Origin of the sequence: Natronomonas halophila, assembly GCF_013391085.1 — an archaeon.
Lineage (GTDB): Archaea > Halobacteriota > Halobacteria > Halobacteriales > Haloarculaceae > Natronomonas > Natronomonas halophila.
The window spans coordinates 1-57,671 of sequence record NZ_CP058334.1; the positions used below are offsets into that span (position 1 = coordinate 1).

A 57,671-nucleotide genomic window follows, 5' to 3' on the forward strand; every position below is an offset into this window, starting at 1 on the left:
GTGTTCGGTTACGCTTTTGCCGACGCCGGGCAACGACGAGGTATGACCACTTCGAGCGCTCCCGGGAAGGTCTACCTCTTCGGCGAGCACGCGGTCGTGTACGGCGAGCCGGCCGTCCCCTGCGCTATCGAGCGGCGGGCACGCGTTACGGTCGAGGAACGCGACGATGACCGTGTCCGCGTCGACGCCGACGAACTCACGCTGGACGGCTTCACCGTCATGTGGGGCGGCGAGGACGGCGGCCGCCCGGACGTCAACGTCCCGACGCCGCTGGTCGAGGCCGCGATGGGCTATATCGATAACGCCCTCGAACAGGCGCGGGACGCCGCTGACGCGCCTAACGCAGGATTCAACATCACCGTCGAAAGCGACATTCCACTGGGTGCCGGCCTCGGGTCGTCGGCAGCCGTCGTCGTTGCCGGCATCGACGCCGCGACCCGCGAACTCGGTGTCGAACTCGACCCGATAGAAATCGCCGACCGAGCCTATCAGGTCGAACACGAGGTGCAGGACGGGCAGGCATCCCGCGCCGACACCTTCTGCTCGGCGATGGGGGGCGTCGTTCGCGTCCAAGGCGACGACTGTCGCGTTATCGAGGGGGTCTCGAATCTGCCGTTCGTCGTCGGCTACGATGGCGGCTCCGGGGATACCGGCGAACTCGTCGCTGGCGTCCGGGAGTTGAAGGAAACCTACGGGTTCGCCGAGGACACGGTCGAAGCTATCGGTGATGTCGTCCGCAACGGTGAGGGCGTGCTTCGTGAGGACGACCTCGAAGAGTTGGGTCGACTAATGAATTTCAACCACGGCCTGCTTTCGGCTCTCGGCGTCTCCGGACGGAAGTTGGATTCGATGGTCTGGACGGCCCGGGAAGCCGGTGCCCTCGGCGCGAAACTCACCGGGGCCGGCGGCGGCGGGTGTATCGTCGCGCTGGACCGCACCGAACAGACCAGAACGGCGCTCGAATACACGCCCGGGTGTGAAGACGCGTTCCGCGCGGAACTCGACACGGACGGTGTCCGGGTGGAATCCGAATGACGACGGTGCTGAAACTCGGCGGTAGCGTCGTTACCGAGAAGGACGAACCGGAGACGGTCGACCGCGAGAACCTGCGCCGTGCGGCCGATGCTCTTGCAAAATCCGACGAGGAGTTGGTCGTCATCCACGGCGGCGGGAGTTTCGGCCACCACCACGCCGCCGAACACGGCGTCTCGACGACGGATGGGACCCACGACACCGAAGCCGTCCGGGCGATTCACGGCGCGATGAAGGACCTGAACGAAGCGGTCGTGGACGCGCTCGCGGTGGCCGGCGTTTCGGCTGTTCCTGTCCATCCTTTTTCGGCAGCCAGCCGTAATTCGGCAGGTGACCTTTCCCTACCTACCGACCAACTGGCGACGATGCTCGACGAGGGATTCACCCCCGTTCTTCACGGCGATGTCGTCGTTCACGAAACCGCTGGCGCGACCATTCTCTCGGGCGACGAACTCGTCGTCGCACTGGCCGATGCGCTCGATGCGGACCGTGTCGGCGTCTGCTCGGCGGTGCCTGGCGTCTACGATGCCGACGAGAACGTCATCGACCGCATCGACGCCTTCGGTGACGTCGCCGATGCGCTCGGTGGTAGCGACGCGACCGACGTGACTGGCGGGATGGCCGCCAAAGTCCGAGAACTCCTCGGTCTCGCTGCGCCCGCCTACGTGTTCGATATCGACGGCCTCGACGAGTTCATCGCCGGTGAACACCCCGGTACGCGAATCGACTGAGTCTTTTTATACCAGGGCGCGGGCAGACGCCCCGTGCTCGACTGAGCCACTCCGGCGCGCACAGCGGGTGTGCGACAGGACGCGTCGGAGGCCGCGGAGTGTCTGTCGCCTGCTTGCCTACTCGCCGACCTGCTCGGCTAACGCCGTCTTGTCGATTTTCTGGCTACCCGTTCGCGGGAAGGAATCCACGAAGTGGATTCGGCGGGGCTTCTCGTAGCCGGCGAGACCGTCGTGGTTCGCACAGAAGGTTTCGACGTAGTCGGCCGACACCGACTCGTCCCCGACGATAGCTGCGGTAACGGCCTCGCCCAGACGTTCGTGCGGCGTCCCGAAGACCGCAACCGCATCGACGCCGTCCATCTCCGCGAGGACGCTCTCGACGCGGGAGGGAGCGACCTTTTCGCCCCCGGAGAGGACGATATCGTCGAGTCGGTCGACGAAATAGAGGATGCCGTCCGCTCGATGGACCACATCGCCAGTCCGGAACCACTCGCCGTCGAACGCGCGGTCGGTTAGCTCCGGTGCCTCCCAGTAGCGGGGCATGACACTGTCGCCGCGGAGCCACAGCTCCCCGTCCTCACCGTCGGGGACATCCTCGCCGGTATCGGGGTCCACGACACGCGCCTCGATGCTCGGGACCGGCTTGCCGAGGGCGCCCTCGTCCCGTGGCGTCTCCGGCGTTCCGGCGACCGTCAGCCCCGCGGCCTCGGTCTGGCCGTAGTAGTTCAGTAGTTCGTCGACGGCGAAGGCGTCCTCGAACGCATCGAGCGTCGATTCGGTCGCCGGACTGCCGCCGTAGAAGCACATCCGAAGCGACGAGGTATCGTGCTCGCGAGCGGCGTCGCTATCCAGCGCGTCCACCATCATCGCAGGGACGAGCCCCGTAATCGTCGCATCGGTGGCCTCGACCAGTTGTGCCCACTCCGCGGCGCCCCAGGCGGGATGGATGACGACCGAGCCGCCGGTAAACAGTCCCATCAGCGTCGCGCCGTGGAAGCCCCCGACGTGGAACAGCGGGACCGAAACGACGGCGGTATCGCCGGCCGTCACGTCGTAGGTGGCGATACCGGCGTCGACCTGTGCGCCGACGTTTCGGTGGGTCTGGACGACGCCTTTCGGGTCGCCCGTCGTGCCCGACGTGTGCATGACGATGGCCGGTTCGCCGTCCAGTCGTGTCGCTGGCTCCGGCGCGGCGTCGGGGCTGCCGAATACGTCGGCATCGAACCCATCGGTATGGCCGGCGACGAGTACGTCACCGTATCCAGCCCGTTCGGCGGCATCAGTTGCAGTGCTCGCGAACACCGCGTCGTGGATGACGACCGCGGGGTCGACGTCGGCAAGCACGTGGGCTACCTCGTCGGGCCCGAAGCGGTAGTTGACCGGCGTGAAGGCACAGCCGGCGCGCCACGCGCCGAGAGCAACCGCGAGAACAGTGGGGTTGTCGAGCATCAGCGCCGCGACCCTGTCGCCGGGTTCGGTTCGCTCATCGAGGAACGCGGCGACGGCGGCGGCCTGTTCCTGTAACGCCCGGTAGGTGATGTCCTCCCCGTCGGGGTCGACGACTGCCGGCCGCTCCGGGCGCGCTCTGGCCTGCTGTGCGAAGCGCTCGTAGAGGTTCATGCTCACACGCTGGGTACCATCCGGTATAAGTGTGGTTCCTGTTGGCAGGGGACGCTTTTTGTGGTCCGACGACGACTACCGGGTGATGGAGTACGAGCGACACGAGTTCACCCAGCCGCTGTACGGCGGCGTCAACGCCCTTCGTATCGGTGACACGCTCGTCGATACGGGCCACGTCGCACCGGTCTGTCGAGATGAGGTTCGAGAGGCACTTGATGGGCGACTTGCGGATATAGACCGGGTGCTGCACACCCATCCGCATATCGACCACGTCGGCGGCTCACAGACCATCGACGCGCTGGCGGACCTCCCGCACATCGTTCCGGCGGGTGAACGCGAAATCCTCTACGACTACACCGATTACCTCCGACAGGCTCGCGAGGAGATGACCCGATTACTCGCGGGTTTTCCGGTCGACGCGAGTATGTGGGACGCCTACTTCCCGGTACAGTCGTACAACGAGGAACGCATCGATATCGCTCGGGAACTCGGTGATGAGGAGACCGTCGAACTCGGCGGCTACGAACTCGAAGCCGTCACGACGCCGGGCCACGCAGACCCGCATCTAGCCTTCTGGCACGAGCCCAGCGGCACCCTGTTTTCGGGCGACCTCGTCGATTCGGACGGTCGGTTCCAGTACGGGCCGTTGCTGGGAGACGTCGGCGCCTACAAGGAATCGCTCCGGCGAATTCGGGACCTCGACCCGGAGGCCCTCGTCCCGATGCACGGCCCGGAGATGACCGACCCTGAGTCGCGCATCGAAGCATCGTTGACTGACGCTGAGCGGACTGAAGCTCGCCTGTTGCGGTTCCTCGAGGGACCGGAGCCGCGGTTCGCACGGGAGTTCGTCATCGAGGAATTGGGTGTCGACGGCCAGCGGACGCCGTTTCTCACGCTCGTGGTTTACGAGTATTTGCGGCACCTCGAAGAACGGGGAAAAATCGACCTTGCGGTGACCGACGACGGGATTCGCGCGGAGCTATAGGTCGAGTAGTTCCTTCGCGATGATGTTCCGCTGAATCTCGCTGGCGCCTTCGCCGATTTGGTAGATTTTCGTGTGTCGGTAGTGGCGTTCGACGGGGTAGTCGGTCGTGTAGCCGTTGCCGCCGTGGAGTTGGATGGCGTCGCTGGCGACCTCTTCGGCGATTTCGCTGGCGTAGAGTTTCGCCATGGAGGCGAGTTTGGTCGGTTTTTCGCCGTCGTCGACGCGCTGGGCCGCGTCGTAGACGAGGCGACGCGCGAGTTCGACTTTCAGACCCATATCCGCGACCTTGTGCTGGACGGCCTGGAATTTCCGGAGTTCGCGGTCGAACTGTTCGCGCTGTGTGACGTAGTCGACCGTCTCCTCCAGACACCCCTGTGCGATGCCGAGGGCTTGGGCGGCGATGCCGACCCGTTCTTCCTCGAAGAACTCCATCAGTTGGTAGAAACCGGCGTCCTCGTAGCCGACGAGGTTCTCCTCGGGAACGCGCACGTCGTCGTAGCGAATCTGGGCCGTCTCCGAAGCGTTCCAGCCGAGTTTGTGAATCTCGCTTTCGACCTCGAAGCCGTCGCGGTCGGTCTCGACGATGATGGCGGAGATGCCGCTGTGGCCCTCGTCGCCGGTCCGGCACATCGTGAGAACGTAATCGGCGATGGTGCCGTGGGTGATGAAGGTCTTGACGCCGTTGATGACGTACTCGTCGCCGTCCTTCTCAGCGGTCGTCTCGATGCCGGCGGCGTTGGAACCGTGGTTGGGTTCGGTGTTACCGAGCGCGCCGATGAGTTCGCCCTCGGCGACCCCGCGGAGAATCCACTCTTTCTGTTCGTCGGTGCCGTACTCGCGAATCATCCGAGTGCCGAACTCGGTGCCGATGGCCGCGAGCATCCCCGCGTCGACGCGGCAAATCTCCTCCATGAACAGGCACGTCTCCACCTGTGAGAGGCCGGCACCGCCGTATTCCTCGGGTAACGTTCCGCCGACGAGGCCGGCATCGACGGCTTCCTCCCAGACTTCCTCGGGCCACTCGCCGGTTTCCTCGTGGTGTCTGGCGACCGGCGCGATTTCGTTTTCGGCGAACTCGCGGGCGGTCTGTCGGATGGCACGTTCCTCTTCGGAGAACCCGAAATTTACCATGAAACTACAAACACATTTTAAAGTTTAGTCGTGCCGGTGGTAGTAAATATTGCCGCAGGCTTGCCGGCGTAACACTAATCATCTTTGGGCAGTACTACCATGCCGCATGAATTTCGCCACCCATGTCGACAAGATCGCTCGGAGCACTCCGGACCGTCTCGCGATGACCGACCACACGCGGGAGGTCACCTACGCGGAGTTGGCCGGCGAGTCGAACGCCTTCGCGAACGCGCTCGAATCGCTGGACGTCGAGGCCGGCGACCGGGTCGCGCTGTATCTCCCCAACAGTATCGGCTTCATGACGGCGTATCTCGGGGCCATGAAACGCGGCGCGATTCCCTTCCCCATCAACATGCGGTTTCAGGGACAGGAAATCGAATACGTGCTGGAGGATTCCGGCGCCGTCGCGGCGGTCACACACGGGCAGTTCGAGGACGTACTGGCCGGACTCGACGTCCCGTCGCTGGACCACCTCATCGTCGCCGACGGCGAGCGCGGGCACAGTTACCGCCAACTCGTCGGCGCGGCGGACACCGATTACGACCCCTATCCCCGCAAGGAGGACGAACTCGCGGAATTGATGTACACCAGCGGGACGACCGGTCGACCGAAGGGCGTCAAACACACCCACCGGAACCTCGGGACCAACGCCAGCGGCCTCGTGGAGGCGATGGGGTGGTCGACGGATACGACGGCGCTGACGGTGTGTCCGCTGTTCCACGTCTCCGGTCTCAACGTCTCGACGACGCCGCTTTTGACCGTCGGCGCGGAGAACCACTTCCTCCCGGAATGGGACCCCGACACTGCCCTCCAGACGATGGCCGCCAACGACGTGACCTACGCCTTCTTCATCCCGACGATGGTTATCGACATGCTGGAACGCGACGTCGCATCGTACGACCTCTCGTCGCTGGAGTTGCTCGGCGTCGGCGGGTCGCCGATGCCGAAAGAGCGCATCGAAACCGTCGAGGAGACGTTCGGTGTCACGCTGCTGGAGGGGTACGGCATGACTGAAACGACGCCGCTTGCGGCCATCAATCGCCCCGACCAGGAGGTTCGGAAAGCGGGAAGCATCGGCCCGCCGGCGACCGAGGTCGTCGACGTTCGCATCGAGAACCCGGAAACGGGCGAGGAGGTCGGAACCAACGAGAAGGGCGAGCTGCTGTGGCACGGCGACACCGTGACGCCCGGTTACTTCCGGATGCCAGAGAAGAACGAGGAGGCGTTCGTCCAGCGTGAGGGCAAACGCTGGCTCCGGTCGGGCGACATCGCACGCATGGACGAGGACGGCCACCTCTTCGTCGAGGACCGCATCGACGACATGATAATCACCGGCGGGGAGAACGTCTATCCGCGCGAAATCGAGGACGTACTCTACGAACTCGACGGCGTCGTCGAGGTTGCGGTCATCGGAACCCCACACGAGCGACTGGGGGAGACTGTCACGGCCGTCGTCGTCGCCGACGGCGACCTCTCGGAAGCCGATGTCGAGGAGCATTGCCGCGGCCGCCTCACCGACTACAAGGTGCCGCGTCGCATCGAGTTCGCCGAGGAGTTGCCGAAGACGTCCACGCGGAAGATCGACAAGGTGTCGCTCCGCGAGGAGTTCTGATTCCGTCTTCAATCCCCCGGTAGTGAGAGACGACGGATTAATACCGGTTCCCCGAGGGGGTTGTTCTCATGCCGAACGATTGGCCCCAGACGCCGGATAGCACCGACATCTACGCCGACGACCTGCTGGAGGGCGAGACCGCCCTGATTACGGGCGGCGGAACGGGAATCGGCGAGGAGATGGCGCTGGCCTTCGCCGACCACGGCGCCGACGTGGCCGTTGCGTCCCGAAGCATGGAGCATCTCGAACCGGTCGCCGAGAAAATCGAGGAGAAGGGCCAGAACGCCTGTGCGACCACTGTCGACGTCCGCGACAAGGAGAAAGTCGACGAGATGCGGAATACCGTCCTCGACGAACTGGGCGACATCTCGATTCTGGTCAACAACGCCGGGGCGAACTTCCTGACGCCGCTGGAGGACCTCTCGGCGAACGGTTGGCGCGCGGTCGTCGGCACGATTCTCGACGGCACCGCCTACTGTACGATGAGCGTCGGCGACCACATGATAGACAACGGCGGTGGCTCCATCATCTCGATGGGTGCGACCAATTCCGTCCACGGAGCGCCGTTCCACGGCCACTCGGGGGCCGGCAAGGCCGGCATCCACAACCTGATGCAGACGGTCGCAAGCGAATGGGCGAAATACAACGTCCGCGCGAACACCATCGCGCCGGGTATCATCGAGACGCCCGGCGTCACCGAGGCGGCCGGTGGTGCGCTCCCCGAGCAGATTCTGGACCACGTCCCCGCGGACCGATTCGGCCAGCCACGGGATTGTGTTCCACTCGCGGTTTTCCTCGCCTCCGACGCGTCGGCGTACGTGACCGGGAGTTACTATCCGGTCGACGGCGGGCATCTACTGCTGCCGTCACCGTACTGAATCGCTTGGGAGGGATGTGAAGCGGGCTTATGCATCCGTGAGGCGCGCGAAGCGCGCCGAGCGGTCTCCGCGCCGACCGAAGGGAGGCGCGGGACCAAGGGCCGACCGGTTGCGAGACTCCGACCGAAGGAGGAGTCTCGGTATGCCGAACGGCGAACGAAGTGAGCCGTGAGGCGAGGGAGGCCCGCCGTGTCTTTTTCATCGAAGTTTTTGCCGGATCGGCTTCTCCGACCCGTGCAAAAAGTTCGTTAGAATTGATAGCGACGTGCGTTGTCGTCCTGCGGCGGGTACTGGTCGGAGACGCCGCCAGCGGCGCCGGTCATCTCGTCGAAGGTCATCCCCGAGAGGTACTCGTCGTAGGTGACGTCGTAGCCGCTCCGGAGGTGGAAATCGAGATTGCCGGTCTCGACGGCGGACTGAAAGAGCATGTGGACGGCACGTCGGAGGAGTTCGTCCGTCTCGTCGGGGTCGTAGGCGTTGATGAGCATCGCCAGTTCGTTGCGCGTCTCGGTGTCGAGGTCGACCGTGAGTTCCTCGCCGAGGTCCGAATACGTCTCCTTGATATCCGCCGAAAGGTCGTCGAGTCCCATATCCGTAGTTGGAACTGGACGGTGGAAGTCCGTTTCGCTCGGGCCGAACCGTCAGGCCCAAGCGCCGTCCGTCGAAACGGGCAGTCGATGACCGACGCCGCCGAGTACCTCCCGGAGGACACCGATGCGGTCCGGGAGGCGCTCATCGAGTGGTACGAGGCCGACCACCGCGAGTACCCGTGGCGGCAGACCGACGACGCCTACGAGATTCTGGTCTCGGAGGTGATGAGCCAGCAGACTCAACTGGACCGTGTGGTTTCGGCGTGGGAGGAGTTTCTGGCAGAATGGCCCACGGTGGAGGATTTGGCGGCGGCCAACCGGGCCGACGTGGTCGGCTTCTGGACGGATCACTCGCTGGGCTACAACAACCGCGCGAAATATCTCCACGAAGCGGCTAACGAAGTCGTTTCCGAACACGGCGGCGAGTTTCCGGAGACGCCCGAAGGTCTACAGGAATTGATGGGCGTCGGCCCCTACACCGCCAACGCCGTCGCTTCCTTCGCGTTCAATAACGGTGATGCCGTCGTGGATACGAACGTCAAGCGCGTCCTCTATCGGGCGTTCGATGTTCCCGACTCGGACCCGGCGTTCGAGGCAGTTGCCTCCGAACTCATGCCTGACGGAGAGTCCCGAGTCTGGAACAACGCAATAATGGAGCTAGGTGGCGTCGCCTGCGAGAAGAAGCCGAAATGCGACGAAGCCGGGTGTCCATGGCGAGAGTGGTGTCACGCCTACGAGACCAATGACTTCACGGCGCCCGACGTACCAACACAACCAGAGTTCGAAGGCAGTCGACGGCAGATGCGCGGTCGGGTGATTTCGACGCTTCGGGAGTTCGATGAACTGCCCCTCGACAAATTAGGGCCCCGTATTCGAGTGGATTACTCTCCCGGCGGTGAATACGGCCGTGAGTGGCTCCATGAACTCCTCTCTGACCTTGCTGAGGACGGCCTGGTCGAACTGAGAGAACATGGTGACGAAACGGTTGCGCGCCTACAGAACTAGTCCGTATGTGTTCTGTAGTGTAATCCGAGTCGAATCAACTCGGTGCTGGCTGCAGGAATTATAAATAGGAGTCAGGTAATGTTGATGCAGGTACGAACCGATGGTGATGCTGCTAACTGTCGTCGGTATCGCTGTCGCTGCATTCGTCGGGTTCAACATCGGAGGCTCATCGACAGGCGTGGCGTTCGGCCCGGCAGTCGGCTCACGGCTCGTTCGGAAGCCGACCGCTGCGGCCCTGTTCGTCGGGTTCGCCTTCGTCGGTGCGTGGACTGTCGGCCGGAACGTCATCGCGACGATGAGCAGCAGCATCGTGCCGGCAGCCCAGTTCACGCCCATCGCGAGCGTCGCGGTCCTGTTTTTCACCGGCGCGTCGCTGTTGATATCGAACCTCTACGGCGTTCCGGCCTCGACCTCGATGACGGCTGTCGGTGCCATCGTGGGATTGGGCCTCGCGTCCGGTACCCTCAATCAGGCGCTGATGTTCGTAATCGTCTCGGCGTGGATCGTCGCACCGCTGTTGAGCTTCCTCATCGGTATCGTGGTCGGGCGCTACATCTACCCGTATCTCGACCGCTACATCGCGTTCACGAGGTTCGACCTCCACTTCATCCAGCTTGACCGTTCGGGGACGATTCCACGTCCGTACGTGAATCCGAACGCGACACCACAGGACGTCGTCGGGTCGTTCTCGGTGGTTCTCATCGCCTGCTATATGGCGTTCTCTGCAGGGGCCTCGAACGCGGCGAACGCCGTAGCCCCGCTCGTCGGTTCAGGGGGCTCGCTCACCGTCAATCAGGGCGTCCTGCTCGCGGTGGCGGCGTTCGCGTTAGGTAGTTTCACGATCGCCCGTCGCACGCTGGAGACGGTTGGAGACGATATTACTGAGTTGCCGATTCTCGCGTCACTCATCGTCTCCATCGTCGGTGGGACAGTTATCACGATTCTCTCCTATTTCGGCATTCCCGCGAGTCTCGCGGTAAGTACGACGTCGACGATTATCGGGCTCGGATGGGGGCGGGCGAGTCGGGCAGCGACACTGGCGGAGTTAGCGAAGCCAGCCCCCAGTCGTCCGGATTTAGACGTCGCGACGGGCGCATTGGTCACTTCACGCGTCGAGGAGGCGCCTGCTGGCCCGACCATCGGGGATATCGCGCGACAGGAGAAACCGGCCGAAAAGCCGGAGGAAATTCCGGACGTTCCGGACGTCGGCGCGGAGGGGCCGGCGGATCTCGACGAGCGAAGTCTCTTCGATCCGAGGGCGGCCAAGCGTATCGTAACGATGTGGGTGTTGACGCCGTCGCTGGCGATTGTCGCCTCGTATCCCGTCTTCGTGTTGCTGCTGTGAATCGCGGTCATCCGATCTCTACTGCGCTCACACGGCCGGAATAATCAGTCGCGAAACCGCGTCGTCTAGCAGTTCGTGTTCAGTGTCGGTCCACCTGATGGTGCCGCGCCGAGTATCGAGGACCGATCAACAACACCACTGCGGTTCGGACCGGTTCATCACGCGAGCCAACGGTCGGAGGCGTACAGACCGCCGCCTGCCAGCACGAACACGACGCCGAGCGCCGCGACGCCGAGGCCGACGACGAACCCGGCGAATCCCGGCCCGAAGTCGTCGACGTGGCCGTACGTATAAATGCTGTACAGCGTCTCTCCCTTCCAGACCGCGGTCGGAAACTGGTCGACGTAGGGGTCGTTGACCCGCGGCCGATACCCGGAATCGTCCGAGGTGGAGTTGGCCAACACGTTGTCGACAGTCCGCTGTTGGCCCGGTGAGAGGTTCTCGTAGCGGGGCGCCTGGTCGGCGGTGGCGTTGGCGACTGCGCTGAGCGCGACCGATTCGGCGCGAACCGTCGAGCCGTTCGCCTCGACGGTGATTCGGTAGTACCCGGTCGTCCCGGCCTCGCTATCACGGGCGAACTCGTAGTCGGCGGCGATATCTCGCAGGTCCGCCCGAACACTTTCGTCCGTTACTGTCGCCGAACCGTTCGCCATCGCCGACTGCAGGGCGCGGCGCGTGGCGTTCGGTGATCGGTACGTCTCGTCGTCGTACCGCGTCGTGAGTTGGTAGTCCGCGAGTGTGACGTCGTCGCCGTACCTGTCGACGACCCGTTTCTGGTCGGATACGTTGCCGAGATCGATCGGTTCGGCGGCGTATATCTGTGAGGTCTGTGCGGGCGGGGCCGTGGCCGTTGCTGCCCAACCGAGGTACTGCGGCGCTGGGAGGCAAACCACCCCAGCGACGACGAGCAGGAGGGCTACTCGGCGGCGATCCATAGGCGAAACGTCCGCTTTTTAGTGCAAGTGCTTTTGGGAACCCCACCGGTTACGAACTGAGAGAGGACACGCGAGACGCGACCGAAGGGAGCGGTGTGTCGCGGAGGACTTTCGAGTCTCCCACGCCGGGTATTGAATAGCAACACCGAGTGCCATACTTTGAAAACGGCTCTGTCCGGATAGCCACACGATGGTACAACAGGGTGGGATGGACTCGCGGATATGGGTGACTCGGTTCGTTGACAACGTTCAAGCCCGACTGGGCGTGGGACCGCTCGTGAGCGGGACGGTCACGCTGGGGATGGTGCCGGTCGTCTTGACGGCGCTGTTTTTCGTGTTGGCGGACGGCCAGATAACGAACGACTTCCTCATCGCGCACCTGTTGGCGATGGGCGTGCCCGTTATCGGCCCTGCCGCGATATGGTACTGGGATGCGCGTGTCTTCCCGACGTTCGTCGACCAGAGCGCCGACCTGGCAGCGAATCCGACGGCCGTACAGCGCGTCGGCGACAAGTACAAGGCCATCTTCAGCACGCGCTCGTGGTATTTCGTCGTCCCGTGGATCGCGCTAATCGTCGGCCTGACCGTCCTGAATCTCGGCTTCTTCGAGACGGTCGGCATCACGGGCGCCGGTGACCCCGCGTTCTGGGTCTACCTGCTGTTTGCGGCGTGGTGGGGCCTCATTACGGGTATTGGATTACACGGTGCCGTCACCGCCGTCCGGGCGATCAGAGCCGTCGGGGAGTTAGACCTGCAGATCGATCCGCTGCACCCGGACGGTCTCGGGGGGCTGAGCATGATCGGCCACCTCGCGATCTGGACGACGATGCTGATTTCGCTCGGCTCGCTGGCCCTCCCGCTGGCGTTCCTGCTGGGCACCGAGGGCGGCTATCGTGCCGTCGTCTACCTCGCGGTGGGTGTCTACATCGTCGTGATTGCGGTGTCGTTCGTCTATCCTACCGTATACGTGAATCGGCGTGCGGGGGAAATCCAAGAGCGGGAACTCGAAAAACGCCGGGAGAAAATCAGACAACTCCAGACGCAAGCTGCCAATCTCGAAGAGGCCGACGGGGACACGGGAACTATCGACGAGGTGGCCACGCGGCTCGAAATCCAGCGGCTCCGTGACGAGTTCAACGAGTACGATAGCGTGAGCCTCTATCCGCTTTCGGTGGGTATCATCATCCGACTGGTCTCCTCGCTTTTCCTCCCGATATTCTTCACTCTCATCGACATCTATCTCGGCCAACTGCTCTAACAGCCACTCACAGCGTAGTTTGACCGGTGGGCCGGTCGGGGGACAGACCACGATGAGGTCACGAACCGGTTCCATCCCTGCGTTCGACGCGTGTTATTGGGGTCGGCTTGGCTCGGGTGATCGCCAATCACGGTGTAACGAACCCGAAGCGGAAGGCGTTCGTCAACCATTTCCGTGCTTGCTGTCGCGATACGGTATGGGTCGCGACCTGACTCTGAAGAATTTGCTTCGAGAGTTGGCCATGCGAATCGGAGCAGCCGCGGTCGTTTTCGGGGTGTTCGTCGGTGTCGGGTACCTCAGCCGAATGGAGGCCTTTGGGCTGGCCAACCTGCTCGACGACCAGGCAACGTTCTTCACCGTCGCCTTTCTCCTGATAGGATTCCTCTCGGTCGGCTGGCTGCTGATTCAGCGCTACAGACAGTAGGCGTTTATATCGATACTCATCTCGACGGTCGTCGCCCGGGGTCCGACGAGTAAATTCGCTCGACATGCTTAATCGGCAGAAGCTTCAGCAACGCTGTCAGCCGCTTTGCGGAACATCCCGTCACGTTGCGTGTAGTAGTACGCCGCGAGAACGATTGCGGTCAAGACGTGGGAAACTGCGATTGCTCCGAACACTGGAACCACACCCATCCCGAGGAGGGTCGCAGCGAGTCCGGCCAGTGGAATCTGGAGGCCCCAATACTGGAGTAGAGACGAGCGGAAACTAACCGCTCCCCGACTGGCGCCGTTGAATCCACCTTGCAGTATGTACATCGCACCGTAGGCCGGATAGCTGACCGCCAAGAGCCGCAGGAATTCGACCGCCAGAGCGAACGACTCGCCACTGAGTTGCGGGGCGAGGATGTTCGTGATACTGCTTGCCATCGCCCATTGGATGATGGCGAGCAATGCGAGAACCCCACCGAGGATGACTACGCCGACCCGTGCTGTGCGGGCAGCACGCTCGGGCTTTCCAGCGCCGAGGTTCTGTCCGACGACGCTCTGGGTCGCCGACTGAAACCCCTGGGCGGGAATCGACGCGGCGGAGAAGACGCGAGTACCGACCGCGTACGCAGCCAGGGCTGCCGGCCCACCGGCAAGGAATACGATTACGACGATTACGAGGTCCGCCACGCGGCGGTTCGCCTGTTGGGCCGACGGCGCGAGCCCCCGGTCGACAAGCGCTCGAAACTCGTCGAGGCTGACACGGGTGGCCGCCCGGGACATGACACCACCGCAGCGACCCCGCAAGACGAACGCGACAGCGAGTACGAGGCCGGCAGCGAAACCCAGTACCGAGGCGAGTGCTGCCCCGGCGACGCCTAACGCGGGAATCGGCTCCAGACCGAATATCAGCACGGGGTCGGCGATGAGAATCGTACCGACGGTGGCAACGCTGATGGACAGAGCGGCCCGCGAGTCGCCCCTCGCAACGAAGGCGGCCTCGATTACGTCGCTGGTCGCCGCGAACACGAGACCAAGCGCGAGAATTCGGAAGTAGTCGACCGTGAGTTCGACGACGTGTGCCGGGGTTGGTTCGGGGCGAATCACGGTCAGGAGTTCGACGAGCGTCGGTGCGACTACTACGGCACCGCCACCGATGACGATACTCAGAATCGCTCCCAGAACGACGCCGTTGAACGTCGCCTCTCGTGCCGCCTCTTGCTCGTCGGCCCCCACACGCTGGGAGACCAGAATCATCGTCCCGATGTAGGGGACGCCGATTACGAGGATGAGCAGGAGACTGAACAGGGGTGCGGCGAGACCGACGGCAGCGACCGCGTCGCCGCCCAGCCGACCGATCCAGAACAGGTCGATCACGAGCGATGCGACTTCCACGACGTTCTGGGCCAGCAACGGAATCGATAACAGCGTCAGAACGCGGTGGATTGGTGCGGACGTAATCTCCTCGTTCGACAGTTCGAACATAGGGGCAAAACAGGGGATAGAGGCACTAATATGGCCGCTAAATCCAAGTCCCGTAAGATATTTGACATGATGTACGAACCGAACGTATCGATAGACATCGACCCGAAGAGATAACCCCCAACCCACCGCGTGTGTAGCATATGTTCCTCACGGATGGGGGTACGTCAGAAGACCGGCTCACGTCGGAGGACGCCTTTGCGATACTCGGAAACGAGTATCGCGCGGAGATTATCCGAACGCTCGGCGAAGAGCAGGGCACGGAAGGACCGCGACCGACGTTAGCGTTCTCGGACCTGTATTCGAAGGCCGACGTCGATATCGCCACGAGCCAATTCAATTATCATCTCCAGAAACTCGTCGGGCCGTTCATCGACAAAACCGAAAACGGATACCGGTTACGACACGAAGCAGTAGCGCTGTACCGGACGATTCTGGCCGGCACCTATACCGAAACGGCGTCCCTCGAACGGTTTCAGGTGGGTGTCGACTGCTACTACTGTGACGCACCGATAGAAGCCCGCTATGCCGACCGGCGGTTCACCGTCCTCTGTTCGGGTTGTGGCCGGGAGTATTCCGATACGACGGCCCCGCCGAGTATCGTCGAGGGGAATCACGAGGCCCTGTTGAACCGGATGAATCAGTACGCTCGACACCGGATTCTCGCGTTTTCAAAGGGCGTTTGCTCGATTTGTGCCAACGACCTCCGGACACGAGTTCTTCCCGGAGAAGAACTGGGCGTGTCTGGGTCCGAACAGCTCGACGTGTTCGTTCACCGGTCGTGTGACCATTGCGGTGCACAGCAGTACATGTCGGTTGGCCTCTCACTGCTCTACAATCCCGAGTTAATCGCGTTTTTCCAGGCGCAAGGTCGCGATATCACGACGACACCAATCTGGGAATTGGAGTTCGCGATGACGGACCGGTTCGTGGACGTTCGCTCGACGGACCCGTGGGAAATCGCACTTCACATCGAACAGGACGGTGCCGAACTCGAACTCGTCGTCGACGACACTCTCACCGTTCTCGACTAAGCCCTATCGACCCCGACGAAGTGCTCGATTTGTCGTCTCTTGGACGTGTGTAGCCATCTCGGCATCCGACGGAAGCGGCCTGGTTTCCCGTACTATACCTGGTTTATTGTACTCTGCCTGAAATATATTCCCCGACGGATTGTAGCCGGCTATATGTCGTCGACAGACACAGCGAGCGAGCGACCAACGCTGACCCAGTTTACCGACCCGATGTGCACGTGGTGTTGGGGGTCAGAACCCATCATCCGACGCCTTAGAGCCATCCTCGGCGACCAAATACGGATCAGATACGTCATGGGTGGGCTGGTGGAAGATTTCGACGAGTTCTACGACGCCGCCAACGACATCTCGGAACCTGGCGACGTCGCTCCGCACTGGATTGAGGCGTCCGAACACCACGGGATGCCCGTCGATACGCGAATCTTCGAGGTAGACCCGGCTCAGTCGACGTATCCCGCAAGCAAGGCGTTCACCGCCGCACGCCAGCAAGGGCCCGAACTCGGCCATCGGTATCTGCGTCGGCTTCGCGAGGCGTACACGACGCAAGTCCGTAACGTCAACGACAGGGAGGAGCAGGTGAACCTCGCGGAATCAGTCGGCCTCGACGTCGACGAGTTCACGACGGCCCTGGATGACGGGTCCGCAGCGGCGGCGTTCGAGGCGGACCTCTCTCGGGCCCGCGAAGCGGGCGTTCGGGCGTTTCCGACGTATCACATCGACGGGCCATCCGGTGAACAGTGGCTGTCTGGATTCAAGTCGTTCGAGGAACTGATGACCGCACTAACGACCGTTGACCCCACCGTCGAACCGGCATCTCCGCCACCGATGCAACGGTTTATCGCCGAATACGGCCCCGTGGCGACCCGGGAAGTCGCCGAGGTGTACGAACTCGATGATGGAAAGGCGCGACAAGTGCTGGAATCCCTCGTCGATGACAGGACGGTACACCGCGAACGGCGGGGCAATGGCTTCTTCTGGCACTCGAAGCAGGGAGGTGACGACTGATGGGGCTCCTCCACGATGGCGAGTGGGAACCGGATGCCACCCGCGACCAGTACGACCATGACACCTTCGACGACCGAATCAAGGATTTCCGAGGTGCCGAGTTCCCAGCAGAGGTGGGCCGCTACCACCTCTACATCTCGCGGGCCTGCCCGTGGGCTCACAGGGTAGCGCTCACCCGACGGCTCCTCGGCCTCGAAGACGCTATCTCGGTCGATATCGTTGCCCCCGTCCGCCACGACCAGGGGTGGGAGTTCGCTCCCGAGAAGGCGAACTGTACGCCGGATTCGGTTCACGGCCACGACACCCTCTACGAGGTCTTTCAGGAGGCTGACCCGGAGTATACGGGCCGTGTGACGGTCCCGGTCCTCTACGACCGGCAAACGGACATCATCGTCCACGAGGAGTCTGCGGAAATCGCTCGGATGCTCGCCACCGAGTTCGGCCACCTCGCGTCGACCCCGTTGAACCTCTATCCGGAGTCGATTCGGGGGCGTATCGACGACGCCATCGAGGACATCCATACCTCGATTAATACCGGCGTCTATCGGGCTGGGTTCGCCGAATCGCAGGCCGAATACGAGACGGCCGTTAGGGAACTCTTCGATGCTCTGGCACGCTGGGACGAGACGCTCGCCACTCGTCGCTACGTCGTTGGCGACCGTCTTACCCTCGCGGACGTGTTCCTCTTTCCGACGCTGTATCGGTTCGACGCCGTCTATCACACGCACTTCAAATGCAACGTCCGCCGTCTGGTCGACTTCGACCATCTCTGGGACTACGCCAGGGATATCTACCAGACACCGGGCGTCAGTGCAACCTGCAATATGGACCACGTCAAGGCCCACTACTACTGGAGCCACGACGACATCAACCCAACCGGATTCGTGCCGGTCGGACCCGAACTCGACTGGACAGTACCTCATGGTCGGAGCGACCTGTCCGACGAGGACAGCAGTCTCGGCGAGGTGGAACGATGACCGACACATCTGATTCAGGGCTACAGCGGTCGTGGACACGGGACGAAGAACGATAGGAGAAAACGGGGAATGACTCAGACAGACGCGGAACCACTCGGTAGGTCGTCGGGCAGCGGAGAGGCATCGACCGAGACGGAGAGCGAAGCACTCGAATTCTCCCGTGACGGTATCCGGTCCGGGTTCGTCACGTGCGCCCCCGTCGCGCTTGGCGTCGGCGGGTACGGCCTCGTTTTCGGCGTTCTCGCACGTGAAGCCGGGTTGAGTGTCATGACTGCCGTCGCGATGAGCGCGACCGTGTTGGCGGGGGCGGCACAACTCATCGCCGTCGGACTGTGGGACTGGCCGATTCCCGCCGTCGCCGTCGTCGGAACGACGCTGGTGGTGAACCTCCGGTATCTACTGATGGGTGCGTCGTTGCGCCCGTGGTTTACCCGACTCCCGTCGCGTCAAGCGTATACGAGCCTCTTTTTCATGGCCGACGAAAACTGGGCGCTCACCATCCAGGACCTCCGCGCTGGCAACGGACGCGGGGCGTTCCTTCTGGGTAGTGGGTTGGCAATCTGGGTCTTCTGGGTCGTCGCCACCGCTATCGGTGCAGTCGCTGGTGGTCGCATCGGCAACCCGGAAACCTACGGGCTGGATTTCGTCCTGACAGCCATCTTTCTCGCCCTCCTCGTCGGTTTTTGGGACGGACGAACATCCCTGGCTCCGTGGGTCGCGGCTGCCGTCGTCGCCGTGGCCGTCGAAACCGTGCTCCCCGGCCGGTGGTATATATTGGCTGGCGGGCTCGCCGCGAGTCTGACGGAGGTGACGCGTAATGTTCGATGAGGTGTCGCTGACTGCGCTGGCAGTCGTGTTCGGGATGAGTATCGTCACGTACGCGACCAAAGCCGGCGGATTCTGGGCCCTAGACCGAATCGACCCGTCGGAGTCGGTTCGAGAGGCGCTCGACGTCCTTCCGGGGGGTATCATCGTCGCCATCCTCACCGTTCGTTTGCTGGATGGCGGACCGACCGAGTGGACGGCCGGAATCGCCGTCGTCCTCGTCGCTTACCGAACCGAGAACGTCTTGCTCGCAATGGCTGCCGGTGTTGGAACGCTGTTAATCGTCCGGTGGGGACGAACCGGAATCGTCTAGCCGCCACCTCGACACCACTGCCAATCATTTATATAAGTACTGACAGATAAATTTTCCCCCTTCGAATAGGGATACGCACCTAGCATCTATTCCTGATATTCACCGATAAAACCCGCAAAACCTGCTCGTGGTTCGTTGTGTGCTCCTCGTTTCTCTCCAGTATAGCAGGGTGAACCTGGTATAGTATAACTTGCCTGAAATATATTTATCGAACGTCCGTCTCTCCGCTTGCAACGATGTCAGCGAACGACATTCGACACGCGACGGGTGGAAGAGAACGGACGAACAGCAGGCCGCGAACGCACGACTCGACGGGAGGTGACAGCTGATGGTTTTCTCCTCGACGCTATCCGGAGCGGCCTTCTTACTGAGTCGGGTGCTGTTCGCGCTCGCCATCGGTTACCTCGCGCTCGGTAACCTGTTCGACCTCGAATCGTCGGTCGGCTACGCCGAGAGCAAGGGGGCGCCACTGGCTGTAGTCAGCGTCCCGCTGGGGAGTCTCGGGCTAATCGTGGGGTCGCTCGCAGTCCTCACCGGTGTTTACCCCGCAGTCGGTGCGCTGGCGGTGCTCGCCTTCCTCGTCCCGATTACGGCCATCATGCACGACTTCTGGACGATGGAGGGTCAGGACAGACAGAACGAACAGGTTCACTTCCTGAAAAACGTCGGCCTCATCGGGAGTGCACTTGTTTTCCTGGCGCTCTCGACTGTTACGTGGCCGCTGGCCGTCGGCATGGGGTTCTGAGGCGACCAGAGCGCCTCTTTTCGGACGCCTTCGGAGCAACGTGGCATCGTACCGCTCGCCCCTGATAGGGCTCAATATTTATACGCCATTGTGTCCGTGTGGCATTCATGGCCAGTGACCCATCAGACAGGACGCAGGCGGCCACTGACGCCGAATCGGCGTTCATGACCCTGAGCCACGACCTTCGGTTAGAAATTCTCCTCGCGTTGTGGGACGCCCCGGGGTTTTCGTTGTCGTTCTCGGAACTCCGGAAGACGGTGGGTGAACGTGACTCGGGGAGCTTCACGTACCACCTCTCGGAGTTACGGGACCACTTCGTCGCTAAAACTGACGAGGGGTACGAACTCCAATACCCCGGACACCGTGTCCTCGATGCGATCCAGAGCGGCGTCTTCCACGAGCAGGTCGCCGTCGGACCGGTCGAACTCGATACCGACTGCCGGGCCTGTGGGGAACAACTGACTTTCAAGTACGACACCGATTACATCGCCCGAGTTCGGTGCTCAGACTGTGGGAACCGTGCGATAGAATGGCCGTTCGACCCCGGTGGTATCGCTGACCGCGACGACGATGCGATAGTCGCGGCCTTCGACCGACGGACGAGACTCATCTGGTCGTGTGCTCTCGACGGTGTCTGTCCGTTCTGTGCTGGCCGCGTCGACCGGGAGTTAACCAGTCAGGTCCACGAGGAAGGCGCTTGCGTCGGCGTTATCGAACAACTCGACCGGTACGACGAGTACTTCGCCCGTGACCATCCCGCAGTCGTGGCAGTCGACTGCGAACGGTGCAGTTTCTACAGTTTCATTCCCGTCGGCGTCGTCCTGTTGACGCGTCCGGCGGTTTCGGGGCGACTCCACGAGGCCGATATCGACGTCCGAGCGACGCCGCTATGGGACCTCGGTTTCGTGGTCGACGCCGACGCCGTTACTGTTCGGGACACCGACCCCATGTGCGTCGATGTCTCGGTTTTAGACGCTCCCGAGTCGCTGGCCTTCACTATCGATGCATCTATCGACGTCATCGGCGAGGCGACTCCCGAAACATAACGGAATTTACTGAAACGGGTTCCACGGAGCGTTTAATTACGGTTCGAACGTCTATCTAGCTGACTCTGCAAGGAGACGAAAGCAATCGGTCGCACTGTGCAGTAATCATCTCAACCGACTCGATATACGGCTCAACGGCCGAGATGGTCATGAACTTCCAACTCACAGACACACAACGTACACTCCGAAACGACGTTCGCGAGTTCGCACAAACCACCATCAAACCGCAGGCTATCGAACTCGACCAGAACGAGGAACACCCCACCGAAATCTTGGAAGAACTGGGAGAGCGAGGCTATGGGGGGTTGACGCTCCCGGAAGAGTACGGCGGCGAAGGACAGGGACTGGTCGAACTCGCAATAGTTATCGAAGAAGTAGCCGCTGCACTGATGCCCGTCGCCAGCGCAGTGGCGCTGCATCTCGACATCGCGACGGTTATCGAGAAGTTCGGGACCGAGCGACAACGGGAGCGGTTTCTCCCGTCGATGGCGTCGTTCGAGACGGTCGGCGCCCTCGGTCTCAGCGAAACCAACGCTGGCAGTAATAAACTGGAGATGGAAACGACCGCGGAGAAAGAGGGAGATACGTGGGTTCTGAACGGACACAAGCGATGGATTACGAACCTCCAGCACGCTGATTACGTCCTCACGTACGCGAAAACCGGCCCGGAGACGGAAGCGCCACATAACATCAGTGCGTTTCTCGTCCCTACCGACGACTTCGAGATAGAGACCGTCTGGAACACGCTCGGAGCTAATACGGTGAAATCGCCGAAAGCGACGCTGGACAACGTACAGGTCCCCGATACTCGACGTATCGGAGACGTAGGTGAGGCGTACGTACAGCGCAGCGAGGTCGACATCGGCGTGAACGTTCCCGCCCGTGGCGTCGGTATCGCTCGTGCGGCGCTGGATGAAACGGTCGAGTACACGAAACGACGCGAACAGTACGGGCATGCCATCGCTGATTTCCAAGGGAGCAAGTGGCAAATCGGCAAGATGGCCGAGCGAGCGGACGTCGCTCGATTACTTACGCTCCGAGCAGCGGCCAAAGCGGACCGAAATCTGGACTCGACCCGAGAGTTCAGTATGGCGAAGGTATACGCGACTCAGGCGGCCGTCGATAACGCAAACGACGCGTTACAGCTCCACGGCGGTATCGGCTATACGACCGAAAAACACGTCGAACGCCATCTCCGTGACGCTCGACTGCTGACGATTGCCGGTGGCCCGAACGAAGGCCATAAGGACGCGCTCGGCGAGGCCGTCTACGAGGCATATTCCGAACCATGATGTACCAATCGAAGGCGCCCCATCTCGAACCATCACACACGTCCTTGGTAACCAATGAGACCGCTGGCTCGTTGCCGTCGAGTCGGCTCTCGGATTCAAATCGATACGATGGCTGATTTCGACACGACGGCGTTCATCACGGAAGCGGTTCACAGCGGTGAGGAAGTGGCCGAACTGAGCTCCGAATCGGGGGACGTCGTCTCACCGATTCATCTCGCGACACATCACGCGATGCGTTCTCCCGGGGTTGCCGAACACGATTACAAATACTCCCGGTTCGGGAATCCAACACGGGACGCGCTCGAAACACGCCTCGCTCGACTCATCGGAGCGAACGAGGCCATCGCGTTCAGTTCCGGGACAGCAGCCATCGCGACGGCGTGTCTCGCCCTCTGTGATTCCGGCGATCATGTCGTCGCGTTCGACGGGGTCTACGGCGGTACGAGAGTCCTGTTCGACGATTTACTGCGAGAACAGATGGGCGTCGACATCGAGTACGTGGACGCGACGAACACTGACGCGATCGAGGCTGCGATTCGACCTGAGACGAGCCTCCTCTGGCTGGAAACGCCGACCAACCCACTACTGAAGCTCTGTGACCTGCATGGAGCGGCCGAAATCGCCCGCGAGAACGGAGTGAAACTCGGCGTCGATAACACATTCGCTACGCCGTACTTCCAACGACCGCTCGAAATCGGTGCGGACGTCGTCGTTCACAGTACGACCAAATATCTGAACGGTCATAGCGATTCGACCGGCGGCGTAGTTGCGACCGACGATTCGGACATCGCCGAACGCGTCTCGGAACTTCAGCAGTACACCCTTGGGAATCTACTCCCCCCGTTCGACGCATATCTCGTCCTCCGTGGGGTGAAGACGCTCCCCCTGCGAATGACCCAACACGAAACGAACGCGCAGGCCATTGCGGACTATCTCGTCGACCATTCGGCCGTCAGCGAGGTGAACTATCCGGGGCTCGAATCCCATCCGCAGCATGCGTTGGCCCGGCGACAGATGGACGGGTTCGGCGGCATCGTCTCGTTCGAACTGGATGCCACCGAAGCAGAAACGAGAGCGGTAATCGAGGAACTGGACCTGTTCACGACCGCGGTGAGTCTCGGGGGCGTCGAATCCTTGGTCGACCACCCCTGGACGATGTCGGCTTCGTTTATGCCAGCGGCGGACCGCCGCGAAGCAGGAATCTCGGAGTCGCTCGTGCGGATGCCGGTCGGTATCGAGAGTAGTACGGATTTGATTCGGGATATCGAACAAGCGTTGAACTACCTTTGAACGCCTCCGGCGCCGCGGTTCGGTGCCTTCGGCACCTGATAGTGGTTCTTTTCCGAACATCCACAGTGGTCCTTCTCGAACCAATTCTAGACCCAGCGGCAGCCATCTCCATCGTTGGTGACAGGGTGGCTGTCGAGAAGCAGTGTTATTCCGAATAGCATAAGAAAATTTACTGGAAATCGTTCCACCGAGCGCTTAACTAACCTTAGTACGTGTAATGCGACAAGCGATGAAAGTAACCGATAGCAAACATATCGTCGCGTTATGCGGTAGTCAGCGCGACGGCAGTCATACTCGGCAGGCACTCGAACGGGCCCTGAAAGCGGCCGAGGCTGACGGTGCCACGACCGACCTCGTTGACCTCGCCGCGCTGGATCTCCCCGTCTTTGACCCCGATCGGAGTGACGCCGGGGACGCTACGGAACTCCGCCGCCGCGTCCGGAATGCTGACGGGGTTTTGCTGGGTTCCCCGATGTACCATGGGTCGTACTCGTCGGTTCTGAAGACCGCACTCGATTACTGTGGGTTCGACGAGTTCGAAGAAACAACCGTCGGCCTACTGGTCGTCTCCGGTGGCGGATTCCCCACGCCTGCATTGGAGCATCTCCGGTCCGTTTCGCGGGCACTCGATGCGTGGGTGCTTCCCCATCAAGTCGCAATCCCCGATTCACACAGCGCCTTCGAAGCTGGCCGATTAACCGACGAGCGTCTAATCGAGCGCATCGAGACGCTTGGGACGGACCTCGTCGAATACGCCGGCGTCGAATCGTACCCGGAAACCACTGCCGCCTGTGCCGTTCCCACGGCTGATTAACCATGTCCGCTGAGACCGACTCCCGACAGAACGAAATCGAGACACAGAACGCATCCGCCTGCCCCGTCATAGAGGCCATCGAGCAGATCGGGACACCGTGGCGTATGAACGTCATCTATGCGCTCAAAGAGGGTGAAACGCGGTTCAACGAACTCAAACGGGCGACGGGCGCCCGCTCGAAGACCCTCTCGGATGCACTCGACGTACTGGTCGAGAACGATATCGTGGTCCGAAGGATGGAAGAAGACGCGCCAGTCGCTGTCTACTACGGCCTTACGACAAAAGGGGAGGCGCTCCTCGACGTGTTATCGGACCTGGACGAGTGGGCCCGGGACTGGGGTGAAGAGGTCCCGGATGAGACAATTTCCGCCCCCACGACGACTGAAACGGCCGATTGAGTTATCGTATCTGTTTTTGAACATTTCCAAGCGGGGCGCGGGAGGTCGCTCGAGACGGGGGAGTGGCAATACATTCATCACCGTTACTGCTCGTTCTGTATTATGGCGCAAGACGCGCGTAAGAAGCGGCGACGAACCCGTATCGCGGTGGCGTCGACTGAATCACCGAACCCCGAACGCTTCGTGACTCGCTCGTTCGAGTCCGGGAGGCATCAGCCATGAACGGGTTAAGCGGGAAGACCGCCCTCGTGACAGGGGCTGGCTCTGGAATCGGCCGTGCGTCGGCGTTCCGGTTCGCCGAAGAAGACGCCAACGTGGTCGTCGCTGACGTCGTCGAAGACACCGGCCGCGAGACTGCCGAACGGATTCAGGACGCGGGCGGAAACGCCACGTTCGTCGAGGTGGATGTCTCCGACCTCGCGTCCGTCGAACACATGGTCGATGTCGCCGTGGAAACGTACGGGAGCCTCGATTTCGCGCACAACAACGCCGGCATTCTCACCGACTTCGTCGAGGTCACCGGTATTCAGGAGGGCCAGTGGGACAAGATTATCGACGTGAACCTCAAAGGCATCTGGGCCTGCCTCAAGGCCGAACTTCCGGTAATGGAGCAGCAGGGACACGGCGCTATCGTCAACACCGCCTCCGAAGCGGGATTGGTCGGGATGGGCGGCCTATCCAGTTATTCGGCGAGCAAGCACGGCGTCGTCGGACTGACGAAATCGGTCGCACTCGAATACGCCAGCCGCGGCATTCGCGTTAACGCGATTGCGCCGGGGCCGACGAAGACGAACATCCAGTCGGGCATGCTCGGCGGCGACCCGGGCGAGACGCCGTCGCTGCGTGACCGCGTCAAGACGGCCGTCAAACTGATTCGGACGGCGATTCGGACCCTACGTGCCGACTACGATACCTCGGCGATGCGTGAGGTGCCGATGGACCGGATCGCCGAACCCGAAGAGATGGCTGGCGTGGTGGCGTTCCTCTGTTCGAACGATGCCTCGTACATCACCGGCCACACGGTTCCGGTCGATGGCGGTCAGGCGGCCGATTGAGAACTCTCGTCATCCTTCTCCATCGCCGATGGAGTCGATACCGTTCGCATCGACTCGCTGGTCGTTGTGCCTCAGTTGGTGACACGTAGTGTGCCCTTTCACGACGGCCACATCACCGGTATTACACAAACAGTGGGCAGGTCGGCACGGAGTGGGAGGACAGTTACAAGAGCGAGTCCGCTACTCCCTCAGGGGCGATAGTTTCAGTCGATGGCCCGTCTCGTCCTCGTGTGCCAGCAATACGTCCGCCGGCGTCGGCTCCGAATCCACGTCAACGACCTGATCGAATCGACACTCCGTACACTTGACGACCATTTCATCGCGCATTTTCGGTAGATGTGTCGCACATCGGATGGGTTCTATTGACCGACGCGTTTGCTGGTGACATCCCCGTATGTTCCCGGATACGTTCCACAACCGATTCCCGGCTCATCCCTCGCTAGTCGGCGTAACCGAGAGATTGTGACCCGTCTTCCGGCCGTGGTCCGTGATGATGTCCGCAGGGAATCCTTTCCCGGCCGTGTCTTCGGTCGCCGAGAAGTGACACTCGGTACACTCGATACGCATCTCGTCGCCAGTAGCGGGGTTCACGGTAGCCCGTTCTGCACGACGCAGCACGACAAGGCTGGGGGCTAAAATGTTACCCCCACCGCAAAATCCTGCCGAGGGGCCTGACCCAACGGTTTGGGGGCCCGCCTCGTTAACGAACGGATGCTGCCGGGAGCGTGATTCTGACGACGGTCCCGGTCGGGTCGTTGTCCTCGAAAGCGATGGTTCCATCTGACATCTGAGTCGCCCAATAGAGAATCCACAGGCCGAGCCCCCGGGTATGAGAGAGCGGGGTTTCTTCCGGGAGCGTTATCGCCTCCCGGTCGGTCTCCGGGAGACCGGTCCCCGTGTCCGCAATCGTGAGTTGGACCGTGTCGTCGTCTCGAAACGCAGCCGTAACGGTGACCGACACATCGGTCGTGTTGTGTTCGAGAGCGTTCGTGAGCGCCTCCTCAATCGCAATCGGAAGTGCGGGATGGGCGGTTACCCAGCATTCCTCCGGCAGGGTCGAAGAGAGCGTCCCGGTCGGGTATTCCTGCCGGACCTGCTGGAGTTGGTTTTCGATTACCGACGTCAACTCCAGGTCGACCGACCCGGGAGTATCCCAGATCGAGACGATCTTTCGCGTCCGGTCGCTGGTTTCGAGAAGCCCATCGAGATGCTCACGAATCACGCGGAGGTCGTCGGTGACGTCGTCGGTTTCAGTAGCACGTTCGATGTTTCCGAGATGCCCAAGGACGACCGAGAGTTCGTTCCGAAGGTTGTGGCGTAAGACCCGTTGATTTATTCTGAGCAGTTTGGTGAGTTCTTGTGTTTCGGCCAACTGTTCGTTTGATTCAACCGCAAAGAGACTCACACGGGTGCCGACTGCCGCGCCGAGAGTCGTCGCAAACGAGAGGAGAAAGGAAAGTTCGTCGTTACGCCCATCCAGCGACCACGTCATCCAGATGGCGAACGCCATAACCGCGAACGACCCGGCTACGAGCGTGCCAATCAGCAACGCTCGCCATTGGCCGGCCTCGGATATCGGTCGCCCGGAGAGTTCATACCCCGTATAGAGTATTATCGTGGAGACACCCGTAATCATGAGCATCTCGAGGAGCGATTCCAGCCCGCTGCCTTCGACATAGGAGTGGACGATTCCAAGCCCGAAACAGAGCCACCCGAGCGCGTAGAATCCATATCGAGGGTGGATGGTTTCGGTTGTGAACGACATACGACATGATTTCAGTTGAGGGGTATATTCTTTTGCCTACTCGGTGCCGTCTCCGCGATGACAACCGGACGTTTCGGGCTGAACATGAGGTTACTACCTCGACCACGGAGGCGAGCGTTGCGTCCGTACGTGGCTGAGTTGACTTCGAGATACGATTCGTCGGTCGAAACCTGTAGCCGTATCGCGAATGACGGCTGGGACTTCCCCAGAACAGTCGTACTCTATAAGCACACTGCGGCCAACGGTGAATCGCCGTTGCCTGCGAGAAGAAATAAACGACGAGGATTAAGGGTGGGGCTTATCTGACTTCTCCGTAGGTTCTGATGAGTTCGCCCTCGAAGTACCGACGCTGCTCGAATCCAAGGGCGTTACACAGCAATGTATGTCCCATGAAGGAGACAGCATAATCTCCCATCCCAAAGGGATGGAGTTCGGTCTGCTGGGCCGGCGGTAGGACCGAACCAACGACGTTGATTTCAGCATCACCCGCTTGGAGCCGGCCTGCGCCTACACCACCACTAATCGTACCGGCGACTTCGCCCCCGGCGTTCTCGAAGGTGTCGACATCCACGATAGTCGCCGGCTGGTCAACATCGGTCGTATAGCCGAGTTGGGAGCCCTTCCAAATCTCCTGCTGTCGGGGACGGATTCCCGCCAATAAATCGTGGTCGAATACACGATTCGCGAGGTTGGCGAACTGAACGTCGATAGTCTGAATCGCGCCGTCATCGATTTCGGCGGCATCACCAACATCAAGTTCGGCAAGCAGGTTGACGCCGCTATCGGTCAATACGAGATCGCCACCGGCCTCGACGAACGCCTCGATAGCCTCGATATACGACGAATCGTCACGACCGTCATCGTGGGACACAACGAGTTTGTCATAGTGGCGCTGGCCCGAACGACCACGGAGCAGCCGACCGTTCCGGACGTCGTGGACTCGCACCGCGTCGACGTCGCCGTCCTCGACGTACGGGTCGAGGTCCTTGAAGAACTGCATCGGGTTTACGACATACTCGCGCTGTTCGTATCCAAGGACCTCCTCGGGGTCGGGATGTTCCGAATCGGATTCCAGAAGCGTCAACTGGACGTCGACGTCGGTATCCGCCTCAACGTCAACGCTCCAGTTGCCCGCCTCAGGACGCCGGACGAACCACGCTTCGAAGTCGTGTCTCCGAGAATCCGAAGCGCTGGGATCCGCTTTCTCGTCGAGGTCAATCTCGCGAACGACGTTGCCAGCAGGGTTCTTGAGCTGAACTGTTCCCTCGGTTGCGTCGTCCAGTCCCTCGAAGTGGACGAACAGCGAGTGACCGGAATCACTGGAGTTGACGCCAGTACTCGCGCTGGTTCCAGGTCCCGGTTGAACTGTCTCGTGGCGACGCTGCACCTCCGTAGCACGATTCTGTCCAGGACCGTTCCCACGACCGGGGCTTTCGTCGGTGTGGGAGAGATCTGCCGAGGTGCGTGTCAGCGTCTCCGAGGAGACGTAGGCAGTGTCCTGTCCACCGCTTGCCACGGTCGCGTCCGTTTCCGCGGCGGTCATGCGAGCGTATTCGCGCATCGAAATCCGGTACGCGGTGACGTAGTGGCGTGCCCAGTAGGGCTTCCACTCCTGGATAGCGCTCGTGAAGTCGTTCGAGATGATGATTTCGGGGGCGACGGTGACCGCGCCGAGTCCCCCGAATTCCTCCGGCTGGCCGGCCCACCCCAAGAACGCGCCTGTCACCTGGTAGTTGAGCGAATCGTAGATTGTTCCCCAGTCGAGAAGTCCATTATAGGAGTCACCGTTCGGGACGTAGGGGAAATTGTACTCGGCCTCCGTAGCGGTGAGGATATCATCACCGATCGGATCGTTGTCGACGCTGCCCCACTCGTTTTGCATCCCCTCACCGATCTGGATACTGACCTCGTCGAGTTCGTGGGTCCGCCCGTGGTCGAAGGGAGCGTTCGTCTCGAGGTTGAACACCATGTGGTCGTCGACGTACATCCCGTGGTAATCACAGAGGAATTCCACGTTGTCGTAGGTCCGGAAGTGTTCAACGATGGCCAGCGAATCCGGAACCACTTCGTGGAACTCCTCGGGCGCCCCCTCGGGTTCGGCCGGATAGTACGAGGGATCTATCCAGCCCATCGTCGGGTACTGGCGGTTGGTGTCGACGCCGCTTGCACTCCCCCGCTGGAAGTTCCGGTTGTGGTCGACCCACGGTATCACGGTTTCGGGGTTTCGCGATACCCACCCGTCGGGATTGGTAAACAGGAACAGCAGGACGATATCGTCCAGCAGGTCCTCGAACGCACTGGCCTCGCCGTACGCAATATCCTCGATGAGTCGACATCCGGACTCGATACCGGAGCGTTCGTCACCATGGATACTGAGTGAGTAGACGGCCTTGTCCTTCTCGGCGAACGACGCCTCGTCGTCGACGTTGTTCGTGACCTCGGCAACGTAGATGTCCTTTCGGTCGGGGTTCTCGCCAGTAAACGCGTTTTCCCAGCCCGGTGACTGTCCGATCGAGGTAACGTTGATCCGGTCAGGATTGACCTCCGATTCCAGATACTTGACTCCGTTTACCGCTTCCTCGAAGGACATAAAGCCACGAGCGTCTTCGACTGCTGGGAAGACACCGTCAGCGTAGGCCCCGTCGAGTTGCCACCACGGGTTCGCTCCGGGTGAGAAGTCCACCTCCTCGATACTGTTGCCGAACTCGTCGAGAACCGCCGTGAGTTCCTCCGTTGTGAAGTGGGCGTGGGCTGCCGGGGTCGGTGCCTCACGAGTCACCGCCGTCGGAGGGGCTTCTCGATCGTCGATATCCCAGTCGGGGTCGGTATACGCCTCACCGAACCCATCCGGAACCCCATCAGCGAACTCGATGATAACGGCTGCTTCGTAATCGTCCGGCGTATTGTTGACGACGAACTCACAGCGGTCGGTTAATGCGGCGTGGCTTACACCGTGGTCGCTTGCGGCCGCTGCACCCGGGAGGGACAGCGCCCCAGCGGTAGCCGCCGAGAGTTGTAGAAACGTCCGTCGGTCGACTGGACTGTCATCGAAGGCATCCTTCGGGAACTGTTCGTGTCGATTCTCCGCCGCTTCCTCGTTTTCGGGAACCGTATCAGGTGATTCACTCATGGTACCAAGCGACACATAAGGTGCCGCAGAAACCCGGTTCAGCCCGGCAGTATTTATAAGGATTTGTAACGGAACACGTCTTCAAACAAAACAAAGGAATATAATACTGCAATATTCACTGTATTAAAAATTGTGTGAAGACATGTATTCAGAAGATAATCAACGGCTATACGATTGGTTCTCTAGACCGTTCCGCAATCACTCCCAAATCGTCCTCGCGACCGACCATTTAAAAAAAAAAGAAATTCGCATAGCGGCGTCACCCCTCCCTGTGGAGATTAATTAAAATAGCGCGCTACAGGACGCCAACAGCTAGATTTACAGTATCGTCCTCGTAGCTATTGTTAACTAATACCGACTTTCACCAATATTTACACGATCACCAAAGCTCATTTGTAGTATGCCATCGCATCTCTTGCGGCATGGGGGGACGTACCACGCCACAGTTGGAGACGCTCAGTCGGTTCTATGAGGGGGTCTTCGACCGGTACGGGAACCGGACGGCGATACGAACGGACCGGCGGCGAATCAGTTACGAAACGTTCGACGAACGGACGCGCCGACTGGCGAATTTCTTCCACACCATCGGGCTCGGGGCCGGCGACGCGGTCGGCATTTTAATGAAGAACAGGGTGGAGTTTCTGACGTCCCTGATCGCCGCCGCTCGGGCAGGTGTGGTCGCCGTTCCGCTGAACGGTCGGTCGAATACCGACAGGCTCCGGGTAATCTTTCGCGATTTACATCTGGAGGCGCTGATCGTCGGTCCGGAACTCGCCGACCTCGGTCACGAACTACAGCAGGGCGACCTCGACATCAAATACTTCATCGGCGTCGGTGACGACGCCGACCGACCGCTTGGATTCCACGAGTACGAGTCGATTTTCGAGCGGGCGGATGACGACTTGCCACCGGTACAGGTACACCCCGACGACGTAGCCGGGATATACTTCACGAGCGGCACGACCGGCGAACCGAAGGGCACGCTCCATACCCACGAATCGCTCGTGAAGAACCTGCTCGTCCACTACTTCGAGATGGAGATCACTCACCGAGAGCGACTGCTCTTGGTAACTCCGCTCGGCCACTCGGCGGGGCTGTTCGCGATGGCCGCACTCGCGAGTGGGGGAACGATATTCCTCGAACAGGAGTTCGACCCGGGGACGGTCGTCCGGCGAATCGAGGACGACGACATCTCGTGGACGTATCTCGTCCCGAGTATGCTCGCTGACCTGCTGACGTTTACTGACGGTCGACAGGTCGATACGGCGTCGCTGGATACCCTCGCGTACGGGTCGGGGCCGCTTTCGGCCTCGACGTTACAGGCTGGAATCGAGACGTTCGGAGACGTCTTCATCGGGTTTTACGGACTGACGGAGGTTCCGAACCTGGTTACGGTCCTCCCGAAGTCCCGGCATGATGCGGCGGATGAAGCGTGGCTCAGGTCGGTCGGGCGGCCCTGTCGGCAGGTGGAGGTCACCGTCTTCGAGGAGGAAAACGACTGGTCGGGGGATATCGGCGAAATCGGCATTCGGTCCGCATACGAGATGGAGGGATACCTCCGTGACGACCGCGACCTTACCGGGCGACGACAATGGATTCGAACCGGCGACCTCGGGCGCATCGACGACGAGGGGCGAGTGTTCGTCTTCGAGCGTATCGAGGACAGCATCATCGTCGACGGCGAGCCGGTCTTTTCCACGGATATCGAGAGCGTCATCGAGCAACGCCCCGATATCACACGGGCTGCCGTTATCGGTGTCCCGGCGGACCCGACGTTGGACGTCACCCCCCGGCCGGAGCGGACCGAGCAACGCATCAAGGCGGTCGTCGTTCCCGCCGACGGTACCGAGCCATCGCCGGCCACCGTCCAGACCTACTGTGCCGAACGGTTACCGGAACGGAAGGTGCCGGATTCGGTCGACCGGGTCGATACGCTGCCCGAGACGCCCTACGGGCAAATCGACAAACAACTCCTCAGGGAGCCCTACTGGTAACATGCCGTACCGTACGAAGTTCCGCGTCTCACCGACGGGCGTTTTCGCGGCCCTCGACGAGGAGTCGACACGGAGTGGCCGAATCGAACTCAGCAGCGCCATCTTCGCGGGCGACGACGAGTGGTTCGAGTTCCTGACCGTCGTCGGCAACCCGGACCTCGACCCGTCGTCGTTGCGGTCCAGAGACTGCATCACACACGTACAGCGCGGCGACGTCGAGCAACACCACCGGACGAACCACCTCCTTCTCCGGGTCACGGAGCCGTCGCAGTTCATCGTCACGAAGCTCACACGGAACAACGCCGTTCCCCATCGGATTTTCCTCAGAGACGGCTACGTGACGGTCATCACGTCCGTCCACGACTGGAACCACGTTCGAAACCTCGCGGACGTCATCGAGGACGCCTACGCCACCTTCGAGTTGCTCGGCACGACTCAAATCGACGGCGTCGGCCACCCGCTCGGCAGCGACCGACTCTCCTTCGATGTCCATGCCGCACTTTCGACGGAACAACTCCGGGTCCTCGAAGCCGCCCACGAGATGGGGATGTTCGAGATACCGCAGGAGGCCACCGGCAAAGAGGTCGCCGACCGGCTCGACCTCAGCCAGTCGACGGTCAGTGAGAAACTCCGACGCGCCCAGCAGAACATCTGCGAACTCTTCTTCGGTCGTCGCCGGGCCGACGCCGAACTCCGTGAGGCCGAATAGTGCCTAATAAAGGATGATATATATCGAGCGCCTCCGGGCATAACACTTTGCGAATCGATGGTATACGGTGGCTCACACCACGATAGGTATTAGCACGCAATGGGGGACGCATCGCTCGGGAACCACAGCCACCTACACAATGTCAGCAGATCAGCCACACAATCCGGAACTCCTGTCGCTCGATACGGGGGGAACGATGACGGATACGTTCGTCGTCGACGACGAGGGCGAGTATACGGTCGGCAAGGCGCAGACGACGCCGGACGATGAGAGCGAGGGTGTCATCAATTCCTACGCCGACGCGCTGGAGTACTGGAACACGACGCTAGCAGAGAGTACCGACACGCTCCGGGGGACCGTCTACTCCGGGACGGCGATGATAAACCGACTCCTCGAACGGGAGGGAGATCGAAACATCGGGATCATCACGAACCGGGGAATCGAGGATACACACCGGTTCGGCCGCGGCATCCAGTCGTGGACCGACCTGTCGTATGCGGGTCGACTCCACGCACGGGAACACGAACACCCCGAACCCATCGTCCCGAGGGAAAACGTCGAGGGGGTCCGCTGTCGCGTCCACATGTCGGGGCAGGAACTGGCCCCGCTGTACGAGGACGAGGCGCGTGAAGCGATTCACAACCTCCTCGACAGGGACGTACGCGTCATCTGTGTCTCGTTCCTGTTCTCGTATAAGAACCCGACACACGAACAGCAACTGAAGGAGATCGCCGAAGAGATCAAAGACGAACGCGGCGACGATACGCCGATCTGGCTGTCGAGCGAGCAGAACCCGGTCCGTGGCGAGACGCCGCGGCTGAACACGCTCGTCATGGAGGCCTACGCGGTTAACCCGTCGCGCGAACAGCTGTTCAGCATCGAGGAAGCGCTCGAAGAACACGGCTCCGAAGCCCCGTTCCGGGTGCTTACGTCCTCGGGCGGGACGGTCGCTCCCGACCACGACTGGCTCGCCGATACGATGATTTCGGGGCCGATTGGCGGGATTTTCGGCGGTGAGTTCCTCTCCGAGCAACTCGGCGTCGACAACCTCGTCTGTTCGGACGTCGGCGGCACGTCCTTCGACGTGGGGCTCATCACCAAGGGCCACTACCCGACCCGGTGGGACCAGTCGCTAGCGCAGTTCATGGTCAACATCCCGATGACCGCGATGGACACCATCGGGTCCGGGACGGGCAGTTACGTTCGCGTCGACCAGGCCTCGAACCGGCCGGAGGTCGGCCCCGACAGCGCGGGCTATCTCGTCGGCGTCGCCAACGAGGAAAGCGGGCTGGAGACCCCGACAGTCACCGACTGTACGGCGGTGCTCGGCTACCTCAACCCCGACTACTTCCTCGGCGGCGATATCGACCTGAACGTCGACCGCGCCCACGAATACATCGAGGACCAGGTGGCGAACCCCCTCGATGCCGGCGTCTACGAGACGGCACGGGGCGTCCTCGATATCGTCGAGCGCGACATGACGAACGAACTGCGGGCGATGATTCTCGGGCTCGGGTATAGCCCCGAGAACTACAGCCTCGTCTCCTACGGCGGCGGCGGGCCGCTTCACACGGCGGGCTACACCGCGCCACTCGATTTCAAGGACGTTCTCGTTCCGGAATGGGCGGCGGCGTTCTCCGCGTTCGGCTGTGCGACCGCCGACTACGCCTACCGATACGACCAGTCGCTCGATATCGTCATCCAACCCGACCTGGGGAACGTCGAGGACGTCGCGGGAGCGCTCACCCAGACCTTCCAGAAACTGGAATCACAGGCCCGTAGCGGCTTCGAAAACGACGAAATCGACGTCGACCAGATGGAGTTCCAGCCGGCCGTCCGGATGCAGTACACGGGGATGCTCGATGACCTCGAAGTGACCGTCCCGACCGAGATGTGGGACGGCGAGATTACCGCGGACGACCTTAAGGGGATTATCGAGGCCTACAACGACGAGTTCACGCAGGTCTTCGAACGCGCGGCACAGAGTCCCGAACTCGGCTACACCGTCACGATGGCTATCGGGACGGGCGTCGCGCCGTCGCCGAACCCGACGCTTCCCAACGAGGACCCTGTCGGTCCGACACCGCCGGAATCGGCACATAAGGGCGAACGCGCCATCTTCTGGGAGGACGACTGGCACGACGCCGACCTCTGGGAGATGGGCAAACTGAACCCGGGCAACGCCGTTACCGGGCCGGCCGTCGTCGAGGCTCCCGCCACGACGATGCTGGTTCCGCCGGGCTTCGAGGCATCGCTCGACCGCAACCGAATCTACCACCTCACCAATGAGTAAGACAACAGACACGGATACGGCCGCGGAGTACGAGCGCGTCGACCCGCCCATCGGCTGGGACGGGCAGACGCTGCAAGAAATGCTTGACCACAGCGAGCAGCAACTCGAAGAGACCGGTCGGTACAAGGGTCTCGAAGAGTTGGAGATGAAGGAAAACCAGCCGTTCGAGTACGAGCAGTTGTACTCGCGGCTGCGCGGCGCGTTGGTCAGCGCTCGCGAGACGGCACTCAACATCAGCGCGTCGGCCATCGTGCGCGAGATTGGCGAACTCTGCTTCCAGTTATACACCCCCGAGGGCGACTGTGTCGCCCTCTCGACCGGTATCATCGTCCACGTCCACACCGGAAGCCTCGCGATCAAGTACATGATCGAACAGGATTACGAACACCGCCGCGGCATCCAACCCGGCGACGTGTTCTGCAACAACGACAACGATATCGGGAACGTCCACACGACGGACGTTCATACGTTCGTGCCGATTTTCCACGACGGCGAGCTAATCGCGTGGGCCGACGGCGTTACCCACGAAATCGACATCGGTGGCAAGACGGCCGGTCACGACCTCATCGACGCGACCGAGCGGTTCGAGGACGGTCTCTACGCCACCTGTGAGAAAATCGGCGAGAACGACGAACTCTATCAGGACTGGAAGGAACGGGGCAAACGCGGCACCCGGACGCCGATGTACTGGGACCTCGACGAGAAGTGCCGGCTCGCCGGCTGTCACATGATTCGGAACACGGTCAAGGGCATGATCGATGACGTCGGCGCGGAGACGTTCAAGCAGTTCATGGCCGAGGCCGTCGAGGAGGGTCGGCAGACCCTCAACGAACGGGTACAGGAACGGCTCTTCCCCGGCACTTACCGCGATACGAGCTTCATGCCGATGCCGTTCGAGGAGCGTGACCACCCCGAACCCGCCGCGAGTCAGGACATGATGAACCACCTCCCGGTGGAGATGCGTGTCGACACCGACGGCGGACTGGAGGTGGATATGACCGGTGCGAGTCCGCCCGGCCCACACACCTACAACGCCGCCGAGGGTTCGATGGAGGGCGGCATGTGGGTCTCACTCACCCAATGTCTGCTCCACGACGGCAAGGTCAACGACGGCTCGTATTTCGCCGTCGATACCAACTACCCGGAGGGAAGCGTCGTCAATCCGCAGGACCCGAGCCTCTCCTATCAGGCGTCGTGGGGGTCGATTCAGCCGACGTACAACGCCGTCTGGAAGAACATCTCCCGGAGTTTCCTCGCACGCGGATTCCGCGAGGAGGTCAACGCCGGGTTCGGCATGACGAGCGACGCCGTTCAGGGCGGCGGCCAGTTGGATGCCACCGGCGAGTACTGGGCCGTCTCGACGTTCGACCTCTCGTGTCAGGGCCTCGGCGCGAGCGCGGCCCGGGACGGGTTGGACTACGGCTACGCGATGTGGAACCCCGAAAGCGACCTCGGCGACATCGAGAAATGGGAACTGCTCGAACACGGCGCGGTCCACCTCGGCCGCCGCGTCAAGCCGAACACGGCCGGCCACGGCAAGTACCGCGGCGGGTCCGGCTGGGAAGGCCTCCGGACGTTCACCGGCAGTTCGGACATCTCGATGTTCATCGGCGGCTGGGACGGTGTCGGCTTCTCAACGACGGGTATGAGCGGGGGGTACCCCTATGCCTGCGGTTACACCGTAACCGCTCAGGATACGGACTTCGCCGAGCGTATCGCCAAACAGGAGAAATATCCGGTCGACGACACGCCGCCCGGCTCGCTCGAAGAGGATATCGAGGCGGAGGACGTGGACCGCTCGACGGCGGCGGTGCTGTTCCCGACCCAGTTCGACAACAACGACCTGTTGCACTGGGATATGCGCGGCGGCCCGGGCTACGGCGACCCGCTCGAACGCCCCGTCGAGAAACTCGTCGACGACGCCGAGAAGGGAATCTACACCCCCGACGTCATCGAGGACGTCTACGGCGTCGTCGGTGAACTCGACGAGGAAGACCGGGAGTTCGAAGTCGACGAGGAGGCGACCGAGGCCCGGCGGGAAGAACTCCGCGAGGAACGCGAAGCCGAGTCGGTCCCGGCGACGGAGTTCTGGGAGTCCGAACGCGAACGCGTGTTGGACCGGGAGTTCAGCGACCCCGTCACGTGGATGTACAGCGGCGTGTTCGAGCGGTCCCCCGAGTGGACCGAGTCCTTCCGGGAGTTCTGGGACCTGCCCGCCGATTACTCGATTTCCGAGGAGGAGGCCTGATACGATGTCGACGAAAAACGACAAGGAGACCATCCGGAACCTGATCGACGGAACCCTCTCGTGGGAAGAACTCCGGAACGACGTGCTTCCCGACCCGAAGGCGTCGAACCGGTTCGAAGTCGTCAGGGAGGTACTCGAGGAGCGCGTCGACTGGGACGAACCGATCCTCGTCCCGCTCAACGACCACCTCTTCGTCGTCGGCAGCGACGACGGCCGGCTCGTCAAGGCCGAGTGCGGCCACGAACTCTGCTCGACCGACGAGAACTGGAAGCTCCACACCGAGGTGCGGGTTCGGGAGGACCCAGACCAGTTCGAGGAGCTGTACACTGAACAGCAGTCGCCCCATCCCGACTGGGGTTTCCAGCTTCGGGAGTTCTTCTGTCCCGGCTGTTACCAGCTCGTCGAGGTCGAGGCCGTCCCGACCGGCTATCCGATCCTCGAGAAGTTCGAACCGGACATCGACGCGTTCTACGAGGAGTGGCTCGAAACGACGCCGCCGGACCGAAGATAGATGACACCGCCTACGAACGCACGCTCGGTTAAATCCCTGTTCGAGACGAGCCTCAGACGCTACGCGGACCGCGTCGCGGTACGTGTCGACGGTACGGAGGTCACGTACGGCGAGTTAGACGAGCGTGCCAACGCCGTCGCCAGGGAACTGGCACGGCTGGGTGTCGACCCCGAAGACCGGGTCGGTCTCCTGACCTCGAACTGCCTCGAATACGTCATCGCCGACCTCGCGCTCGTGAAAGCCGGCGCGGCCAAGATCCCGCTCAACGACATGTTGACGCCCGAGGAGTTCGAGTACATCCTCGACGATGCGGGCGTCGAAACGGTCGTCTGCGGGCCGGCGTTCGTCGATACCGTCGACGACTTGTACGGGGCACTCGACGCACTCGAGACGGTCATCGCCATCGACGATGGCCAACCGCTGCCGGAGAACTTCGAGTCGTTTGCCGACCTCGACGGGCGTGCTGACACGCCGCCGGACGTCACGCCGTCCCCCGATGCCGTCGCCGGCCACTACTACACCGGCGGGACGACCGGCGACCCGAAGGGGGTCATCCACACCCAGGAGGGGTTGGCGATGGCCATGTACTCACACATCATCGAGGTCGGAATTACGGGCGACGATACGATGTTGCTCATGACGCCGCTCCCGCATTCGGCCGGCGCCTTCCTGTGGGCGGGGCTGTTGAGCGGTGCGAGTGCCATCATTCACGACGGCTTCGAGCCCACACGCGCCCTGGAGAGTATCGAGACCCACGACGTGACGTGGACGTTCATGGTCCCGACGATGATTTATCGGCTCCTCGACCACGAGGACCTCCAGTCGACCGAGACCGACTCGCTGTCGACGCTCACGTACGGTGCCGCACCGATGACACCGGCCCGACTCCGTGAGGGACTGGACGTGTTCGGTCCGGTATTCCTGCAGTTCTACGGGCAGACGGAGGTCCCCAACGTCATCACGACGCTCGGCAAGGCCGAACATCGACTCGCCATCGAGAACGGCGACGAACACCGGCTTTCCTCGGCCGGACAACCGTGTCTCATGTCCGACGTCAGAATCGTGGACCCCGAGACCAGCGACCCCGTAGCGCCCGGCGAGGAAGGCGAGATACTCGCGACCGCGCCCTACGCGATGACCGAGTACTTCGAGCGCCCCGAGAAGACCGCGGAGACGCTGGTCGACGGCTGGGTCCGAACCGGTGATATCGGCCGTATCGACGAGGACGGCTACGTTTACCTGCTGGACCGGGCCAGTAACATGATTATCACCGGCGGTATGAACGTCTACTCGACGGAAGTCGAGGAGGTGCTGGACGAACACCCGGATATCCAGCAGGTCGCGGTCATCGGGACGCCGGACGACGAGTGGGGTGAACTGGTGACGGCCGTCGTCGTACCGCACGACGGCACCGACCTGACGGACGCAGAAATCAGGAAGTTCGCCGACGACCGGTTGGCCGACTACAAACGACCGAAACGCGTCGAGTTCATCGACGAGATTCCGAAGACGCCCTACGGGAAGATGGACAAGAAGGCGCTTCGGGAACCCTACTGGGAAGACACGGCCCGAGAAATCGGCTAACCGAGCGTGAATCTGGGGGCGACCCCCGTCCGACACTCCTTTCTGGATTCGCGCGTGAACGTGTCTTCGACATGGCGGCTCCATCACAGTCCGCCACGAGCGAGTACCGAGTTTTCTTATAAACTAGCGGCGTAGCGGAGGCATGAACGAGATTCGTGTCGCCGCGATAGTCGGGAGCCTTCGCGAGCGGAGTTACACGCGCTCCGCCTGCGAGGAGGCGCTGGCGGCGGCGAACGACTTCGACCGCGTCGAGACGGACCTGATAGACCTGCGAGGCTTCGAGTTGCCGGTCTTCGACGCGGACGACGACACGGCGGGCGATGCCGACGAACTCCGCGAGCGGGTGTACGCGGCCGATGCGATAATCCTCGGGACGCCCGTCTATCACGGCTCGTTTTCCTCGGCGCTGAAGAACGCCCTGGACTACTGCGGGTTCGACGAGTTCGAGAACACGACGGTCGGCCTGCTCTGTGTGGCCGGCGGGTCGTTCCCGACGACGACGCTGGACCAGTTGCGTGGCGTCTGTCGGGCGCTGAACGCGTGGGTCGTTCCCCATCAGGTCGCGGTGCCGCGCGTTCGCAACGCCTTCGAGGACGGCGAGTTAGTCGACGAGGACGTTCGCGGGCGTATCGACACGCTCGGCCGTCGGATGGTCGAATACGCGAACATCGAACCGGACCCGCGGACGATAGAGGCCCAGCAGAACTTCGGCGCCGACGATTAGGCGTCGGAGCCTTTCCACGCCGCGAGCGTAGCCGAGGTGTCGCCCTCCGCGCTCGTCCAGATGATTCGTACTTCCGCATCGGAGGGCGCCGTGAGCGTTGCGGCGTCGCCGGCGGCGACGGTGCCTTCGAAGTCGTCGTCGACGGTGATGTCCGCGTCACTCTGGAATTCGAGTCGGGAAGCGTCCACGCTATCCCCGCCCTCGTGGGTCACCGTGAGTTGTTCGGCCGTTGCGTCGTACTCGAAGCCGAAGGAAATCTGCGGTACCGACTGTTCGGGCTGGCCCCCGCTGGCGCCTCTGATAATCGCGAGCCCGGTCGGACTGGGCCCGTCCCTGCTCTGGAGTTCCTCCGCCGTGGTGTCGACGATAGCGAGGAGTTCGGCCTCACCGGGCGACAGCACCATCCCGTAGACGGGGCCCTGCAGGCGTTCGAAGCCGGGGTTCTCGCCGTCGGTGAGGTTCTGGCCGGTACCGGTGACGACGTTCCAGTCGGCGAACTCGACGAAGGCCTCGTTGGCGAAGACGTGGTATTCGAAGGCCTCACCCGTGTGAACGGGGGCGATGAAGCCGGCCATCGTCTCGCCCGAGAGGTCCCGCTGGACGCGGAACTGGTCGTCGGAGGCCTCCTCGCCCTCGTAAATCGGTTGCAGGATGAACGACGTCTCGGGGTCGTCGTATTCGATGGTGACGTACCGGTCGGCCGTGACGGATGCGCCGCCGTCGACCATGCCGGGATAGTCGACGGTTCCATCACTGACGTTTTCGTGCGTCGGGTCGTCCTCGCCCGGCATCGAGTCGCCGAGACAGCCGGCGAGGCCGACGGCGGCAGCCGTTCCACACAGTTCGAGCAAGCGGCGTCGACGGAGGGCCATGTTCGCCCTATCCGGAGGCGGGTTTAAAAACTCTCGCAGTGCCTCGGAACGCTCATACCGCCGGAACTCGAAGCCGCAGCCGTGACTCAATGGGTCGAGAACCCGCAGGGTGGCCGCGAGCGCGGGCCGCGGGGGTTGCTTCGAGCGTGGGGTGAGGTGTTGGTCCGACCACGGCGGTTCTTCCGCAACGGCGTCGCGCCGGGCGACCAGGCGCCGGGGCTGGCCTTCGCCATCGCAGTCACGTTCGTCTACGTCGGCAGTCAGATGGCACTCACGCCCGCGGGCGTGTCGGGATACGAACGCATCGCGGCGGCGACCGGGAGCGTCTATCTGAGCGGCGCCATCGTCCTGAGTGCGGCCTGTTTTCTGGTCGCACCGCTGGCGTTGCACCTCGCGGCGGCGCTCGGCACGCTGTCGCTGCTGCCGGTCGTCGACGCCCGTGCGGGCGTCAGCGAGACGGTACAAATTATCGCCTACGCGACGGCACCCGCGGTGTTTGCCGCAGTGCCGATTCCCGCCGTCCAACTCGTCGCCGTGTTCTACGGCTTTGTTCTGCTAACCATCGGCTTTTCCGTCGTTCACGAGACGTCTCTGCCGCGTGCTATCGTGGCCGGTCTCGTCCCGGCGGTATTCGTCTTCGGCTTCGCCTTCGGCGGGATTTCGGCCTTCGAGGCCGTCACTGAAGTGACCGTCACGCCCGCGACAGCCACCGGATAGATTCCGACAACCGTTTTAAGCCCGGACTGTAGGTTTTCAGTAATGGGTAACTGTATCATCTGCGGCACCTCCACGGATGGCCCCGTCTGTGATGTCCATCAGGAGGACGTCGTTTTCGACTTCGAAGGAGACGAACCCTCACAACTGACCGCCGACCGCTACTACCGCGGGACCGTCGACGGCTACGCCGACTTCGGCGTCTTCGTCAACATCGGCAACGTCACTGGCCTGCTCCACCGGAGCAAGCTCGACCGCCGCCTGGAGAGCCTCGACTGGGAGCCGGGCGAGGAAGTCTTCGTGCAGGTCAACAACGTCCGCGACAACGGCGACATCGACCTCGGCTGGTCGATTCGGCAGTCCGAGCGGGAGTTCCGCGGCGTTCTCGTCGACGCCCCGGACGGCGATTACCTCCTCGACGAAGCCGAGGAGGACGAAGAGGGAAAAGCGGCCGAGCCGGAGCCGACAGCTGACGAGCAGACCGGCGGCAACGTTCCCGAAGAAGCCGAGCCCGAGGACGTAAGCGACGAACCCGAAGAAGCGGAACCCGAGGAAGAACCGGACGCCGCCGACGAGCAGTCCGGCGGTACGCCGAGCGACGAAGAACTCTCCGACGCCGTCGTGACGGACGAGCCGGAGACCGAAGAAGAACCGGAAGCCGTCGAAGAAGCGGCCGAAACAGAGGCTGAGGAAGCCGAAGAAACGGAAGAGTTCGAAGAAACGGAAGCCGACGAGGAAGCAACTGAAGCCGAACCCGACATCGACCGCGTCGAAGTCGACTCCCTCCGCGACCACGTCGGCGACGTCGTCCGACTGGAGGGCGAAATCGTCTCCGCGCGCCAGACCTCCGGCCCGACGGTCTTCGAGGTCCGCGACGAGACCGGCGTCGTCGACTGTGCGGCCTTCGAGGAAGCCGGCGTCCGCGCCTACCCCGACATCGAGGCCGACGACATCGTCCGACTCGACGGCGAGGTTCGCCTCCGCCGCGACGAGATTCAGGTCGAAACCGAGTCCCTCGTCGAACTCACCGACGACGCCCGCGATACCGTCGAAACGCGGATGGACGAAGCGCTGGACGACCGCGCCAGCCCCGAGACGACCGAACTCCTCGGTGACGACGACGCGCTCGAAGCCCTCGCGGACGACGTGAGCGCGGCCGCCACCGCGATTCGCCGTGCCGTCCTCGAGTCCCGCCCGGTCGTCATCCGCCACGATGCGACGACCGATGGCTACGTCGCCGGCGCCGCCATCGAGCGGGCCGTCCTGCCGCTGGTCGAAGACCAGCACGCCTCCGCCGACGCGGTCTACCACTACTTCGACCGCCGACCCCTGGAGGACGGCGTCTACGACATGAACGACGCGACGAAGGACGCCACCCGCATGCTGAGCGACCGCGAGCAGCACGACGAGAAACTCCCGCTTTTCGTCTTCGCCGCCGCCGGCTCGACGGAAGCCTCCCTCGACGGCCTCGAACTGCTGGACATCTACGGCGCGCCGCGCGTCGTCCTCGACGGCCAGCCGGCTGACGACGCCGTCGTCGACGAAATCGACACACTCGTCACCGCGGACGGCCGCACCGCTGCGACCGTCGCCGCCAACGTCGCCGCCGCGACGAACGACGACGTTCGCGAGGACCTCCGGCACCTGCCGGCAGTCAGTTTCTGGGAGGACGCGCCCGAGACCTATGTCGACCTCGCCGCCGAGGCCGACGTGGATGTCGAGGACGCCCAGAAACTCCGCGAGGCAATCGCGCTGAAGGCGTTCTACCAGTCCTACGAGGACAAGCGCGAACTCATCGTCGACCTGCTGTTCGAGAAGCGGACGGGCCTCGCAGAGCAGGTTTCCGAGCAGTTCCGCACCAAACTCGACTCCGAACTCGATACCGCGACGCCGAACCTCGACGAACGCGACGTCGACGGCGTCTCGGTCGCCGTTCTGGATACGGAGGCCTACACCCACACCTACGACTTCCCGCCGACGCGCCTCCTGCTGGACGAACTCGACCGTCGCCACGAGGCCGACGTCGTCATCGGCGCCGGCAAGGACGAACTCCACGTCCGCACCGACACCGACCTCGACCTCGATGCGGTCGTCGCGTCGCTCCAACTCGAAGCGCCGGACGCCGGCGTGTCGGACCCCGGCGCCCGACGCCCCAAAATCGAGTTCCTCGCGGGCGAACGCGACGCCGTCCTCGATGCGGTCGTCGATTCGGTCGCCGAACAGGTCGTCACCGCCTCCGCGTAACCGTCCCGCCTGCTTTTCCGCGGTAGCTTGAAGCCACCAGCGTCAATACTCCATAGCGTGGTCTCTCGTCGCGCCTTCCTCACCGGGGTCGCTGCGGCCGCTGCCGGCTGTAACAGTCGGAACCGGGAGGTGACCGAGACGGTGACGCCGGTGCCGATTCCCGAATCGGAGGAATCGTCCGCGGGGATGGCCGTCGCTGACTCGCGGTTCGACGAGTCGACGCCCGTGCCGGACGGCGTACGCATGTTCCACCGCATCGATACGGAGTCGCCACAGCAGGTCCTCCTGCGACCCACTAGAGAGGTGTTCACGCCGGCGGCACCGACGGGCCAGATGCTCGTCCGCAATCATGGCTCGGAGCCGCTGTTCGTCAGTATCGACTGGCGCATGTTCAAATACACCGGCCATCGGTGGCTAGAGATACGCTCGCCGCAAATCGGTCGTTCAGGCATCAATCCGGTCGACCCCGGCGACGCGTGGGCGCGCGCCCACCGTATCGAGAGCGTGTTCAGCCTCGCGACGCTCGGGCCGGGGCTGTACGCCCGCGTGGAGACGGCGCGGTTCCAGCAAACCTCGGAGGACCAGCCGCCGGTCGGCGCGCTCTTCGAGGTAGCCGATACCACCTTCGAGTTCGACCCGGCGCGGCCGGCGACGATCGAGGACGGCGTCGCTCGGGTGGCTTTCAGCGACGCCGACTCCGAACTCGTCTTCGAGCGCACCGAGGCGTCGGACCCGGTCGAACTCGTCCCCGAGGCGGTCGGCGCGATACCGATTTTCCGGGACTCGATCCCGTATCTGGACGATGCACCGGAGGTCCGTCTGCGGACGGCATCGGCAGCGGTGGCCGCCGAGGACATCGGCATCACGACGGTCCGGGACGTCGACGTCGAGTTGGGTGACCCGCTCCGCGTCGCCGGTCGCACCTTCCGCGTCCGGGTCGCGGAGTCGTAACCGCTAGCCACTTACCGTTTCGTCTCCTTGTCCCGATAGCGAATGAGTACCGACACTGACCCGGCCGAAACCGAGGCCTTCCAGCAGGTCTGTGAGTCGCTGGTCGAGGACATCATCGCGGGCGACATCGAGCGCGACGACCTCGAATCCGCGAAGATGGAGGCCTGCCGGGAATTCTCCTCGCCGAAGGTGCCGAAAAACACCGAACTGCTGGATTTCGCACCCGACGACAAGCGCGAGGAACTGCAGTCGGTCCTCCAGCGGAAACCCGTTCGGACGGCCTCGGGCGTCTCGCCCGTCGCCATCATGACCTCGCCGCACATGTGCCCGCACGGGAAGTGCCTCTACTGTCCCGGCGGCCCCGCCTCGGAGTTCGACTCCTCGCAGAGCTATACGGGCGAGGAACCCGCGGCGGCCCGCGGCGTCCAGAACGACTACGACCCCTACGGGCAGGTCACCCTTCGGCTCCACCAACTGCGGGAAATCGGCCACCCCGTCGACAAGGTCGAACTCATCCTGATGGGCGGGACGATGACCGCGCGTTCCCACGACTACCAGGAATGGTTCGTCAAGCGCGCCCTCGAAGCGATGAACGACTACGACCTCGATTCGGAGCCGAACCCGAGCGAGTCGGAATCGTTCAAGCCCGACCCCGAGGAAACCGAGTTCCAGTATCTCGAAGACGTCATCGCCGAAAACGAGACCAACGAAATCCGGAACATCGGCACCACCTTCGAGACCAAGCCCGACTGGTGTGACCCCGAGCAAATCGACCGGATGCTCGACCTCGGTGGGACGAAAGTCGAGGTCGGCGTCCAGACGACCTACGAGCGGGTCAACCGCGAGATGCACCGGGGCCACGGCGTCCAGGCCAGCCTCGACGCCAACCGCCGACTCCGGGATTCCGCGTTCAAGGTCGGCTTCCACATGATGCCCGGCCAACCGGGGATGACCAAGGAGATGTGCCTGCAGGACTTCCGGGAAATCTTCGAGAACTCCGATTGGCGGCCCGACTACCTCAAAATCTATCCCACGCTCGTCGTCCGCGATACAATCACCTACGACATGTGGCGTCGCGACGAGTACCAGCCGCTCCAGAACGAGGAGGCCGCCGATCTCATCGCCGAAATCAAGTCGATGATTCCGCGGTACACGCGCCTCCAGCGCGTCCAGCGTGACATTCCGGCGGACTTCATCGACGCCGGCGTCTGGAAGTCCAACCTCCGGCAGTTGGCCCGCAAGCGGATGGACGAACACGGCTGGACGTGCGACTGCATCCGCTGTCGCGAGGTCGGCATGAACGACGAGGACCCCGAGAACGTCGAAATGGACGTCATGACCTACGAGGCTGCCGGCGGGACGGAACACTTCATCTCCTTCGAGGACTTCGAGAAGGACCTGCTGGTCGGCTTCTGTCGGCTCCGGTTCCCGAACGACCCCGTCCGGCGCGAACTCGACAACGCCGCGCTCATCCGGGAACTCCACGTCTACGGCAACGAGGTGGGCGTGGGGCAACAGGGTGGCGACGACCACCAGCACAAGGGCTACGGCCGAAAGCTGCTGGAGAAGGCCGAACACATGGCCACCGACGCCGGCTTCGAGAAACTGTCGGTCATCTCTGGCATCGGCGTCCGGGAGTACTACCGCGAGAAACTGGGCTACTATCAGGACGGCCCGTACGTCTCGACGCGGCTGGACTGACCGTCCGGGCGTATCGCTCGATATCTCTCGCGACGAACCGCTCCATAGATTTTTCAAGACTACCTCGGTAGTGCAATCGTACGATGCCGGAGCATGGCGAGAACGCCGAGGATGACGAAGATAACGGCGAGCGAAGCAAACTCGACTACGTGCTGGAGGTCGTCTTCGAACTCGGCGGAATGCTGAGTTAAACGCGGTCGTTCCATACCGCCTTTGTCCTGACCGAACCAGGCCCACGCGGGGCGTTGAAATGGATGCGGTCCGAACGTACCCGTAATGGCACGCGCGGTGGCGGATGGGGTATATCTGCTCGATATCAGCTGGCCTGAGCCTATCGGTTCCAACGCCTATCTCGTCGACGACGGCGAAGTGACGCTGGTAGATGCCGGCCTACCGATTCCCCGTCGCTCCCTCTCTCGCGAACTCTCTGATGTCGGCTACGCTCCCGACGCCTTGGACCGCGTACTACTCACTCACTACGACATCGACCACGTCGGCGGGTTGGGACGAATTCGTTCGAACGCTCCCGTCTACCTCGGCAGCGAGGACGCCGGCCTCGTGCGCCGCGAGTGGTCACCACCATGGCGCCACCACAAGGGCGCGTTCCACCGCCTTACTCGTCGAATCTTCTCGCTTTCGAGCGTCGACCTCCATCCGGTCGACGACGGCGATACAGTCGGTGGTTTCCGGGCGATTCACACCCCCGGCCACAATCCCGGACACACCGTCTATCTCCACGAGGCAAGCGGGGCGGCATTCCTTGGCGACCTCGTCTGGGAATCCGACGGCGGCTTCGTCGCTCCGCCGTGGCTCGATTCCTACGATACCGACACCATCGCCGACAGCATCGCCCGCGTTGCCGAGGAATCCTTCGACCACGCCTGCGTCGGCCACGGACGGCCCGTCTCGCCCGACGCAGACGCAGTCCTCCGCGAACTTGCCGCCGACCTCTGACTCGGTTGTATTTTTGGCAGTGGCTTCCCAATCGCCGCCATGGATATCGCTGTCGTTGGGGCCGGTCCGGCGGGCGCGGGCGTCTGTTATGCCCTGCGGGACACCGACGCGACCGTGACGGTCTTCGAGAAATCCCGCGGCGTCTGTGGGCGAGCGGCGACGCGCCGCAACGACGACCGTCGGTACGACCACGGCGCCAACTACGTCAAGTCGGGTCGCGACCGCGTCGACGAAATCATCACCGAAGGCCTCCCAACGGACGGTCTGGTCGATATCGAGGAACCGGTCTGGACGTTCGACGAATCCGGAACGATAACCGAAGGCGACGACCGCGACGACCACAAGTGGACCTACGAGGAGGGCATCACGCAAATCGCAAAGCGCCTCTTCGCGGAGACTGAAGCGACGGTCCGCCTCGAAACCCGTGTCGGCCGACTCTCCCACAACGGCGGCAAGTGGTGGGTTCTCGACGAGGACGGCGGGGACTTGGGCACCTACGACGCCGTCGTGTTGACGCCGCCGGCACCGCAGACCGCCGATATCCTCGCGGCGACCGAATGGGCCGACTCGCTACTCGTCGAACTAGAGGCCGCCCTCGAATCGGTGTCCTATCGTTCCATCTACTCGGTTATCCTCGGCTATCCGTTCGAAATCGAGACCTCGTGGTACGGGCTTGTCAACACCGACCGCGGGCACGCTATCGGCTGGCTCTCCCGGGAGGAACTGAAAGACGGCCATGTGCCGGACGGCGAATCACTGCTCGTCGTCCAGATGTCGCCCGACTGGACGGTCGACCGGTTCGGCGACCCGAAATCCGCCGCCATCGACGACGCGGCGTCTCTGGTCGCGGACCTCCTCGATGACGAGCGTCTCGCCGACCCAGACTGGACCGATACCCAGCGGTGGCGCTACGCGCTGCCGAACGAGAGCGTCGACGCCGACCTGCTACGGAAGAGCGAGGACGACGGCCTCTATTTCGCCGGCGACTGGGTCGTCGGCGACGGCCGCGTGCATCTCGCGCTCGAAAACGGGTTGGATGTCGGCGAGCGGATACCGACGGAGTAGCGGCGGTATTCTGGGCCGACGGTGCCGGCCAACGGGGCATGCGAAAAGTGAGAGCCTACGTCCGCTTGCCGATTTCCTCACGCAGGAGTTCCGAGACGACTTCGCCGTCGGCCTTTCCGCGGAGTTCGCCCATACACTCGCCCATCAGGCCCGAGAAGGCGCCCATGCCCTCTGCTTCGATCTGCTCTTCGTTCCGGGAGACGACCTCGACGACGACTTCGCGGACGTCCTCGCGGGAGACGCCGCCGAGGCCGGCCTCCTCGATAGCTTCCTCGGCGGTCAATTCCGGCTCTTCGGCCAGCACGGTCAGGACGGGATTGATGCCCTCGTTGGGAAGGTCGCCGTCCTCGACGAGTTCCAGCACCGAAAGCAGATGGTCTTCGGTCAGGTTCCCGACGGGCACGTCGTCACGCCGGAGTTCGGTCAGCGTCGATTCGAGCATCCCCGCCGCCGTCGTCGGGTCGATGCCCCGGTCGACGGCCTCCTCGAAGGTGGTCATAAACCTGCCGTAGGCGACCTGTTCGGCGAGGCTTTCGCCGAGGCCGAGGTCGTCCTGATACCGCTGGACCTTCTCGGTCAGCAGTTCCGGCGGTTCCACGTCCGTCAGGTCGGGTTCGACCGGCGGGACGTCGGTCTCGGGGTACATCCGTGCGGCGCCCGGTAGCGGGCGGAGATACTGTGAAGTGCCGTCCTCGTTGGCACCGCGGGTCTCCTCGGGGACCTCCTCGATGGCGACTTCGGCGCGGTCGGCGACGGCCTCGATGGCCTGTTCGGCGACCTCGGCGTCGGCCGCAACGAGCGCGACGGCGTCTTCGTCGTCGGCGTCGACTGCCTCACGGAGGGCCTCGACCTCGTCTTCGGTGACGCCGTAGGCCGGCAGTTCGTCCGTATGGAAGATGCCGCCGGCGCCGTGGCGCTTGGCGTGGTCGGAGAACTCGGTTCCGAGGCGTCGGTCGGGCTGGATTTCGCGGCCGACGAGGCCATCGAAGCCTTCGAGGCGGACGGCGGTGACCTTCTCGGCGCCCGAAATGACGCCGCTATCGGTGTCAGCGAAGACGTCGCTGACGTCCTGTGGCTCCGCGACGGCGGCGTCCTTCTCCTGCAGTTCCTCGGCAATATCTAGCAACTCGACCTGTCGGCCGACCTCGTTTTCGACGAGGTCGTCGATGTCGTCGAGGCTCTGGACGCCCTTCATCTCGACGCGGGCGCCCTCCGCGATGGAGACGTTGACGTCCTGACGGATGGTGCCGAGGCCACGCTTGACCTTGCCGGTCGACCGCAGGAGCATCCCGATGCGCTCGGCGGCCTCCCGTGCCTGCTCGGGCGAGCGGATGTCGGGTTTGGTACCGATTTCGACAAGCGGGATGCCGAGGCGGTCCAGCCCGTAGGTGACGCCCTGTTCGTGTTCCTCGATTCGGGCGGCGGATTCCTCTTCGAGGAGCATATCGGCGATACCGACCGGACCGTCGTCGGTTTCGATTTCGCCGTCGGTGGCGATGAGCGACGAGCGCTGGAACCCCGAGGTGTTCGAGCCGTCGACGACGATTTTCCGCATGACGTGGGCCTGGTCGACGACCTCGCAGTCCAGCAGGGCGGCGATTTCCATCGCCGTATCCAGCGCCTCGCTGTCGAGGCGGTGGGGCGGTTCGTCGTCCTCCTCGACGAGGCAGGTGGTATCGAAGGCGAGGTATTCGAACTCGCGGTCGACGCGACTCTCCTCGAGCGCGGCCTCGTCGAGTTCGCCGAGTTCCGATTTCGTCGGGTGAAGATAGCGGGTAAAGGAGCGTACCGATTCCTCGGGTTCCCGGCGCTCTGTCGGGCAGTTACAGAAGAGCTTCGTCGCCGTATCGAGTTGCTGGTGGATTTCCAGACCGGCGACGAGCCCAAGCTCGTCGTAATCGTAGCTCATTACGAGTCGGTCCGGCGGGCAACGCCAAAAAAGACACCATATGCCGGACGGGCAGCCTCACTCGAACTCGCCGTTCTCGATAGCCGCGCGGAGCACCCTACTGAGGGCGAGATAGTGGTCGGTATCCAGTTAGCTGTATCCGCGCCACCGGTTTCCGCACTCCTTACACTTGAAAAAGCGCGTCGGCGGTTCGTCGGCGGAGCCGGTCTGTTTGATGGTGTACCACGCTTCGCCGTGGCCGCATTCGTCACAGGTGACGTCGTCGGCGGTTGGCTTCCCCTCGAAGTCGGCATCCTCGGAGGATTCGATGACGTCGTCTTCCGACTGGGCTTCCGTCGAGACGAACTCCTCGGCTTTCGCCGTGTCCTTCGGCTCACGGGCGCCGCAGGACGAACAGACCATCTCGTCGTCCTCGGCGTGCATCATAGAGCCACATTCCTCGCAAAACTGCATGAGTGAGGCTATGGCGGCGGCGGGCAAAAGCCTGCGGACTACTCCTCGAGGACGTCCTCGGCCGTCCCGCGACGCTGTTTGACGACGGGACAGTTCCGAACCCGGAACCGGTCGGAGTCGACGAGTTCGACGATTTCGGTCCCCTCGTTCGTACAGGCCACCTCCGGCGGGTCCGCGAAGAACTCGCATTTCTGGCAGTAACTGCTCTTCCGGACGATGGCCTCGTTCTCGTCGGCGGCCGCCTCCGCGGCCAGCGCCGACTCTCCGGTACTAATTTCGGCTTCGCCCACCGTCTCGACGTCGGTATCGTCCGTCTCTCCGGTAATCTCCTCCCAGACGTCGTCCTCGTCGATTTCTTCGATATCGACCTCCTCGAAGGGGTCGTCGATATCCTCGGCCTCGACGTCGCCGAGGTCGTCGAAGGGGTCACCATCGAGAGCGGCGTCTTCATCGCGCGCTACGTCGGCGTCCGTGCTGGAATCGGTCTCCGTGTTATCGTCACTCATCGTCGGTCTCCAGGGCCGGCGTTTCGACGCCGGTCAGTTTCGCCGTGCCGATATCGAGGGTCCGGCCGAGCAGCGACCCCGGCGGTTCGATATCGCGGGCCTCGGTCCCGCAATGTGGACAGGCGGGTTCGGTGAGCAGGCTGATACGGACGGCCTCGCCACAGGCGGCACACCGAGCGTCGGTGACCCCATGCTTGTTCGCCTGCCGTTTGATGTGGTCGAGTTCCTCTTTCCGTTCGGATGTGCGCGCGTCGCTCCGTTTGCGGAGTGCGACGACGACCCGTGCCAGTCGGTCGAGCTTTGATTCGACGTCGGAAAGCCGGTCGTCGATGTCGTCGACGGCGTTGGTAGTCCCCGTGACGTCGGTCCCGACGTCTTCGAGGGTTTCCGTGAGGCCGTCGACGCGCTCGGAGAGACGCCGCAGTTCCGCATGGGAGTGGTCCTTCGGCGCCCGTTCCTTGACGGCATCACGGACCTGCAGAACCCGGCTGCGGATGTCCTCGATGTCCTCTTCCAGTTCGGTCTCCAGCGCCGCGACGCGAGCCTCCAGTTCGTCGACGTCGTCGCTCGATTCGGCTTCCTGCACGCGGCGGTCGATTTCTTCGAGAAGGCGTTCGTCCAGTTCACCGTCATCGACGACCCCCGAGACGCTCTCGTCGTTCAGGTCCGCCGCCGCTCGATAGGCGCTCAGCAGTTGTACGAGGACTTCCTCGCGGTCGACATCGAGGGCGGCCGCCCGCTCATCGAGCCATTCGTCGAGCGGCGTGGGCAGCGTCACGGCCAACTCGGACCCATCGGCCGACTCCGTAACCATTGCCCGCCTCTACTGGCGACGATAAGTTAAGGGTTCGGCCCTCTCGGCGCTCGAACCTACCGAATCTTCCGGACGTCGCTGATATCGAAGCCGGCGTCGCCGATCTCCGTCTCGAACCGGACGATGTTCTCGTCTTCGATTCGCGAGAGGACGCCACGGAACTGCTTGACGACCATCGTTCGGGCCCGGGAGGAACCGCCGCTTTCCCACTCGAACATGAGCGTGCCGTCCGCGGAGTCGACCAGTTGGCCGTGGCGAACCTCGTTGAGGGTCTCCTGAGTGACGTGTGCGAGAATGAGTCCGCCCCACTCGTAGGCGGCCCGCGAGAGACCCTTCAGGAGGACGGGGATATCGCCCCACGGGAGGTCGCTGGCGGCCGAACTGATGAGGTCGGCCAGCGAGTCGATGACGACGAGGTTGCCGGGCGCGTGTTCCGATAGCTGTTCGCCGAGGGCCTCGGGAACGCCCTTCCGGTCCTGGGTCTCGCCGAGTTCCGAGATGTTGGCCGTCCGCGCGGAGTACCACTCGCGAGGGACCGGGCTCAGCCGGAAGAACTCCGGCGAGAGGTCGTGGAACTCGACGTTCTCGATGGCCGAATCGATGATTTCCTCGTCCATCGCCCGCACCATCTCCCGGCGTACCTGCCGTTCCTCGGCGGTAAAGGAGACGTAGTGTACCTCGTCGGGGGGCGCGGCTTCGGGACTGATACCGCCGTAATAGAGGTCGAAGAGGTCCGGGTCCGTCTTCGCGAGCGCGTTCATGACTGCACTGGTGTACATGAATTCCCGGGCACCAGCGCCTGCTTCACCGGACAGAAGCACGACACTACCGGGCGGGGCGCCGCCGCCGATAGTCGTATCCAGACGCTGGATACCGAACGGGGTTCGATCCATGTGCCAACCTTCGAGGCCGGAACCTTAAATGGTTCAGCTGTTTTGCCGGGTTATTCGCGCGCCCTCGTTCCGCGGGGCGACGACCCGCACGTTGCCATCGACGCCGGCCTCGGTCAGTGCCTCCTCTGCGACCGACCGGGCGGTATCCGCCAGCGACGCGTCGGTCACGCCGTAGACGGCCGGTCCCCACGAGGACTGGCCGACGCCGCGGACCGACGGCCGGTCGGCCAGCGCGTCGATAAGGCGGCCAGCGGGCGGCCGGTAGACGCCGCCCTGCTCGTCGGCGTACCACGCGCCGTTGAGTCGACCAAGCGCGCCGACCGAATCGCCGAACGCCTCGAGGCGTCCCTCGGCGACGGCCGGCAGCAGGCGGCGCACCAAAAGCGTCGCCACGTCGTCGGCCACGGAGGGGTCGGCGTTCTCGACGACGGCGCGCATACTCTCGTCTTCGCTTTCGCCGCTGCGGCCCGGTTCCGCGTCGGGCAACACGAGGACGAACCGCCACGAATCGGGCAGGTCGTGGCGGGCGACGACGGCCGGAACCGCCCACTCGCCGCGCTCCGGTGGGGCCGTCGTAAAGCGCTCGGTCGGATGGCCGGCATCGACGACGAACCCGCCGGCCTCGAAGGTCGCAACGCCGACGCCGCTTCGGCCGCCGCGGCCCAACTGCGGCGCTCGTTCGCGGACGTTCGGTTCCCTGTCGTGGGCGGCGGCGACGACCGCGAGCGTCGCCAAGGCGAGTTGGGTGCCGCTGCCGAGGCCGACGTGTCGCGGCAGCGTCTCCTCGACGCGAACGTGAGCGCCGGTGACCTCCAGCAACTCACAGGCCCGTTCGGCGTATTCCGCGACGAGGCCGTCCGCACAGACCACCGACTCGGCGGGGTCGGCCTCCAGCACCACGCGTGGCTCGTCGAGCGTCGCCCCGACGCCGCCGTAGAGGCGTTCGTGGGCGAGCGAGAGGTTCTGGAACCCGAAATGGAGGCGAGCGCCGGCCTCGACGCGGGCGCACATGGTCGGCCCTTGGGTACTCTCTTAAAAGGGGGTTTCGACAGCGGCAGGGGTCGGTGCCCCTCAAAAACTCGGGGCGGACATGTTCGGTCACCCCCAGCAAATACTGACCAGTATGCGGGTCGTTAAGTCCGTCGACGGCAAGGGGTTCGTATGAGTCAACAGGACACGCCCGACCGCGAGCCGGGCGACTACGACAAACCAGAGGACCTCCGGAGCCGCGAGGTGACGGAGGGTGCCGAGCGCGCGCCGCACCGCGCCATGTTCCGCGCGATGGGCTTCGACGACGAGGACCTCGCTTCCCCGCTTGTCGGCATCGCCAACCCCGCCGCCGACATCACGCCGTGTAACGTCCACCTCGACGACGTCGCCCAGTCCGCCCTCGACGGCGTCGACGACGCCGGCGGTATGCCCATCGAGTTCGGCACCATCACCATCTCCGACGCCATCTCGATGGGGACTGAGGGAATGAAGGCCTCCCTCATCTCCCGGGAGGTCATCGCCGACTCCGTCGAACTGGTCTCCTTCGGCGAGCGCATGGACGCCCTCGTCACCGTCGCCGGCTGTGACAAGAACCTCCCCGGAATGATGATGGCCGCCATTCGGACGGACCTTCCCTCCGTGTTCCTCTACGGTGGCTCCATCCTCCCCGGCCAACACGAGGGCCGGGACGTCACCATCGTCAACGTCTTCGAGGGCGTCGGCGCCTACGCCGAAGGCGACATCTCCGGCGAGGAACTCGACGACCTCGAACGGCAGGCCTGTCCCGGTGCGGGCTCCTGCGGTGGGATGTACACCGCCAACACGATGGCCTCCATCTCGGAGGCGCTCGGCCTCGCACCGCTCGGGTCGGCCTCCGCGCCCGCCGAGTTCGACGAACGCTACGAAATCGCCGAGCGCGCCGGCGAACTCGTCCTCGAATGTATCCAGGAGGACCGCCGCCCCTCGGACATCCTCACCCGGAAATCCTTCGAGAACGCCATCGCGCTCCAGACGGCCATCGGTGGCTCCACGAACGCCGTCCTCCACCTGCTCGCGCTGGCCGCCGAGGCCGGCGTCGACCTCGATATCGAGGACTTCGACGAAATCTCGCGTCGGACGCCCAAAATCGCGGACCTCGCCCCCGGCGGGTCCCACGTCATGAGCGACCTCCACGAAATCGGCGGCGTCCCGGTCGTCATCCGCCGACTGATGGAGGCGGGTCTCTTCCACGGCGACCAGATGACCGTCACCGGCCGCACCATCGAGGAGGAACTCGAACTGCTGGAGGATACCGGCGCGCTTCCCGACGACGAGGACATCGACGCCGAGTTCCTCTACACCATCGACGAACCGAAGTTCCCCGAAGGTGCCATCAAAATCCTCAAGGGCAACCTCGCCCCCGAGGGCGCCGTCCTCAAGGCGACCGGTCAGGACGAATTCTACCACGAGGGCCCCGCCCGAATCTTCGAAAACGAGGAGAAGGCCATGAAGTACGTTCAGGAGGGCCACATCGAATCGGGCGACGTCATCATCATCCGCAACGAGGGCCCGCAGGGCGGCCCCGGCATGCGCGAGATGCTCGGCGTCACCGCCGCCGTCGTCGGCGCTGGCCACGAGGACGACGTCGCGCTCCTGACTGACGGCCGCTTCTCCGGCGGTACCCGTGGCCCGATGATCGGCCACGTCGCCCCCGAGGCCTACGTCGGTGGTCCCATCGCTGCACTCGAAGACGGCGACCACATCACCGTCGACATCCCCGAACGGACCATCTCGGTCGACCTGACCGACGAGGAACTCGAAACGCGCCTCGAAGATTGGGAACCGCCCGAACCCAACTACACGAACGGCGTCCTCGCGAAGTACGGTCAGACGTTCGGATCGGCCGCCAACGGTGCGGTCACGAACCCCGGCGTCAAGCGCGACGACTGAATCGAGAGTCCCGGAACGTCTTTTATAGGTTAGACGGTGCGGCGGTGAACGAGCTATCGCTTATTAGGAGGTATATAAAAGAAAGCATCCGCCGAGGGGCCTTCAAAGAAGGCCCCCGAGGCGGTTCGCGGCGCCGACCGCAGGGAGGCGCCGTAGCGCGCACGGACTGGAGCGCGGCCGTCAGGCCGCGCGGAAGGAGTACGCGCGCATATTTTCACCACGTTTTTGCCGCGGAGGCGGGTTCGGCGCGCAACGCGCCGAACCGCCGGAGCGTGCAAAAAGTGGCTTAGAATGTGGGAAGGTTCTCCAACTCGTCGGTGTGCTCCTCGGCGCCGTCGAAGGCGTCACGGGCGATGACGCGCTGGTGGACCTCGTCGGCCCCGTCGACGATACGGAAGGCGCGGACGCCCTCGTAGAAGTCCGCCAGCGGGAGGTCCCGGGAGATGCCGGAGCCGCCGGTACACTGGATGGCGAGGTCGATGGCTTCCTGACAGACGTTGGCGGTGAAGACTTTGGACATGGAGACGGGCACGCGCGCCTGCTCGCCGCGAGCGATTTCCTCGGCAGCGTGGCGGACCATCGTCCGCGCGGCGTGGAGTTCGGTCTCCTTGTCCGCGATGTCGTAGCGGAGCGACTGCTTCTGGGCGAGGTCGGTACCGAAGGCCTCCCGTTCCTTCATGTACGCCTTCGCGATGGTGAGCGCGCGGCGTGCCATCCCCGAGAAGCGCATACAGTGGGTCAGTCGGGCGGGACCGAGACGCTGCTGGGCGATGGCGAAGCCGGTGTTCTCCTGGCCGAGGAGGTTCTCTTCGGGCACGCGCACGTCGTTGAACCGGAACTCTGCGTGGCCGTGGCCGTCGAGGTCCGGGCCGAGGTGGGGGATGTCCCGAACCA

51 protein-coding genes (1 of these 51 running past the window's edge) are annotated in these 57,671 nt (G+C 63.0%); 35 read left to right on the forward strand and 16 right to left on the reverse strand.

Features of this window, described 5'->3' with window-relative positions:
* The first annotated feature begins 42 nt into the window (after positions 1 to 42).
* Together mvk and HWV23_RS00010 are read left to right on the forward strand one after the other, a co-directional pair.
* On the forward strand, positions 43 to 1,035 hold the full coding sequence (gene mvk, locus HWV23_RS00005) for a mevalonate kinase (RefSeq protein WP_178288272.1): 993 nt from the start codon (positions 43 to 45) through the stop codon (positions 1,033 to 1,035).
* Complete coding sequence (locus tag HWV23_RS00010) at positions 1,032 to 1,763, forward strand: isopentenyl phosphate kinase (protein WP_178288274.1); 732 nt, start codon at positions 1,032 to 1,034, stop codon at positions 1,761 to 1,763. The genes mvk and HWV23_RS00010 overlap by 4 nt, the downstream gene beginning before the upstream one ends.
* Positions 1,764 to 1,880: 117 nt before the next feature.
* Here HWV23_RS00010 and HWV23_RS00015 read toward each other — a convergent pair whose 3' ends face one another.
* On the reverse strand, positions 1,881 to 3,383 hold the full coding sequence (locus tag HWV23_RS00015) for a class I adenylate-forming enzyme family protein (RefSeq protein WP_178288276.1): 1,503 nt from the start codon (positions 3,381 to 3,383) through the stop codon (positions 1,881 to 1,883).
* Between the two features lie 85 nt (positions 3,384 to 3,468).
* Here HWV23_RS00015 and HWV23_RS00020 point away from each other — a divergent pair, with 85 nt between their 5' ends.
* Positions 3,469 to 4,368: an MBL fold metallo-hydrolase gene (locus tag HWV23_RS00020; RefSeq protein ID WP_178288277.1), complete on the forward strand. Its 900-nt coding sequence runs from the start codon at positions 3,469 to 3,471 to the stop codon at positions 4,366 to 4,368.
* On the opposite strand, the gene HWV23_RS00025 is transcribed toward HWV23_RS00020, so the two are convergent.
* A complete protein-coding gene (locus HWV23_RS00025; protein ID WP_178288279.1) occupies positions 4,363 to 5,499 on the reverse strand; it encodes an acyl-CoA dehydrogenase family protein in 1,137 nt (378 codons plus the stop codon). The two genes, HWV23_RS00020 and HWV23_RS00025, sit on opposite strands and share 6 nt — an antisense overlap.
* 106 nt (positions 5,500 to 5,605) lie before the next feature.
* Between HWV23_RS00025 and HWV23_RS00030 the strand changes: the two genes are divergently transcribed.
* Both HWV23_RS00030 and HWV23_RS00035 read left to right on the forward strand, forming a co-directional pair.
* The gene (locus HWV23_RS00030; RefSeq protein ID WP_178288281.1) at positions 5,606 to 7,111 is read left to right on the forward strand and encodes a class I adenylate-forming enzyme family protein; all 1,506 of its coding nucleotides are present in this window, start codon (positions 5,606 to 5,608) and stop codon (positions 7,109 to 7,111) included.
* 68 nt (positions 7,112 to 7,179) lie between these two features.
* Positions 7,180 to 7,989 carry an SDR family oxidoreductase gene (locus HWV23_RS00035; protein ID WP_178288283.1) on the forward strand — a complete coding sequence of 270 codons (810 nt, stop codon included), beginning with the start codon at positions 7,180 to 7,182 and terminating at the stop codon, positions 7,987 to 7,989.
* Positions 7,990 to 8,237: 248 nt separating this feature from the next.
* On the opposite strand, the gene HWV23_RS00040 is transcribed toward HWV23_RS00035, so the two are convergent.
* Complete coding sequence (locus tag HWV23_RS00040; protein ID WP_178288285.1) at positions 8,238 to 8,579, reverse strand: ribbon-helix-helix protein; 342 nt, start codon at positions 8,577 to 8,579, stop codon at positions 8,238 to 8,240.
* 87 nt (positions 8,580 to 8,666) lie between these two features.
* Here HWV23_RS00040 and HWV23_RS00045 point away from each other — a divergent pair, with 87 nt between their 5' ends.
* Positions 8,667 to 9,584, forward strand: coding sequence for an HhH-GPD family protein (locus HWV23_RS00045; protein ID WP_178288287.1), 918 nt, complete (start codon positions 8,667 to 8,669; stop codon positions 9,582 to 9,584).
* 100 nt (positions 9,585 to 9,684) lie between these two features.
* Entirely contained in the window at positions 9,685 to 10,929 is a 1,245-nt protein-coding gene (locus tag HWV23_RS00050) for an inorganic phosphate transporter (RefSeq protein WP_178288289.1), read from the forward strand.
* Positions 10,930 to 11,087: 158 nt separating this feature from the next.
* Here the strand turns inward: HWV23_RS00050 and HWV23_RS00055 are convergent, their stop codons facing one another.
* Positions 11,088 to 11,864, reverse strand: a complete 777-nt coding sequence (locus HWV23_RS00055) for a hypothetical protein (protein ID WP_178288291.1) — start codon at positions 11,862 to 11,864, stop codon at positions 11,088 to 11,090.
* Between the two features lie 277 nt (positions 11,865 to 12,141).
* On the opposite strand from HWV23_RS00055, the gene HWV23_RS00060 reads away from it, so the two are divergent.
* A complete protein-coding gene (locus HWV23_RS00060; protein ID WP_178288293.1) occupies positions 12,142 to 13,122 on the forward strand; it encodes a hypothetical protein in 981 nt (326 codons plus the stop codon).
* Positions 13,123 to 13,363: 241 nt separating this feature from the next.
* On the forward strand, positions 13,364 to 13,546 hold the full coding sequence (locus HWV23_RS00065) for a hypothetical protein (protein WP_178288295.1): 183 nt from the start codon (positions 13,364 to 13,366) through the stop codon (positions 13,544 to 13,546).
* 68 nt (positions 13,547 to 13,614) lie between these two features.
* Here HWV23_RS00065 and HWV23_RS00070 read toward each other — a convergent pair whose 3' ends face one another.
* Positions 13,615 to 15,033 (reverse strand): MATE family efflux transporter, encoded by a 1,419-nt coding sequence (locus HWV23_RS00070; protein ID WP_178288296.1) that lies wholly within the window; start codon positions 15,031 to 15,033, stop codon positions 13,615 to 13,617.
* Between the two features lie 140 nt (positions 15,034 to 15,173).
* Here HWV23_RS00070 and HWV23_RS00075 point away from each other — a divergent pair, with 140 nt between their 5' ends.
* From HWV23_RS00075 to HWV23_RS00130, 12 genes are all read left to right on the forward strand, one after another.
* On the forward strand, positions 15,174 to 16,064 hold the full coding sequence (locus HWV23_RS00075) for a helix-turn-helix transcriptional regulator (RefSeq protein WP_178288298.1): 891 nt from the start codon (positions 15,174 to 15,176) through the stop codon (positions 16,062 to 16,064).
* Positions 16,065 to 16,274: 210 nt separating this feature from the next.
* On the forward strand, positions 16,275 to 17,069 hold the full coding sequence (locus HWV23_RS00080) for a DsbA family oxidoreductase (protein ID WP_246282754.1): 795 nt from the start codon (positions 16,275 to 16,277) through the stop codon (positions 17,067 to 17,069).
* The gene (locus tag HWV23_RS00085; RefSeq protein ID WP_178288302.1) at positions 17,069 to 18,046 is read left to right on the forward strand and encodes a glutathione S-transferase family protein; all 978 of its coding nucleotides are present in this window, start codon (positions 17,069 to 17,071) and stop codon (positions 18,044 to 18,046) included. The genes HWV23_RS00080 and HWV23_RS00085 overlap by 1 nt, the downstream gene beginning before the upstream one ends.
* A 69-nt stretch (positions 18,047 to 18,115) precedes the next feature.
* Entirely contained in the window at positions 18,116 to 18,874 is a 759-nt protein-coding gene (locus tag HWV23_RS00090) for an AzlC family ABC transporter permease (RefSeq protein WP_178288304.1), read from the forward strand.
* Positions 18,864 to 19,184 carry an AzlD family protein gene (locus HWV23_RS00095; protein WP_178288306.1) on the forward strand — a complete coding sequence of 107 codons (321 nt, stop codon included), beginning with the start codon at positions 18,864 to 18,866 and terminating at the stop codon, positions 19,182 to 19,184. Before HWV23_RS00090 ends, HWV23_RS00095 begins: the two co-directional genes overlap by 11 nt.
* A 328-nt stretch (positions 19,185 to 19,512) precedes the next feature.
* Entirely contained in the window at positions 19,513 to 19,929 is a 417-nt protein-coding gene (locus tag HWV23_RS00100) for a DoxX family protein (protein ID WP_178288308.1), read from the forward strand.
* Between the two features lie 107 nt (positions 19,930 to 20,036).
* Entirely contained in the window at positions 20,037 to 20,975 is a 939-nt protein-coding gene (locus tag HWV23_RS00105) for a winged helix-turn-helix domain-containing protein (RefSeq protein ID WP_178288310.1), read from the forward strand.
* A gap of 149 nt (positions 20,976 to 21,124) precedes the next feature.
* Positions 21,125 to 22,267, forward strand: a complete 1,143-nt coding sequence (locus tag HWV23_RS00110) for an acyl-CoA dehydrogenase family protein (RefSeq protein WP_178288312.1) — start codon at positions 21,125 to 21,127, stop codon at positions 22,265 to 22,267.
* A 108-nt stretch (positions 22,268 to 22,375) separates the two neighbouring features.
* Positions 22,376 to 23,557, forward strand: a complete 1,182-nt coding sequence (locus HWV23_RS00115) for a trans-sulfuration enzyme family protein (RefSeq protein ID WP_178288314.1) — start codon at positions 22,376 to 22,378, stop codon at positions 23,555 to 23,557.
* Between the two features lie 229 nt (positions 23,558 to 23,786).
* Positions 23,787 to 24,371 (forward strand): NADPH-dependent FMN reductase, encoded by a 585-nt coding sequence (locus tag HWV23_RS00120; RefSeq protein WP_178288316.1) that lies wholly within the window; start codon positions 23,787 to 23,789, stop codon positions 24,369 to 24,371.
* 2 nt (positions 24,372 to 24,373) lie between these two features.
* Positions 24,374 to 24,769: a winged helix-turn-helix transcriptional regulator gene (locus HWV23_RS00125; RefSeq protein WP_178288318.1), complete on the forward strand. Its 396-nt coding sequence runs from the start codon at positions 24,374 to 24,376 to the stop codon at positions 24,767 to 24,769.
* Positions 24,770 to 24,987: 218 nt separating this feature from the next.
* Positions 24,988 to 25,824, forward strand: a complete 837-nt coding sequence (locus tag HWV23_RS00130) for an SDR family NAD(P)-dependent oxidoreductase (protein WP_178288320.1) — start codon at positions 24,988 to 24,990, stop codon at positions 25,822 to 25,824.
* 429 nt (positions 25,825 to 26,253) lie between these two features.
* Here HWV23_RS00130 and HWV23_RS00135 read toward each other — a convergent pair whose 3' ends face one another.
* From HWV23_RS00135 to HWV23_RS00145, 3 genes are all read right to left on the reverse strand, one after another.
* Positions 26,254 to 26,415 carry a hypothetical protein gene (locus tag HWV23_RS00135; RefSeq protein ID WP_178288321.1) on the reverse strand — a complete coding sequence of 54 codons (162 nt, stop codon included), beginning with the start codon at positions 26,413 to 26,415 and terminating at the stop codon, positions 26,254 to 26,256.
* A gap of 109 nt (positions 26,416 to 26,524) precedes the next feature.
* Entirely contained in the window at positions 26,525 to 27,589 is a 1,065-nt protein-coding gene (locus HWV23_RS00140; protein WP_211693285.1) for a sensor histidine kinase, read from the reverse strand.
* A 298-nt stretch (positions 27,590 to 27,887) separates the two neighbouring features.
* Positions 27,888 to 30,719: a M14 family metallopeptidase gene (locus tag HWV23_RS00145; RefSeq protein WP_178288323.1), complete on the reverse strand. Its 2,832-nt coding sequence runs from the start codon at positions 30,717 to 30,719 to the stop codon at positions 27,888 to 27,890.
* Positions 30,720 to 31,141: 422 nt separating this feature from the next.
* On the opposite strand from HWV23_RS00145, the gene HWV23_RS00150 reads away from it, so the two are divergent.
* The 7 genes from HWV23_RS00150 to HWV23_RS00180 all read left to right on the forward strand — a co-directional run bounded on the left by HWV23_RS00150 (position 31,142) and on the right by HWV23_RS00180 (position 40,782).
* A complete protein-coding gene (locus HWV23_RS00150) occupies positions 31,142 to 32,713 on the forward strand; it encodes a class I adenylate-forming enzyme family protein (RefSeq protein WP_178288325.1) in 1,572 nt (523 codons plus the stop codon).
* A 1-nt stretch (position 32,714) separates the two neighbouring features.
* The gene (locus tag HWV23_RS00155; RefSeq protein WP_178288327.1) at positions 32,715 to 33,422 is read left to right on the forward strand and encodes a helix-turn-helix domain-containing protein; all 708 of its coding nucleotides are present in this window, start codon (positions 32,715 to 32,717) and stop codon (positions 33,420 to 33,422) included.
* A gap of 139 nt (positions 33,423 to 33,561) precedes the next feature.
* Positions 33,562 to 35,715, forward strand: coding sequence for a hydantoinase/oxoprolinase family protein (locus tag HWV23_RS00160; protein WP_178288329.1), 2,154 nt, complete (start codon positions 33,562 to 33,564; stop codon positions 35,713 to 35,715).
* Entirely contained in the window at positions 35,708 to 37,963 is a 2,256-nt protein-coding gene (locus HWV23_RS00165; RefSeq protein WP_178288331.1) for a hydantoinase B/oxoprolinase family protein, read from the forward strand. Before HWV23_RS00160 ends, HWV23_RS00165 begins: the two co-directional genes overlap by 8 nt.
* 4 nt (positions 37,964 to 37,967) lie before the next feature.
* A complete protein-coding gene (locus tag HWV23_RS00170) occupies positions 37,968 to 38,474 on the forward strand; it encodes an acetone carboxylase subunit gamma (RefSeq protein WP_178288333.1) in 507 nt (168 codons plus the stop codon).
* Positions 38,475 to 40,058: an AMP-binding protein gene (locus tag HWV23_RS00175; RefSeq protein WP_178288334.1), complete on the forward strand. Its 1,584-nt coding sequence runs from the start codon at positions 38,475 to 38,477 to the stop codon at positions 40,056 to 40,058.
* A gap of 142 nt (positions 40,059 to 40,200) precedes the next feature.
* Positions 40,201 to 40,782, forward strand: a complete 582-nt coding sequence (locus HWV23_RS00180; RefSeq protein WP_178288336.1) for an NADPH-dependent FMN reductase — start codon at positions 40,201 to 40,203, stop codon at positions 40,780 to 40,782.
* Here the strand turns inward: HWV23_RS00180 and HWV23_RS00185 are convergent.
* Positions 40,779 to 41,654 carry a hypothetical protein gene (locus HWV23_RS00185; protein ID WP_178288338.1) on the reverse strand — a complete coding sequence of 292 codons (876 nt, stop codon included), beginning with the start codon at positions 41,652 to 41,654 and terminating at the stop codon, positions 40,779 to 40,781. The genes HWV23_RS00180 and HWV23_RS00185 overlap by 4 nt on opposite strands.
* Positions 41,655 to 41,735: 81 nt before the next feature.
* Between HWV23_RS00185 and HWV23_RS00190 the strand changes: the two genes are divergently transcribed.
* From HWV23_RS00190 to HWV23_RS00215, 6 genes are all read left to right on the forward strand, one after another.
* Positions 41,736 to 42,371, forward strand: coding sequence for a YIP1 family protein (locus HWV23_RS00190; RefSeq protein WP_178288340.1), 636 nt, complete (start codon positions 41,736 to 41,738; stop codon positions 42,369 to 42,371).
* A gap of 42 nt (positions 42,372 to 42,413) precedes the next feature.
* Positions 42,414 to 44,612 carry an OB-fold nucleic acid binding domain-containing protein gene (locus tag HWV23_RS00195; RefSeq protein ID WP_178288342.1) on the forward strand — a complete coding sequence of 733 codons (2,199 nt, stop codon included), beginning with the start codon at positions 42,414 to 42,416 and terminating at the stop codon, positions 44,610 to 44,612.
* A 57-nt stretch (positions 44,613 to 44,669) separates the two neighbouring features.
* Entirely contained in the window at positions 44,670 to 45,563 is an 894-nt protein-coding gene (locus tag HWV23_RS00200; RefSeq protein ID WP_178288344.1) for a hypothetical protein, read from the forward strand.
* 42 nt (positions 45,564 to 45,605) lie between these two features.
* Positions 45,606 to 47,264 (forward strand): tRNA uridine(34) 5-carboxymethylaminomethyl modification radical SAM/GNAT enzyme Elp3, encoded by a 1,659-nt coding sequence (locus HWV23_RS00205; protein ID WP_178288346.1) that lies wholly within the window; start codon positions 45,606 to 45,608, stop codon positions 47,262 to 47,264.
* A 276-nt stretch (positions 47,265 to 47,540) separates the two neighbouring features.
* Positions 47,541 to 48,218 (forward strand): MBL fold metallo-hydrolase, encoded by a 678-nt coding sequence (locus tag HWV23_RS00210; protein WP_178288348.1) that lies wholly within the window; start codon positions 47,541 to 47,543, stop codon positions 48,216 to 48,218.
* 39 nt (positions 48,219 to 48,257) lie between these two features.
* Complete coding sequence (locus HWV23_RS00215) at positions 48,258 to 49,283, forward strand: NAD(P)/FAD-dependent oxidoreductase (protein ID WP_178288350.1); 1,026 nt, start codon at positions 48,258 to 48,260, stop codon at positions 49,281 to 49,283.
* Between the two features lie 55 nt (positions 49,284 to 49,338).
* Here HWV23_RS00215 and gatE read toward each other — a convergent pair whose 3' ends face one another.
* From gatE to HWV23_RS00245, 6 genes are all read right to left on the reverse strand, one after another.
* Positions 49,339 to 51,192, reverse strand: a complete 1,854-nt coding sequence (gene gatE / locus HWV23_RS00220; RefSeq protein WP_178288352.1) for a Glu-tRNA(Gln) amidotransferase subunit GatE — start codon at positions 51,190 to 51,192, stop codon at positions 49,339 to 49,341.
* Between the two features lie 129 nt (positions 51,193 to 51,321).
* Complete coding sequence (locus tag HWV23_RS00225; RefSeq protein ID WP_178288354.1) at positions 51,322 to 51,645, reverse strand: transcription factor S; 324 nt, start codon at positions 51,643 to 51,645, stop codon at positions 51,322 to 51,324.
* A gap of 38 nt (positions 51,646 to 51,683) precedes the next feature.
* Positions 51,684 to 52,151 (reverse strand): DUF8135 domain-containing protein, encoded by a 468-nt coding sequence (locus HWV23_RS00230; protein ID WP_178288356.1) that lies wholly within the window; start codon positions 52,149 to 52,151, stop codon positions 51,684 to 51,686.
* Positions 52,144 to 52,965, reverse strand: a complete 822-nt coding sequence (locus HWV23_RS00235; RefSeq protein ID WP_178288358.1) for a zinc ribbon domain-containing protein — start codon at positions 52,963 to 52,965, stop codon at positions 52,144 to 52,146. The genes HWV23_RS00230 and HWV23_RS00235 overlap by 8 nt, the downstream gene beginning before the upstream one ends.
* Positions 52,966 to 53,021: 56 nt before the next feature.
* Entirely contained in the window at positions 53,022 to 53,858 is an 837-nt protein-coding gene (locus HWV23_RS00240) for an RAD55 family ATPase (protein WP_178288360.1), read from the reverse strand.
* 33 nt (positions 53,859 to 53,891) lie between these two features.
* Positions 53,892 to 54,869, reverse strand: coding sequence for a beta-ribofuranosylaminobenzene 5'-phosphate synthase family protein (locus HWV23_RS00245; protein ID WP_178288362.1), 978 nt, complete (start codon positions 54,867 to 54,869; stop codon positions 53,892 to 53,894).
* A gap of 150 nt (positions 54,870 to 55,019) precedes the next feature.
* Between HWV23_RS00245 and ilvD the strand changes: the two genes are divergently transcribed.
* Positions 55,020 to 56,777 carry a dihydroxy-acid dehydratase gene (gene ilvD / locus HWV23_RS00250; RefSeq protein WP_178288364.1) on the forward strand — a complete coding sequence of 586 codons (1,758 nt, stop codon included), beginning with the start codon at positions 55,020 to 55,022 and terminating at the stop codon, positions 56,775 to 56,777.
* A gap of 286 nt (positions 56,778 to 57,063) precedes the next feature.
* Here ilvD and HWV23_RS00255 read toward each other — a convergent pair whose 3' ends face one another.
* Positions 57,064 to 57,671 carry the 3' portion of an acyl-CoA dehydrogenase family protein gene (locus HWV23_RS00255; RefSeq protein ID WP_178288366.1) on the reverse strand. Its footprint extends 607 nt past the window's final position, so the window shows 608 of its 1,215 coding nt (coding positions 608-1,215); its start codon lies beyond the right edge, outside the window — the gene reads right to left on this strand; it ends in the stop codon at positions 57,064 to 57,066.

What these genes read in the sequence shown, in the direction of transcription:
- mvk (WP_178288272.1), top strand. Translation starts at nt 43, where the DNA reads ATGACCACTTCGAGCGCTCCCGGGAAGGTCTACCTCTTCGGCGAGCAC.
- HWV23_RS00010 (WP_178288274.1), top strand. Translation starts at nt 1,032, where the DNA reads ATGACGACGGTGCTGAAACTCGGCGGTAGCGTCGTTACCGAGAAGGAC.
- HWV23_RS00015 (WP_178288276.1), bottom strand. Translation starts at nt 3,383, where the DNA reads ATGAACCTCTACGAGCGCTTCGCACAGCAGGCCAGAGCGCGCCCGGAG.
- HWV23_RS00020 (WP_178288277.1), top strand. Translation starts at nt 3,469, where the DNA reads ATGGAGTACGAGCGACACGAGTTCACCCAGCCGCTGTACGGCGGCGTC.
- HWV23_RS00025 (WP_178288279.1), bottom strand. Translation starts at nt 5,499, where the DNA reads ATGGTAAATTTCGGGTTCTCCGAAGAGGAACGTGCCATCCGACAGACC.
- HWV23_RS00030 (WP_178288281.1), top strand. Translation starts at nt 5,606, where the DNA reads ATGAATTTCGCCACCCATGTCGACAAGATCGCTCGGAGCACTCCGGAC.
- HWV23_RS00035 (WP_178288283.1), top strand. Translation starts at nt 7,180, where the DNA reads ATGCCGAACGATTGGCCCCAGACGCCGGATAGCACCGACATCTACGCC.
- HWV23_RS00040 (WP_178288285.1), bottom strand. Translation starts at nt 8,579, where the DNA reads ATGGGACTCGACGACCTTTCGGCGGATATCAAGGAGACGTATTCGGAC.
- HWV23_RS00045 (WP_178288287.1), top strand. Translation starts at nt 8,667, where the DNA reads ATGACCGACGCCGCCGAGTACCTCCCGGAGGACACCGATGCGGTCCGG.
- HWV23_RS00050 (WP_178288289.1), top strand. Translation starts at nt 9,685, where the DNA reads ATGGTGATGCTGCTAACTGTCGTCGGTATCGCTGTCGCTGCATTCGTC.
- HWV23_RS00055 (WP_178288291.1), bottom strand. Translation starts at nt 11,864, where the DNA reads ATGGATCGCCGCCGAGTAGCCCTCCTGCTCGTCGTCGCTGGGGTGGTT.
- HWV23_RS00065 (WP_178288295.1), top strand. Translation starts at nt 13,364, where the DNA reads ATGCGAATCGGAGCAGCCGCGGTCGTTTTCGGGGTGTTCGTCGGTGTC.
- HWV23_RS00070 (WP_178288296.1), bottom strand. Translation starts at nt 15,033, where the DNA reads ATGTTCGAACTGTCGAACGAGGAGATTACGTCCGCACCAATCCACCGC.
- HWV23_RS00075 (WP_178288298.1), top strand. Translation starts at nt 15,174, where the DNA reads ATGTTCCTCACGGATGGGGGTACGTCAGAAGACCGGCTCACGTCGGAG.
- HWV23_RS00080 (WP_246282754.1), top strand. Translation starts at nt 16,275, where the DNA reads ATGTGCACGTGGTGTTGGGGGTCAGAACCCATCATCCGACGCCTTAGA.
- HWV23_RS00085 (WP_178288302.1), top strand. Translation starts at nt 17,069, where the DNA reads ATGGGGCTCCTCCACGATGGCGAGTGGGAACCGGATGCCACCCGCGAC.
- HWV23_RS00090 (WP_178288304.1), top strand. Translation starts at nt 18,116, where the DNA reads ATGACTCAGACAGACGCGGAACCACTCGGTAGGTCGTCGGGCAGCGGA.
- HWV23_RS00095 (WP_178288306.1), top strand. Translation starts at nt 18,864, where the DNA reads ATGTTCGATGAGGTGTCGCTGACTGCGCTGGCAGTCGTGTTCGGGATG.
- HWV23_RS00100 (WP_178288308.1), top strand. Translation starts at nt 19,513, where the DNA reads ATGGTTTTCTCCTCGACGCTATCCGGAGCGGCCTTCTTACTGAGTCGG.
- HWV23_RS00105 (WP_178288310.1), top strand. Translation starts at nt 20,037, where the DNA reads ATGGCCAGTGACCCATCAGACAGGACGCAGGCGGCCACTGACGCCGAA.
- HWV23_RS00110 (WP_178288312.1), top strand. Translation starts at nt 21,125, where the DNA reads ATGAACTTCCAACTCACAGACACACAACGTACACTCCGAAACGACGTT.
- HWV23_RS00115 (WP_178288314.1), top strand. Translation starts at nt 22,376, where the DNA reads ATGGCTGATTTCGACACGACGGCGTTCATCACGGAAGCGGTTCACAGC.
- HWV23_RS00120 (WP_178288316.1), top strand. Translation starts at nt 23,787, where the DNA reads ATGAAAGTAACCGATAGCAAACATATCGTCGCGTTATGCGGTAGTCAG.
- HWV23_RS00125 (WP_178288318.1), top strand. Translation starts at nt 24,374, where the DNA reads ATGTCCGCTGAGACCGACTCCCGACAGAACGAAATCGAGACACAGAAC.
- HWV23_RS00130 (WP_178288320.1), top strand. Translation starts at nt 24,988, where the DNA reads ATGAACGGGTTAAGCGGGAAGACCGCCCTCGTGACAGGGGCTGGCTCT.
- HWV23_RS00140 (WP_211693285.1), bottom strand. Translation starts at nt 27,589, where the DNA reads ATGTCGTTCACAACCGAAACCATCCACCCTCGATATGGATTCTACGCG.
- HWV23_RS00145 (WP_178288323.1), bottom strand. Translation starts at nt 30,719, where the DNA reads ATGAGTGAATCACCTGATACGGTTCCCGAAAACGAGGAAGCGGCGGAG.
- HWV23_RS00150 (WP_178288325.1), top strand. Translation starts at nt 31,142, where the DNA reads ATGGGGGGACGTACCACGCCACAGTTGGAGACGCTCAGTCGGTTCTAT.
- HWV23_RS00155 (WP_178288327.1), top strand. Translation starts at nt 32,715, where the DNA reads ATGCCGTACCGTACGAAGTTCCGCGTCTCACCGACGGGCGTTTTCGCG.
- HWV23_RS00160 (WP_178288329.1), top strand. Translation starts at nt 33,562, where the DNA reads ATGTCAGCAGATCAGCCACACAATCCGGAACTCCTGTCGCTCGATACG.
- HWV23_RS00165 (WP_178288331.1), top strand. Translation starts at nt 35,708, where the DNA reads ATGAGTAAGACAACAGACACGGATACGGCCGCGGAGTACGAGCGCGTC.
- HWV23_RS00170 (WP_178288333.1), top strand. Translation starts at nt 37,968, where the DNA reads ATGTCGACGAAAAACGACAAGGAGACCATCCGGAACCTGATCGACGGA.
- HWV23_RS00175 (WP_178288334.1), top strand. Translation starts at nt 38,475, where the DNA reads ATGACACCGCCTACGAACGCACGCTCGGTTAAATCCCTGTTCGAGACG.
- HWV23_RS00180 (WP_178288336.1), top strand. Translation starts at nt 40,201, where the DNA reads ATGAACGAGATTCGTGTCGCCGCGATAGTCGGGAGCCTTCGCGAGCGG.
- HWV23_RS00185 (WP_178288338.1), bottom strand. Translation starts at nt 41,654, where the DNA reads ATGGCCCTCCGTCGACGCCGCTTGCTCGAACTGTGTGGAACGGCTGCC.
- HWV23_RS00195 (WP_178288342.1), top strand. Translation starts at nt 42,414, where the DNA reads ATGGGTAACTGTATCATCTGCGGCACCTCCACGGATGGCCCCGTCTGT.
- HWV23_RS00205 (WP_178288346.1), top strand. Translation starts at nt 45,606, where the DNA reads ATGAGTACCGACACTGACCCGGCCGAAACCGAGGCCTTCCAGCAGGTC.
- HWV23_RS00210 (WP_178288348.1), top strand. Translation starts at nt 47,541, where the DNA reads ATGGCACGCGCGGTGGCGGATGGGGTATATCTGCTCGATATCAGCTGG.
- HWV23_RS00215 (WP_178288350.1), top strand. Translation starts at nt 48,258, where the DNA reads ATGGATATCGCTGTCGTTGGGGCCGGTCCGGCGGGCGCGGGCGTCTGT.
- gatE (WP_178288352.1), bottom strand. Translation starts at nt 51,192, where the DNA reads ATGAGCTACGATTACGACGAGCTTGGGCTCGTCGCCGGTCTGGAAATC.
- HWV23_RS00225 (WP_178288354.1), bottom strand. Translation starts at nt 51,645, where the DNA reads ATGCAGTTTTGCGAGGAATGTGGCTCTATGATGCACGCCGAGGACGAC.
- HWV23_RS00230 (WP_178288356.1), bottom strand. Translation starts at nt 52,151, where the DNA reads ATGAGTGACGATAACACGGAGACCGATTCCAGCACGGACGCCGACGTA.
- HWV23_RS00235 (WP_178288358.1), bottom strand. Translation starts at nt 52,965, where the DNA reads ATGGTTACGGAGTCGGCCGATGGGTCCGAGTTGGCCGTGACGCTGCCC.
- HWV23_RS00240 (WP_178288360.1), bottom strand. Translation starts at nt 53,858, where the DNA reads ATGGATCGAACCCCGTTCGGTATCCAGCGTCTGGATACGACTATCGGC.
- HWV23_RS00245 (WP_178288362.1), bottom strand. Translation starts at nt 54,869, where the DNA reads ATGTGCGCCCGCGTCGAGGCCGGCGCTCGCCTCCATTTCGGGTTCCAG.
- ilvD (WP_178288364.1), top strand. Translation starts at nt 55,020, where the DNA reads ATGAGTCAACAGGACACGCCCGACCGCGAGCCGGGCGACTACGACAAA.